At 52.1% G+C, this 57671-nt stretch carries 49 protein-coding genes (1 of these 49 only partly in view); 31 read left to right on the top strand and 18 right to left on the bottom strand.

The annotated features are described in order from the left end of the window. The 7 genes from pseG to OH144_RS08195 form a co-directional block, all read right to left on the bottom strand. Positions 1 to 1415: the 5' portion of a UDP-2,4-diacetamido-2,4,6-trideoxy-beta-L-altropyranose hydrolase gene (gene pseG, locus OH144_RS08225; protein WP_266205817.1), read on the bottom strand. 67 nt of this gene lie to the left of the window's left edge; 1415 of the gene's 1482 nt are visible here — the first part of the coding sequence; its start codon is at positions 1413 to 1415; its stop codon lies beyond the left edge, outside the window. Then, positions 1412 to 2233 carry a glycosyltransferase family protein gene (locus OH144_RS08220; RefSeq protein WP_266205816.1) on the bottom strand — a complete coding sequence of 274 codons (822 nt, stop codon included), beginning with the start codon at positions 2231 to 2233 and terminating at the stop codon, positions 1412 to 1414. Before OH144_RS08220 ends, pseG begins: the two co-directional genes overlap by 4 nt. Beyond that, positions 2227 to 3015, bottom strand: coding sequence for an SDR family NAD(P)-dependent oxidoreductase (locus OH144_RS08215; protein ID WP_266205815.1), 789 nt, complete (start codon positions 3013 to 3015; stop codon positions 2227 to 2229). The genes OH144_RS08220 and OH144_RS08215 overlap by 7 nt, the downstream gene beginning before the upstream one ends. Then, a complete protein-coding gene (locus tag OH144_RS08210; protein ID WP_266205814.1) occupies positions 3012 to 3866 on the bottom strand; it encodes an aldo/keto reductase in 855 nt (284 codons plus the stop codon). The genes OH144_RS08215 and OH144_RS08210 overlap by 4 nt, the downstream gene beginning before the upstream one ends. Before the next feature lie 26 nt (positions 3867 to 3892). Further along, positions 3893 to 5098, bottom strand: a complete 1206-nt coding sequence (gene pseC, locus OH144_RS08205; RefSeq protein ID WP_266205813.1) for a UDP-4-amino-4,6-dideoxy-N-acetyl-beta-L-altrosamine transaminase — start codon at positions 5096 to 5098, stop codon at positions 3893 to 3895. 66 nt (positions 5099 to 5164) lie between these two features. After that, positions 5165 to 6184 carry a UDP-N-acetylglucosamine 4,6-dehydratase (inverting) gene (gene pseB / locus OH144_RS08200; protein ID WP_266205812.1) on the bottom strand — a complete coding sequence of 340 codons (1020 nt, stop codon included), beginning with the start codon at positions 6182 to 6184 and terminating at the stop codon, positions 5165 to 5167. Positions 6185 to 6460: 276 nt separating this feature from the next. Then, positions 6461 to 7786: a glycosyltransferase family 4 protein gene (locus OH144_RS08195; RefSeq protein ID WP_266205811.1), complete on the bottom strand. Its 1326-nt coding sequence runs from the start codon at positions 7784 to 7786 to the stop codon at positions 6461 to 6463. 191 nt (positions 7787 to 7977) lie between these two features. Between OH144_RS08195 and ffh the strand changes: the two genes are divergently transcribed. Further along, positions 7978 to 9315, top strand: a complete 1338-nt coding sequence (gene ffh / locus OH144_RS08190; RefSeq protein WP_266205810.1) for a signal recognition particle protein — start codon at positions 7978 to 7980, stop codon at positions 9313 to 9315. Between the two features lie 226 nt (positions 9316 to 9541). Here the strand turns inward: ffh and OH144_RS08185 are convergent, their stop codons facing one another. Further along, complete coding sequence (locus OH144_RS08185; protein WP_266205809.1) at positions 9542 to 10027, bottom strand: nucleoside deaminase; 486 nt, start codon at positions 10025 to 10027, stop codon at positions 9542 to 9544. A gap of 141 nt (positions 10028 to 10168) precedes the next feature. Here OH144_RS08185 and OH144_RS08180 point away from each other — a divergent pair, with 141 nt between their 5' ends. Both OH144_RS08180 and OH144_RS08175 read left to right on the top strand, forming a co-directional pair. Beyond that, positions 10169 to 10552 (top strand): hypothetical protein, encoded by a 384-nt coding sequence (locus OH144_RS08180; RefSeq protein ID WP_266205808.1) that lies wholly within the window; start codon positions 10169 to 10171, stop codon positions 10550 to 10552. Positions 10553 to 10883: 331 nt separating this feature from the next. Beyond that, positions 10884 to 11480: a hypothetical protein gene (locus OH144_RS08175; RefSeq protein WP_266205807.1), complete on the top strand. Its 597-nt coding sequence runs from the start codon at positions 10884 to 10886 to the stop codon at positions 11478 to 11480. 8 nt (positions 11481 to 11488) lie between these two features. On the opposite strand, the gene OH144_RS08170 is transcribed toward OH144_RS08175, so the two are convergent. Together OH144_RS08170 and OH144_RS08165 are read right to left on the bottom strand one after the other, a co-directional pair. Next, positions 11489 to 12082, bottom strand: coding sequence for a DUF429 domain-containing protein (locus OH144_RS08170; protein WP_266205806.1), 594 nt, complete (start codon positions 12080 to 12082; stop codon positions 11489 to 11491). A 250-nt stretch (positions 12083 to 12332) separates the two neighbouring features. Next, positions 12333 to 12866, bottom strand: a complete 534-nt coding sequence (locus tag OH144_RS08165; protein ID WP_266205805.1) for a DinB family protein — start codon at positions 12864 to 12866, stop codon at positions 12333 to 12335. Between the two features lie 232 nt (positions 12867 to 13098). On the opposite strand from OH144_RS08165, the gene OH144_RS08160 reads away from it, so the two are divergent. Beyond that, complete coding sequence (locus tag OH144_RS08160; protein ID WP_266205804.1) at positions 13099 to 13809, top strand: class I SAM-dependent methyltransferase; 711 nt, start codon at positions 13099 to 13101, stop codon at positions 13807 to 13809. An 81-nt stretch (positions 13810 to 13890) separates the two neighbouring features. After that, positions 13891 to 14799 carry a YihY/virulence factor BrkB family protein gene (locus tag OH144_RS08155; protein WP_266205803.1) on the top strand — a complete coding sequence of 303 codons (909 nt, stop codon included), beginning with the start codon at positions 13891 to 13893 and terminating at the stop codon, positions 14797 to 14799. 193 nt (positions 14800 to 14992) lie between these two features. Here OH144_RS08155 and OH144_RS08150 read toward each other — a convergent pair whose 3' ends face one another. After that, on the bottom strand, positions 14993 to 15499 hold the full coding sequence (locus OH144_RS08150; RefSeq protein WP_266205802.1) for a hypothetical protein: 507 nt from the start codon (positions 15497 to 15499) through the stop codon (positions 14993 to 14995). 110 nt (positions 15500 to 15609) lie between these two features. Then, positions 15610 to 16626: a UDP-N-acetylmuramate dehydrogenase gene (murB, locus tag OH144_RS08145; RefSeq protein WP_266205801.1), complete on the bottom strand. Its 1017-nt coding sequence runs from the start codon at positions 16624 to 16626 to the stop codon at positions 15610 to 15612. A gap of 212 nt (positions 16627 to 16838) precedes the next feature. Here murB and OH144_RS08140 point away from each other — a divergent pair, with 212 nt between their 5' ends. From OH144_RS08140 to OH144_RS08125, 4 genes are all read left to right on the top strand, one after another. Next, positions 16839 to 17351: a hypothetical protein gene (locus OH144_RS08140; RefSeq protein WP_266205800.1), complete on the top strand. Its 513-nt coding sequence runs from the start codon at positions 16839 to 16841 to the stop codon at positions 17349 to 17351. 1 nt (position 17352) lies between these two features. Next, positions 17353 to 18102 carry an LVIVD repeat-containing protein gene (locus OH144_RS08135; protein ID WP_266205799.1) on the top strand — a complete coding sequence of 250 codons (750 nt, stop codon included), beginning with the start codon at positions 17353 to 17355 and terminating at the stop codon, positions 18100 to 18102. 54 nt (positions 18103 to 18156) lie between these two features. Beyond that, entirely contained in the window at positions 18157 to 18807 is a 651-nt protein-coding gene (locus OH144_RS08130; RefSeq protein ID WP_266205798.1) for a hypothetical protein, read from the top strand. Positions 18808 to 18911: 104 nt separating this feature from the next. Then, positions 18912 to 20093 (top strand): THUMP domain-containing class I SAM-dependent RNA methyltransferase, encoded by a 1182-nt coding sequence (locus tag OH144_RS08125; protein ID WP_266205797.1) that lies wholly within the window; start codon positions 18912 to 18914, stop codon positions 20091 to 20093. Between the two features lie 68 nt (positions 20094 to 20161). Here OH144_RS08125 and topA read toward each other — a convergent pair whose 3' ends face one another. Beyond that, a complete protein-coding gene (gene topA / locus OH144_RS08120) occupies positions 20162 to 22600 on the bottom strand; it encodes a type I DNA topoisomerase (RefSeq protein WP_266205796.1) in 2439 nt (812 codons plus the stop codon). A 165-nt stretch (positions 22601 to 22765) separates the two neighbouring features. Here topA and OH144_RS08115 point away from each other — a divergent pair, with 165 nt between their 5' ends. The 12 genes from OH144_RS08115 (at position 22766) to OH144_RS08060 (ending at position 37266) form a co-directional block, all read left to right on the top strand. Then, positions 22766 to 23254: a SixA phosphatase family protein gene (locus OH144_RS08115; RefSeq protein ID WP_266205795.1), complete on the top strand. Its 489-nt coding sequence runs from the start codon at positions 22766 to 22768 to the stop codon at positions 23252 to 23254. Between the two features lie 108 nt (positions 23255 to 23362). Continuing rightward, positions 23363 to 24109: a ParA family protein gene (locus tag OH144_RS08110; protein WP_266205794.1), complete on the top strand. Its 747-nt coding sequence runs from the start codon at positions 23363 to 23365 to the stop codon at positions 24107 to 24109. A gap of 169 nt (positions 24110 to 24278) precedes the next feature. Continuing rightward, on the top strand, positions 24279 to 28790 hold the full coding sequence (locus OH144_RS08105; protein ID WP_266205793.1) for a HAMP domain-containing protein: 4512 nt from the start codon (positions 24279 to 24281) through the stop codon (positions 28788 to 28790). Beyond that, positions 28790 to 29392, top strand: a complete 603-nt coding sequence (locus OH144_RS08100) for a chemotaxis protein CheW (RefSeq protein ID WP_266205792.1) — start codon at positions 28790 to 28792, stop codon at positions 29390 to 29392. The genes OH144_RS08105 and OH144_RS08100 overlap by 1 nt, the downstream gene beginning before the upstream one ends. Positions 29393 to 29417: 25 nt before the next feature. Beyond that, positions 29418 to 29792, top strand: a complete 375-nt coding sequence (locus tag OH144_RS08095; protein WP_266205791.1) for a response regulator — start codon at positions 29418 to 29420, stop codon at positions 29790 to 29792. 61 nt (positions 29793 to 29853) lie between these two features. After that, on the top strand, positions 29854 to 30975 hold the full coding sequence (locus OH144_RS08090; RefSeq protein WP_266206318.1) for a chemotaxis protein CheB: 1122 nt from the start codon (positions 29854 to 29856) through the stop codon (positions 30973 to 30975). After that, entirely contained in the window at positions 30950 to 32590 is a 1641-nt protein-coding gene (locus OH144_RS08085; RefSeq protein ID WP_266205790.1) for a chemotaxis protein CheA, read from the top strand. Before OH144_RS08090 ends, OH144_RS08085 begins: the two co-directional genes overlap by 26 nt. A gap of 34 nt (positions 32591 to 32624) precedes the next feature. Continuing rightward, positions 32625 to 33272, top strand: coding sequence for a chemotaxis protein CheC (locus OH144_RS08080; protein WP_266205789.1), 648 nt, complete (start codon positions 32625 to 32627; stop codon positions 33270 to 33272). Positions 33273 to 33371: 99 nt separating this feature from the next. Further along, the gene (locus OH144_RS08075) at positions 33372 to 34184 is read left to right on the top strand and encodes a putative phage abortive infection protein (protein ID WP_266205788.1); all 813 of its coding nucleotides are present in this window, start codon (positions 33372 to 33374) and stop codon (positions 34182 to 34184) included. Between the two features lie 165 nt (positions 34185 to 34349). Further along, complete coding sequence (speE, locus tag OH144_RS08070) at positions 34350 to 35681, top strand: polyamine aminopropyltransferase (protein WP_266205787.1); 1332 nt, start codon at positions 34350 to 34352, stop codon at positions 35679 to 35681. Then, positions 35674 to 36744: an agmatinase family protein gene (locus OH144_RS08065; RefSeq protein ID WP_266205786.1), complete on the top strand. Its 1071-nt coding sequence runs from the start codon at positions 35674 to 35676 to the stop codon at positions 36742 to 36744. Before speE ends, OH144_RS08065 begins: the two co-directional genes overlap by 8 nt. 189 nt (positions 36745 to 36933) lie before the next feature. Next, entirely contained in the window at positions 36934 to 37266 is a 333-nt protein-coding gene (locus tag OH144_RS08060; protein ID WP_266205785.1) for a phage holin family protein, read from the top strand. Positions 37267 to 37344: 78 nt separating this feature from the next. Here OH144_RS08060 and OH144_RS08055 read toward each other — a convergent pair whose 3' ends face one another. Beyond that, a complete protein-coding gene (locus OH144_RS08055; RefSeq protein ID WP_266205784.1) occupies positions 37345 to 37680 on the bottom strand; it encodes a four-helix bundle copper-binding protein in 336 nt (111 codons plus the stop codon). A 168-nt stretch (positions 37681 to 37848) separates the two neighbouring features. Here OH144_RS08055 and recQ point away from each other — a divergent pair, with 168 nt between their 5' ends. Next, complete coding sequence (gene recQ, locus OH144_RS08050; RefSeq protein WP_266205783.1) at positions 37849 to 39981, top strand: DNA helicase RecQ; 2133 nt, start codon at positions 37849 to 37851, stop codon at positions 39979 to 39981. Between the two features lie 109 nt (positions 39982 to 40090). Here recQ and OH144_RS08045 read toward each other — a convergent pair whose 3' ends face one another. Further along, complete coding sequence (locus tag OH144_RS08045; RefSeq protein WP_266205782.1) at positions 40091 to 41557, bottom strand: S8 family serine peptidase; 1467 nt, start codon at positions 41555 to 41557, stop codon at positions 40091 to 40093. A 555-nt stretch (positions 41558 to 42112) separates the two neighbouring features. On the opposite strand from OH144_RS08045, the gene OH144_RS08040 reads away from it, so the two are divergent. Both OH144_RS08040 and OH144_RS08035 read left to right on the top strand, forming a co-directional pair. Further along, positions 42113 to 42898, top strand: a complete 786-nt coding sequence (locus OH144_RS08040; protein WP_266205781.1) for an XRE family transcriptional regulator — start codon at positions 42113 to 42115, stop codon at positions 42896 to 42898. 182 nt (positions 42899 to 43080) lie between these two features. Next, positions 43081 to 43800 carry a pirin family protein gene (locus tag OH144_RS08035; RefSeq protein WP_266205780.1) on the top strand — a complete coding sequence of 240 codons (720 nt, stop codon included), beginning with the start codon at positions 43081 to 43083 and terminating at the stop codon, positions 43798 to 43800. Between the two features lie 80 nt (positions 43801 to 43880). Here OH144_RS08035 and OH144_RS08030 read toward each other — a convergent pair whose 3' ends face one another. Next, positions 43881 to 46286: an ABC transporter permease gene (locus tag OH144_RS08030; RefSeq protein WP_266205779.1), complete on the bottom strand. Its 2406-nt coding sequence runs from the start codon at positions 46284 to 46286 to the stop codon at positions 43881 to 43883. Positions 46287 to 46579: 293 nt separating this feature from the next. Here OH144_RS08030 and OH144_RS08025 point away from each other — a divergent pair, with 293 nt between their 5' ends. The 7 genes from OH144_RS08025 to OH144_RS07995 all read left to right on the top strand — a co-directional run bounded on the left by OH144_RS08025 (position 46580) and on the right by OH144_RS07995 (position 53613). Next, positions 46580 to 47965, top strand: coding sequence for a sigma-54-dependent transcriptional regulator (locus OH144_RS08025; protein WP_266205778.1), 1386 nt, complete (start codon positions 46580 to 46582; stop codon positions 47963 to 47965). Then, positions 47955 to 49310, top strand: a complete 1356-nt coding sequence (locus OH144_RS08020) for a sensor histidine kinase (protein ID WP_266205777.1) — start codon at positions 47955 to 47957, stop codon at positions 49308 to 49310. The genes OH144_RS08025 and OH144_RS08020 overlap by 11 nt, the downstream gene beginning before the upstream one ends. A 149-nt stretch (positions 49311 to 49459) precedes the next feature. Then, positions 49460 to 49909 (top strand): OsmC family protein, encoded by a 450-nt coding sequence (locus OH144_RS08015; RefSeq protein WP_266205776.1) that lies wholly within the window; start codon positions 49460 to 49462, stop codon positions 49907 to 49909. Between the two features lie 121 nt (positions 49910 to 50030). Next, on the top strand, positions 50031 to 51344 hold the full coding sequence (locus OH144_RS08010; RefSeq protein WP_266205775.1) for a type IX secretion system plug protein: 1314 nt from the start codon (positions 50031 to 50033) through the stop codon (positions 51342 to 51344). 115 nt (positions 51345 to 51459) lie between these two features. Beyond that, entirely contained in the window at positions 51460 to 51933 is a 474-nt protein-coding gene (locus tag OH144_RS08005; protein ID WP_266205774.1) for a hypothetical protein, read from the top strand. Positions 51934 to 52045: 112 nt separating this feature from the next. Further along, on the top strand, positions 52046 to 52918 hold the full coding sequence (locus tag OH144_RS08000) for an alpha/beta hydrolase (protein ID WP_266205773.1): 873 nt from the start codon (positions 52046 to 52048) through the stop codon (positions 52916 to 52918). 149 nt (positions 52919 to 53067) lie between these two features. Beyond that, positions 53068 to 53613, top strand: a complete 546-nt coding sequence (locus OH144_RS07995) for a dihydrofolate reductase family protein (protein WP_266205772.1) — start codon at positions 53068 to 53070, stop codon at positions 53611 to 53613. A gap of 171 nt (positions 53614 to 53784) precedes the next feature. On the opposite strand, the gene OH144_RS07990 is transcribed toward OH144_RS07995, so the two are convergent. Beyond that, complete coding sequence (locus tag OH144_RS07990) at positions 53785 to 56418, bottom strand: T9SS type A sorting domain-containing protein (protein ID WP_266205771.1); 2634 nt, start codon at positions 56416 to 56418, stop codon at positions 53785 to 53787. A 110-nt stretch (positions 56419 to 56528) separates the two neighbouring features. After that, positions 56529 to 57626 (bottom strand): redox-regulated ATPase YchF, encoded by a 1098-nt coding sequence (gene ychF, locus OH144_RS07985; protein WP_266205770.1) that lies wholly within the window; start codon positions 57624 to 57626, stop codon positions 56529 to 56531. Positions 57627 to 57671 lie beyond the last annotated feature (45 nt).

Genomic DNA, 57671 nt, shown 5'->3' with positions numbered 1-57671 from the left:
TAGCTGAAACCAGCTTTCTCGAAGGCCCTGACCGAAGCCGTATTCTCTTTTTGTACCAATCCCTCCACCAGTTCTAGCCCGGGGTTTTGTTGAAGCAACGCTACCACGCCTTTCTGCAGGATCACGTGCCCAAGCCCTTTCCCCCTAAAATTGGAGCCAATCAAATAACTGATGACCGCTTTGCCGTCTTGCAGCTCGAACCGTATGTGGGCCGCTGGCAGGCCTGCAGCTTCTGCAATATAAAGCATCGCTCGCTTATCTTCCAGCTTTGTGTGCAGCCAGCGGGTGTGGCTCTCTAAAAGTATAGGATTCGGGTTGAAGGAGTGCCGGCGCACCGCAGGGTCGTTGGCCCAGTCGAAGAGCAGCAGCAGGTCGTCGGCAGTGGCTTCGCGCATGGATATGCTTGCCGCCAATGCCAAGTTACGGAACACTTCCCGTAGCCTTTCTCCGGATTTTCCATCAAAATGCTGGCGCTGGGTTGCAACTAATTGCTCAAATGCACTAGAAAACTCATTATTTATACTTTGGGGCAATTGCTCATACTTTTGTGCCAGGACGTTTCGGGTCAGGAAAGTATAAAGCCCTTGTTGGTTATCCGCTGTCTGAAGTATAAACAGCAACCCGCCCACCGAAGCATACTCGTACGCTACGCCGCTGGCAGAAGTGACCGCTACACTACAACGCTGCATCAGCCGGCACATCTCCTCCGCACTGAGGTTTTGGTGCAGGCGATACGTTGGATTCTGCTCCAGCCATGTCTGCAGCTCTTGTAGATGTTGGTAGGCGCTGCCTACTATTATCTCCACCTTTTTTATTCCTTGGATGCGCTTCAGTTCCCTGGCAATTCGCAGCGTATGGTTATGCAGGTCGGCACCACCCAGGTTCAGGAACACGCACACTTCCCCGGTAGGGAATGTCCTTTCTTGTGTGGCTGCTTGCAGAAAATCAGGCCTTAGCAGCGCATACTTGGGCCCCAGTAAAAGTTTGGTGTAAGGTGCCGTTTTATACTTTGCCGACTCTACGCCACCGGCCTGGTTGAGGACGGCATCAGCCACAAAAGTATAACGGTGGATGTCGTCGATGCAGAAAAGCTGGCAGCCTTTGCGCTTTATACTTTGCTGATAGGCTGTATAAAAGTCGTAGCCGTCCAGCACCACCAGCACGTTATCGGCAATATAGGCATCCAACTCATGTATAAATCTTTCTTCGCTGTGGTTGCAGACAGGAAGTATGATGAGGCCATCGCAGGTTTGCCTGATCTGCTCCTGCAGTTCGGGGCTAGGCGCCTGGATGGCAAACACGCATTCAAAGTCATGGCGCAGCATTTCGGCCAGTGCCAGCGAGCGCACTACGTGGCCCAGCCCAATCTGGCTGTTGCCGTCGGCACGGAAAATGATGCGGGTTCTGGAATTCACTTTAATACCTCCTGTAGTTTCTGCAGCACACGGTTGTAGCCGCCTTCTTGTAATGTTTTAGCAGCGCTTGAAAACTCATCGGCTTCGGTGGCAAAGGCCTGTCGCTGCTGGTTTTGTGTATTAACGTTCGTCAGCCAGTCATGTTCCTGCAACAGTTCTTCTATATCAGTGAAGTTAAATAGCTTATTTTGATCGTAAAGCCTGTCGTAAAGCAAGTTGGCCAGCGCGTAATCAGATGGATAATCAACGGTTAGCCGCAGCGCACTTAGTGCAGAAGTATAGGTGACCCTTTGCGTTTTAAAACCCTGCTCTCTGCGGATGTATGGTGTTACATGTTCGCGGTCTGCCTCCTCGGTTGCCATTCTGGCTGCACGTTCTAAAGCTGAAAAAGATACAACCTCTATATTAGTACCAAGCGGAAGCCCTTCGGTTAAAGTATAATCTACATCGGCATCCACGTGTTTAGCAACAGCCTCGTCTAGGGTTTCCGGCATGATGAATGGATTATCGCCAGTTAGCCTTACTACTACATCTAGTTTATACTTTTGGGCTGCTGTATAGAATCTTGTCAGCACGTCATCTTCCGAGCCTCTGAAGCAATTTATCTGGCTTTTCTGGCAGAAAGTATAGATGGCATTATCGGTTGTATTTTCGGTAGTGGCTACAAGGACGGTAGCTATGCTTTGGGCTGCTTTTGCGCGCGCTGCCACATGCCATAACAAGGTAGGACCATTGTTGAATGGTAGTGGCAGGAATGCTTTATTCGGCAAACGTTCCGAACCTAATCGAGCCTGTATGATGGCGCCAACGGTTACCATGCCGTCCAGCCTCCATCTATTACCATATTTTGGCCAGTCATGAAAGCAGAAGCTTCTGATGCAAGATATACAAAGGCACCTTTCAGATCATCTGGCTGGCCGATTCTACCAAGCGGGTTCTTTTTCTTAAGCTGTGCTACAAATGCCTCATTCTGCTGCACCATCTCGTTTGGAAACGGGCCAGGAGTAACCGCATTGACTCGAATGCCGGATTTGCCTAAGTAGCAGGCAAAATATCGGGTAAGTTGTAAAACGCCAGCCTTCGCAGCTCCGTAATGGGGTGGGTTCAGTGAGGCAGGGCTTTCTTCGTAAATACTAAAGTCGGGGGAAACCATACCGTACATAGAAGAAACATTGATGATACTGCCACCATTTTTTTTAAGGTGGGGGATAACCTCCCGAATGCAACGGTGCACACTATTCAGATTACCGTCTATACCAAAAGCCCATTCCTCATCGGTTAGAGCCTCAGGATTTTGTCCTTTGGAGTAAAAAGCATTGTTAACAAGCACATCCAGTCTTCCTTCTTTTGCCTCTATGGCTGCAAATGCATCCTTTATACTTTGAGTATCGGCAACATCGCATTCCTGGAACCAGACAGGGGTAGAGGGGGCAGGCTGAAAAGCCTCTTTGAATTTCTCGTCGCTCCGGCCCAGAACGTATACTATTGCGCCGGCCTCTGCCAACCCCTCTGAAACGGCTGTGCCAAGGTAGCCATAACCGCCTGTTACCAAAGCTACTTTACCAGAAAGGTTAAATAAGGTGCTCACGTTTGTGCTCATGCTTTTGCCCACTTATAGGGTAAGATAATATCTTCATCTGTCTGCTCAAACTTCTGAAGCTCGCTGTACAGTTCTTCTTTTAGTTGCGAAGCATAAAATGCAATGTTCTCCTCCAGCGTTTGCAGGCTCTCCACACCCACAACGATGTTAGTAATATACTTGTGCCGGAGGACAAATCCCATTAGCATAGCACCAAGAGGCAGTTTATACTTTGCAGCTAGATGTTGCAACTCCTTTACCTTAGGAGCGACTTTCTGGAGATGCTGCGGTATACTTTCCTGTTGCATAAAATATAAGCCCTGCAGATAGATAGAGCGTACGTGCGTTTCAATTCCTTTGCGGCGCAGCTTAGGGAGTATGGTGTTAAAGCGTTGATCAAACACACTGTAGGGCAACTGTACAATGTCTATCGCTGCGTGATGCTGCAAAAGAGCTTCGGCCTCCTTTGGATGGTACACTGAGACGCCAATTTTTTCTACCCTACCCTTAGCCTTTAGATCCAGAAGCTTATCCAGCAGTGTAGGGTTGTTCTGGTAGCTACTGAAACTATGCAGCAGGTAGGCGTATAATTTTTTTGTTTCCAGCCTTTTCAGCGACTCCTCAAATGCCTGATTTATACTTTTTTCTGGTGTGTTAGGAGGATACTTCGTGATGATGTTGAAGTCACTTCTACCTTGCAATGATTTGCCTATACTTTCCTCACTATTGCCATAGGCTGCAGCAGTATCGAGAGTGCAGATACCTGCTTCGGCAGCCTTAGAAAGTATATACGCTACTTCGGTTTGAGTTATTTTGCCACGCGTGTTACTGATGCCGTAATCAAGGCCAAACTGCGCGGTGCCTAAAATCAATTTCCGGAGGTTTTCTGCCTTTGTCACTACCCCACAAACTCTTTAACCTTCTCAATCACGTATTCCTGCTCCTCCTGCGTGAGGCTTGGGTACATAGGCAGGCTCAGGCAACTGGCGTAATAACCTTCTGCCTCCGGGTAATCCCCTTTTTGGTAGCCCAGGTTGCGGTAGTAGGGCATGGTATGGGCCGGGATGTAATGTACCTGCGCGAAAATGTTGTGCTGGCGCAGGTAATCGTAGAGGCCTTTGCGGTCTGCGACCTGAATCACGTATAAATGGTAGGCGTGGCCGGTGTTTCCATCGGCATCAAGTGCCTCGGGACTGGTGCCCAGTATTTTTATTCCATCTATGCCTGAGAAAGCGTTGTCGTAAACTTTGGCAATGCCCTTGCGACGGGCAAGGCCAGCCTCGGCGCGATGCAGCTGCGAGATGCCCAAAGCGCAGAGCATATCCGGGATGCGGTAATTGTAGCCCAGTTCCTGCATCTCCATGTACCAGCCGCCATGGTTCTCCTCCATCAGGTTCGGGTCGCGGGTGATGCCGTGTGTGCGCAGTTTGAGCAGTTCCTGGTACAGCTCTTCGTTGTTGGTGGTGACCATGCCGCCCTCGCCGGTGGCAATATGTTTCACCGGGTGGAAAGAGAAGATGGCCAGATCAGCATACGTTCCGTTACCGCACAATTGCTTCCGGCCTTTGCTGTCGGTAAAATAGCCGCCGGGCGCGTGGCAGGCATCTTCTATGATCCAGAGGCCAAATTCGTCAGCCAACTGGCGGTACTCCTCCAGGTTAACGGGGTTTCCTGCAAAATCAACAGGGATGATGCCGTTATAGTAGCCTTTGGGTTTGCTCTCCAGCAATTGACGTACTTTGTTGATGTCCAGCAGGGCAGTAGCTGGGTCTACATCTGCAAACGCCACGGTGCCGCCGCAGTAGCGCACGCAGTTGGCAGAGGCCACGAACGTGATGGGCGTGGTAATCACGCTTGACTCCTCATTCACGCCCAGGGCCATGGTGCACAGGTGCAGGGCGGCCGTACCGTTGGAGCAGGCCACCGCATACTTGGCGCCCACATATGCTGCAAAAGCCTGCTCGAATGCCAGTACCTTTGGTCCCTGCGTCAGGAAGTCGGACTGCAGGGTCTCCACTACCGCCTCAATGTCGTCCTCGGTGATATGCTGACGGCCGTAGGGGATGGTGCGCGTAGGCTGTTTTGTATGGTTTGCTTCTGACAAGAGTTAGAAAGTTAGAAGGTTAGAAAGTTGAAAAGTCACACATTCACTCAGTCAATCATTCAAAACTTATACATTAAAATCAGGGTCTACGTGCTGACGGATTTGCTCGCGCAGCTCATCCACCGTCAACCACTCGGTGTTGGTGCCGGAGTTATACTTAAAGCCCAGTTCGGTCATCTTGCCGTTGTGGGCCTTCAGGAACTCCTCGGTGCTCCAGATAGGGGTAGACGGAAGTATAACGTAGTACTTGTCCAGTTCCACCGTGTTCAGGGAGTCGGTTTCGGTGATCATCTCTTCGTGCAGTTTCTCTCCCGGACGGATGCCCACGACCTCCTGCTTACAGTCCGGGCCGATGGCCTCGGCCACGTCGGTGATGCGGTAAGACGGGATCTTGGGTACGAAGATCTCGCCTCCCCAATGTTTATCCAGGGCATGGAACACCATCTCAACGCCTTCCTCCAGAGAGATGTTGAAGCGGGTCATGTCCGGGTGGGTGATGGGCAATACACCGTCGGCACGCTTCTTCAGGAAGAAAGGCACCACAGAGCCCCTGGAGCCGATCACGTTGCCGTAACGAACCACCGAAAACCGAATGTCGCGCTTGCCGCGCATGTTATTGGCAGCCACAAATAGTTTATCTGAGCACAGCTTGGTAGCTCCGTATAGGTTGATCGGGGCCGCCGCCTTGTCTGTAGAGAGCGCCACCACGTCTTTCACACCACAGTCCAGGGCGGCGTTTATCACGTTCTCGGCACCCAGTACGTTGGTTTTGATGCACTCCATCGGGTTATACTCGGCGGCCGGCACCTGCTTGAGGGCAGCGGCGTGTACGATGATGTCTATGCCCTCACAGGCACGTTTAAAGCGCTCGCCATCGCGCACATCGCCAATAAAATAACGGACAGAGTTATACTTGCTGTGAGGGAAAACCTGAGACATTTCGAACTGTTTCAGCTCATCGCGGGAGTAAATCACCACTCTTCTCACATTCGGGAAGCGGGCATATACCATCTCCACAAACTTCTTTCCGAACGAGCCCGTGCCGCCCGTAACCAATATAGCCTTGTTGTTAAGGTCTAATGCCATCCTACGTTTTTTGCTTTATACTTTAGGTGCAAAATGGTCACCCAATCTTGCTGCAAGATACTTATTTTAACCGTAGGGTGCACAGGTAGGGGTATCCGGAATTATACTAAAGCGAAAGGCGTCCGCAGGGTGAGCCGTTTTCTTTAGTCAACTTTACACTTGGCAGCGTTCTGCCTGACCCGGCGAAAAGTATAACAAGTATAAAATATTCATACTTAACTCTCCCTAACTCAAAGGGGAAGTGGGAGTGCGCCAGACACGACAGGTTATGACAGATTACTTCTTCACCAGTTTTTTAATCACCTTCGCCAGTTCCTCTGTGAGCGACTCGCGGGAAAAGCGGGAGTGGTTGATGTAGGGCAGGTCCAGGTTCGGGTTGATCTTCCAGGCCTTGCTCCACTGGTTCATGTGGTCCAGCATCAGGTCGTAGGCGGTGTAGTGGAACAGGCGGCCGGCACCGCACTCATCTATGATGCGGTCCATGTCGGAGTGCACCGGACCCAGGGCAATGATAGGCTTGTTGGAGGCCAGGTACTCGAACAGCTTGCCTGGAACGTTGGCGTAAACGTTCTCCACGTCGGCGATGGCCAGGAACAGCACGGTGCTCTCCATCATATACTTGATGGCCTCCTGGTGCGGTACGTAAGGGATAAACTCCGTGATGCCCAGCACCCCGGCTTTCTCAATGCGTTTTTTGATGCCCTCCGACACTTTGCCCACGAAGCGCAGCTTGTAGTTGATCTCGCTGTGTACCGTCAGCATATGGGCCAGTACCTTCAGGAACACATCAATATTATACTGCTCGGTGATGGTGCCCGTGTAAGTAATGACGAACTCGTTCTTGGGCGGTTTGCTCTGGTATACGAAATCGGCCCCGTCGTAACCGTTCGGGATGACGTGGATTTTGCGCCCGTCTATACTTGCGGGCTTGTTCAGGAAAAGGCGCTTGGTGTCCTCGCTCGTTACGATAATGGCGTCGGCCTGCTCCAGCACTTGCCGCTCATATTTTTCGTCGAGGCGTTTGGCAAGGGGCGTGTGGTAAAGCTGGTCGTAATAGTGGATGTTGGTCCAGGGGTCGCGCAGGTCGGCTATCCAGGGCAGGTTATACTTCTGCTTGAGCTTCAGGCCAATCAGCTGCGTGGAGTGCGGTGGACTGGTGGTAACTATGGCTTTATACTTGCCGCCCTGCAACAATTCGTCTGCCTTGCGTATAGCATGCTTGTTCCAGCCCACGCGGGCGTCGGGTATAAACAGGTTGCCGCGCACGAACTTGAACAGCTTGTCCACGAGCGTGTCTTTTGACTGCTGGTTAGCAAAACCGCTGTAGGGGATCTCCTTCTTACCGGAGAGCTTTTTATAGTACTCGAAAGGTTCTGAGGTGGCGGTGCGGTAAACCTGCAGCCCCTCGGGAACTTCCTGGGAGAAGGTTTCGTCCAGAAGAGGGTAGGAGGCCTGTTTCTCGTCCACCGTGAGCACGGTTGGGCGCACGCCAAACTGAGGCATGTATTTACAAAACTTCAGTCCACGCTGCACACCCGGCCCGCCAGAGGGCGGCCAGTAGTAGGAAATGTAGAGTATATCGGTTTGGTCAGTTTCTTTCAAGGCAATAGGCACTATGCATTCGTTGTCAAATATAGGGAATTAATCATTCTGATAATGGCTTTACGCGCCCGAAAGGCTGCTGTTGTCTTTATACTTTTGATGCAGCACAAACTGCTCGGGCCGAAGCCGTACAATAAAGTAGTAAGTTTTCCTGATAATCCGTATTTTTGTAGGTAAATCCAGAAAAGAACATGTTCGATAATTTAAGTAACAAGTTAGACCGTGCCTTTAAAACGCTGAAAGGCCAGGGAAGCATTACCGAGATCAACGTAGCCGCCACTATCAAAGAGGTGCGCCGTGCCCTGGTAGATGCCGACGTGAACTATAAAGTTGCCAAAACTGTAACCGACAACATCAAGGAGAAAGCCCTTGGCCGTGACGTACTGATCGCGGTGTCGCCGGGCCAGCTGATGGTGAAGATCATGCACGAGGAGCTGACCGAGCTGATGGGCGGCGAGAAGCAGGACATCAACCTGAAAGGCGAACCGGCCATCATCCTCATCTCTGGTTTGCAGGGTTCTGGTAAAACCACCTTCACAGGCAAATTAGCCAATTACATCAAAAAGCAGGGCCGTTCTGTTATGGTGGCTGCCTGCGACGTGTACCGTCCGGCGGCGATTAACCAGCTGCAGGTGCTGGCTGAGCAGGTGGGCGTGGAGGCCTATACCGAGCCGGAGAACAAGAACCCGGTGCAGATTGCCCTGAATGCCGTGGAGCACGCCAGGAAGACGCATAAGAAAGTCGTGATCATCGACACCGCCGGTCGTTTGGCCGTGGACGAGGCGATGATGAAGGAGATAGCCGAGATCAAGAAGGCCATTAAGCCAACCGAGACCCTGTTTGTGGTGGATTCCATGACGGGCCAGGATGCGGTGAACACGGCCAAGACCTTTAATGAGCGTATCAACTTCGACGGCGTGGTGCTCACCAAGCTGGACGGTGACTCGCGTGGTGGTGCCGCACTCTCTATTCGTGCCGTGGTGGAGAAGCCGATCAAATTTATCTCTACCGGTGAGAAGATGGAGGCGCTGGACCTGTTCTATCCGGACCGTATGGCGCAGCGAATCCTGGGCATGGGCGACGTGATCTCCCTGGTGGAGCGTGCGCAGCAGGCTTTCGACGAGGATGAGGCGAAGCGTATCAACCAGAAGATCCGCAAGAACCAGTTCAACTTCGATGACTTCCTCACACAGCTGGAGCAGATCAAGAAAATGGGTGACATCAAAGACCTGGTAGGTATGATACCGGGCGTTGGGAAGGCCCTGAAGGATGTGGAGATCGATGAGAACGCCTTCAAGCCGATCGAGGCCATCATCAAGTCCATGACGCCGCAGGAGCGTGAGAACCCGGATATCATCAGCGGCAGCCGCCGTGCCCGTATCGCCAAAGGCAGCGGCACCGACGTGACGCAGGTGAACAACCTGATGAAGCAGTTCAACGACATGCGCAAGATGATGCGCTCGATGAACAAGATGTCCGGTAAGCGCGGCGGCCTCGGTAACCTGGCTAACATGATGAAGCAGCGCTAGTCGTTAGACAAAGGACTGTTTGACAAAAGACAAATGAGCTATCCGGCTTAAAAGCTGGGATTATAAAAAAACTGCTGGCTATACCTTAAAAAGTATGGCCAGCAGTTTTTTTATACTCTTAAAGTGAGTTTAGCATCTTTTTTTAGACTCTACTCCAAACTATAAAGTATACCTTAACTCTCTAACTCTCTAACTCTCTAACTCTCTAACTCTCTAACTCTCTAACTCAGTAAGGCTGCTTGTCCGCCTTCTGCTCCCAGGCCTCAAAAGCCTTCCGGGCCTCCTCCGGTAACAGCTGCACCATGGGGATGCGCCGTTGCTCCACAGGCTTCTCCAACTCCTCGTAAATAAAAGAATCGTCGAAACCGATGCGAGCCGCCTCCTCGTGCCGGTTGCCATAGTATACTTTGCTCAGCCTGGCCCAGTAGATGGCGCCGATACACATAGGGCAGGGCTGGGAGCTGGCGTAGATCTCGCAGTCGGAGAGGTCGTGAGTGCCCAGGGTTTGGGTTGCTGCCCGGATGGCCTCTACCTCGGCGTGTGCTGTGGGGTCGTGGGTGTGCAGTACCTTGTTGTAGCCGCGGGCCACAATTGTGCCATTGCGTACGATCACCGCCCCGAAAGGCCCGCCGTAGCCTTCCTTCATTTTCTCTATCGAAAGGCTGATCGCCTCCCGCATAAACTCCTCGTGTCTTACTTGTTTGTTTTCCATTTTTTCTTGCAGCGCTTGCACGCAAAAACTTCGTTTTGCGTAAGTTATACTTGTACAGACCAAAGTCCCTGATCTATGTTTTCAACACTGATTTTGTACCTCACTCTTACTGTAAACCCAGCGTTAAAGTTCGGCCCTGTTTTGCCGCCAGTCCTGGTGCAGCAGGAAGATACAGTTGCCATGCTTTCCAAAACCTGGGTGTTGCGCGAGCAGTTTTATGCACACAAAGGCGAGCTGGAGCCAGTGCATCCGCAGGAGGAAATCGAACTGACCTTTCGCGCGAATGGCACCTATACATTAAGCCGGCATTTTGGGGTGGCGGACGCAGGAAGTATAGAGGAGGGGCGTTGGGAGTACAGGGCTCCCGACAGGTACATCAGTATGCAGACAAGACAGGTGGATGGCCGGTCCCTTCTGAGCACCATGTTACCGCGCTGGGAGGTGCAGGAACTGGCCGATGAGAAGCTGGTGCTGCGGTTCATGGCGATGAGCGGCCAATACCTGGTGCTGGAGGCCAAAAAGTAAATAGCTTATACTTCACTTGTGCGGTATTAATGCATACTCGAAGTATAAGCTATTGCAGTCAGTCACCCCTAGGGGTTATACTTATGGGTGAAGAATCAAATGTAAAAATTATCCTCTGCGTTTATTTTTTATGATTTCTCGCTTCTGTTCTTTTCTACGCACGCTAGGAAGCAGGGTTGTAATCCTTTTAAGTTCTGAAAACCAACAAGTAGTCCGGAAACAATTGGAAGGTAAAGTTTAATAAGGAAGATGTTCTATATTGACTTTTAATATCTTATATGGCAAATCTTGCGTAATAAAGCGAATGAAACCATCAAACCAGCGATATAATATGAAGAGGACTTTTCGAATCTTAACGACCATACTTTTTACGATAAGTTTAGTGGCCAGCTCCTGTTCCGCTACCAGAGAGCAGCAGGTAGAAGACGATCTGGCGGATTTTAGGGCTTGGGTGAGCAATGCCACCTCTAATGTGGCCGAACGCACGGAGGAAGACTGGAAACGTGCCCGTGAAGACTTTAAAACCCGCACCGAGGAGCTGGACCGTAAGCAGGATAACTTTTCCGCTGAGCTGAGGCAGGACTACCAAAGCCTGAAGCAAGAGTTTCGGAACGCTGATGAGGAGTACCAGCGTCATGTAACGGGAGAGGACCTGGCGGAGTGGGAACAGCGGTTGCTGGGGCAGTGGGCCGACCTGGACAGCCTAAACGAAACGAATGTGCGGGAGGTATATATTGCCCTCCTGGAAAACGTAAGGGCGCAGAAAGATAGCTGGGACAATGAGGATTGGGAAATGGCCGAGCGGGTGCTCGAAAAACTTAATGAGCGCAAAGACGATATCAATGGTAATATCCCAACCGATACAGAGGTGAAGATAAAGGCCCTGCAGATGGAGTTCCGCACCCTCGAGACAGCCGCCGATATGTAGAAACCGCTCTATACGATAATGCGTCCCTCTCTTGCATCCCCATAAAGTATAGATTCTCCTGTATTATGTCTGTAGCCTGAGGTCCAGGCAAGTATGGCGTCCAGTTGATGCCAGTTATGGGGAGGCTGCTGTAACTTATACTTCAGCAGGCCCTGCAGCATTTCCGCATAGGCCGGAAGGGCGGCGGGGTCTTTTTTATAGCCCTGCAGCTGCGGGAGCAACAGCCTTACCGCCTCCGCCGGGTAGGTCTCCAGCATGGCAATCCCGCTTGCGGCGAGTTGTGTTCTGAGCCTGATTGCCCGGGCCGTAAGACCGCCAAGAAACATCGGCGACATGGCCTGCACGTCGCGGTCGGCCTGCCGGTAAAAAAAATCGGAGTCGGGCGCATATGCCTCCATGCTGTAGACTTTCGGGAGCGTGAGCGGCGCATCTATGTACACTACCCCTGGCTTCAGCCGGACAACCAGGTCCTGCAGCCATACATCGGCATCTTTCCCCTTATCGCTCTGCCATACGTGCAGCTCGCCCTGCTGCACCATCGCCGCAGTGGTAGTGCCGGCTAGTTTGGAGCCATAGTCTACCCCCAGATGGTTGTCCTCCATACTTAAACTTCATTAATCTGCTGCAGTACCAGGCTTTATACTTTTGGGGGAGGATGGGGGTTATACTTTATTTGGAAGAGAGGACCGGAAGAAGGAGATAATGGACAGTGGGGGTGGGGTAAACGCAAAATCGGGATGTTTTCACACCTTCCCAAGCCTTAAGTTCTGTTGAAACATTTACTGCTTTGGATTGACTGTTACTTTACACGTAACGCTGTACTGTATTGATATATAATAAAATATACAGAGTCTATTTTACGAGGAGCTCCTTCTGAGCCTGCATGATGCGCTTGTGATGGATGAAGTGGTCTTGCAGAAAGGAGAGGGTTTGGCCGATGGTGAGGTAGCCCGTAATTGGGTGTTTGAATATACCTTTCTCCAGCAGCTGTTGGGGGAAGGCTGTCAATTCATCCTCCAGCTCAAAGCGGGCCTGATCCCACTGTTGGCGCAGCTCCGGCAGGTGGCAGGCTTCAGGGACCGAGGCCACGATAGCGGGTGCTTTAAACTTGCGGCCCGAGTAAAGTGCCAGTTTCAACATCAGCGCCTTCGCCTCCTGTGCCAGGCTAATATCCTGCAGTTCCTCCTGTCGCTGCAGCTTGTAGCGTATATTGTCCAGGGCGCGCTCTTCCACCAATACCAGGTGCGCCACATGCTGGTTAATGCTCCACTTCCCGGGGGCAGGGGCTGTGTTCAGCTGATTGCCGTCCAGGCCGGCCAGCTCGTCCAGCAGGCGGTTCCTCGATTCTTCCAGGCGCAGGTATTGGGATTCCAGTTTCGGATTCATAAGCAGGTTCTGGCTGAATGCATTTGCTAAAAAGGGCACTTCGTTCAAAAACAGAGGTTAAAGCTACAGAAGTTCAGCTTATATGCAATATATAGATGCCTTGATTTTGCTTAAACCCCTGATGCTGTGCCCTATGTATACGCCGGTTTATAAATTATCATACGATAAGTATAAAACCTGTTTGTCCGGCGGCTGATTGTTCCGAAATTGCATCCCAGAACCATACACACACATGAAAAACGACCCGATAGGCACTGCTGTGCTGGATTATATGGCTGGCGCCGAAGACGCTGAAGTTATCGTAGAGAGCAGCCTGACGGAAGATGATGCGATTCCGGTCTACTACCTGTTCCGGAAGGAGGAGGAGATGCCGGAGATGGAACTGCAGGCTCTGGACGGCTGCCGCGGATCCGTGCTGGACGTGGGCGCGGGTGCCGGGTGCCATGCCCTGGCACTGCAGCAGCGAGGGATAGAGGTAACGGCGCTGGATGTGTCGGCAGGGGCCGTGGAGGCTATGCAACGGCAGGGGGTAAAGCAGGTGCTGCAAAAGGATGTTTTTAAACTGAAGGGCGCGAGGTATGATACCCTGCTGATGTTGATGAACGGCATTGGCATAGCGGGCACACTGGCAGGGCTGGAGCGGTTTCTGGAACACGCCAAGACGCTGCTCCACCCGGGCGGCCAGATCCTGCTGGAGTCGGCAGACATCCTGTATATGTATGAGGAGGAGGACGGTTCGGTGATGCTGGACCTGAATGCCGGCTATTACGGCGAGGTGAAGTACAATATGAAGTATAAAGACCAGGAAAGCGGCTGGTTCAACTGGCTCTTTATCGATGCCTCCATCCTGGAAGATTACGCACAGCAGCATGGATATACTTGCGAGGTGCTGCTGCAGGGCGAAGCGGGGAATTACCTGGCCCGGCTGGTGCTGGAAGAGTAGCAGCAGGGTATCGTAGTTTCGTAAGTGCCGTACATAGGAGCTGTATACCTCTTAAGCAACAGGTAAAAAGCTTTTAGGCACATGAATGACAAGTTAAAACTGGGCTGGACCCTTACCAAGCGTACGTTTAAGAAATTCAGTGAAGACAGGCCGCTCGACTGGGCTGCCATCATTGGGTTTTATACCATATTCTCACTACCCGCCGTACTGATCATCACGCTGCGCATTGCAGGAGCCGTGTTTGGCGATGAGGCGGTGCAGGGCGAGCTTTCCAGGCAAATTGGCGGCATTATAGGCCAGGGCGGGGCAAAGCAGGTACAGAACATCATCGAGAACGCTGACCGCTCTGCCTCCACCACCATCGGCACCATCGTGGGTGTTTCCACGATGATATTTTCTGCCACCACGGTTTTCGTAGCCCTTCAGGACTCCCTGAACGCCATGTGGGAGGTGAAGGCGAAGGCAGAGTTGGGGTGGTTTAAGCTGGTGGTGGACAGGGTGCTGTCGCTGGCGATGGTGGTGAGCCTGGGCTTTCTGCTGCTGGTTTCGCTGTCTATCGATGTGGTGATGGGGCTGATCAATGAGTTTCTGCGGCAGGAGCTATCCGGAATAGCCGTTTACCTGATCACGGTGGGCAACGTGGTTGTTTCCATACTAATCAGTATCATCATCTTCGCAGCGGTCTTTAAGGTGCTCCCGGATGCCAAGATCCGCTGGCCCAATGTATGGGTGGGCGCCACGGTGACGGCTATACTTTTCGTGCTCGGTAAATTCGTCCTCAACATCTACTTCCAGCACGACCCGCTCGCTGACACCTACGGTGCCGCCGGCTCGCTTGTCCTCATTCTGGTGTGGGTATACTATACTTCCGTGATCTTTTTGTTAGGGGCCGAGTTTACCCAGGTTTATTCCGAAGCGCACGACCGCGGTATCCGACCACAGGACAATGCCGTGAAAGTGGAAGTGAAGGAAGTGGAGAGGAAGGAGTGAGGCCGGCAAACAGAGTGTCCGGATTGTTCGGCAGGACAAGTAAAAGCTGGGCTGAAGTATAACAGAAAGTATAAAGTAGACAGAAAATACAAAACAGACAGGCTGCCGTTACGCGAGCAGAGCTTCCTGTAAAAAACAGCCCCGATACATCCATTGTACCGGGGCTATTTTATAAGAAGCAATATTCCGTTCCTTACTTCACAAATCTCAGTTCAGCATTCACGGGTTTGCCGCCGGTAAAGGCTTGGATTAGCCTTGGGTCTACCCCAATGATGTCGCCCAACAGGTTCAGGTTATCGACGCCGATGGTGGTGGTTAGGTCCATGTTGTCCATCGTCAGGCGCTTGATATCCATTTCGCCGAGGTTCTCCAGCGTTACTTTTGTTTCATCGCTGTTGAACTCCCAGTTGCCCTCATAGGTGTGGTCCTGGCCGTCAGCCCGGAAAGTGGCGGTATACGTGTTATCTTCCCGAACCGTGAGGCGGAGCGTCTGAAACGTAGTGGCGTTTTCACCCACGCCCGGGATCAGGGCTACGTCGATGCTGTTGAGCAATACCTTATCGCCTTTCCACTCGCCCGATGTAATCAGTTCTGTGTTGGTGGGTTCCGGCTGGGCGTCATCGTCGTCATCGTCGCAGGAGACGAGCAGGTTCAGGGACAGTAAAAGTGCTGCGTAGAGTATAAAGTTTTTAGAGCGCATAGTGTAAACTTGTTAGGTCATATATGAAGCAAGTAATACATCATATAGCGCAGGAAGCAGCAAATGGTTAGGCTAAATCAAGTATAAATTTTCGAAGCAGGCAGCCTATGTTACATGATGTTCACCTCCGGGCTTAGTTGTATGCCGAACTTCTCCTTTACCGAGTCAATCACCTCGAAAGCCAGCTTGCGGATGTCCTCGCCTTTGGCCCCGCCATAGTTTACCAGCACCAGCGCCTGGTTTTTGTGCACGCCGTAGTTTCCGATTACTTTACCTTTCCAGCCGCACTGCTCTATCAGCCAGCCGGCCGGCACCTTTACGGTTGTTTCAGAAACGGGGTAGGAGGGGATAGCCGGGTAATGTTTTTGCAGCTCCTCATACTGACTTAGGGGAATTTCCGGATTTTTGAAGAAACTGCCCGCATTGCCGATCTGCTTTGGGTCCGGGAGCTTGCTTTGGCGGATGTGGCAAACGGCGGCGCTCACGTGGTGGATGCTCGGCTCCTGTACCTGCATCTCCTCCAGCGTGCTTATTATGGCACCGTAGGAGGTGTTGGGGCGGTGCTTTTTGTGTAGCTTGAAAACCACGTGCGTGACAATGTACTGCCCTTTCAGCTCGTTCTTGAAGATACTCTCCCGGTACCCGAAGCGGCACGCTCCGTTGTCGAAAATACGTACTTCGCCCGTCTCAACATTCACCGCCTCTAGCTCCTGGAACACATCTTTCAGCTCCACGCCGTAGGCGCCGATATTTTGCAGCGGCGCAGCGCCCACCGTGCCCGGTATCAGCGAGAGGTTCTCCACGCCACCCAGGTTCATGTTCAGGGTATGGAGCACAAACTCATGCCATACTTCGCCGCCGCCGGCTTTCAAGAATACTTGTTCCTCATCTTCCCCGATCTTACGAATGCCTTTTATCCCGTTCTGCAACACCACGCCGTCGAAATCCCTTGTAAAGAGCAGGTTGCTGCCACCACCAAGTATAAGTTTCTGCTCTTGCTTCAGTTCAGGCATCTGCAGCAGTTCCTGCAGCTCCTCAACCGTTTCGAAGCGGGCAAAGAGCCGGGCCTTTACGTCAATGCCAAAGGTATTGTAGGGTTTTAAAGGGAAATCGGTCTGCAGTCTCATAAGCGGGTTATTTGCGGTAAAGTTAGCTATTTTGTGTTAGAGAGTTTTGGGTCGGGGAGGTGATTTCTGCAGGATTTATACTGCTAGGTGTAGGACACTGTTCTGCTACGCTATTTTAAAAAATATAATAACGTAAAGTTCATATTGAACTTTGTAAATTATTCAATATATTTAATGGTCAATGTTTCAAGGCTTTAACAGATGCGCAAGATATGAGAAAACATGCTAAGAACCTGTTGTTGTTACTGCTGCTGCCGCTGCTGTGCTCCTGTCCGGGGAGCGTAGATCCCATGCCGGAGTCGGCTTACGTTCCGATCCTGATGAGCCGCCAGCAGCTTGAGGCCTCCATCCTCCAAAAGGAGCCACGAACCATCTCCAACGCCGGCAAAATCTATCGACACGGCCACTACATTCTGGTAAACGAGCTCTACAAAGGGGTGCACATAATCGACAACAAGAATCCCGAGGCGCCTGTTAATCTTGCCTTTATACAGGTGCCCGGCTGTGTGGATCTGGCGGTGAAGGATAATGTGTTATACGTTGACAACGCGGTAGACCTTCTGGCCATTAAACTGGGCGACCTAACCAGCCTGCAGGTTGCCAAGCGGGTTCGCAATGCCCTGCCAGGCTTGTTGCCTCCCGATAACTTAGGAGTAGTATATGATATGGCTGGCGCACCAGAGGAGGCCATTATTGTGGGTTGGGAACTTAAAAAGAGCGAATAACATGAGGAAGCTTTACAATATCATCCTTACTGTACTGGCTTGCGGCGTGCTGTTTTCCTGCACCACGGATAATGCAGCTGCACCTGCGGCTGATGGTGTGCAGGGCGCAGGCGGCTCGATGGCCAGATTCGCCATCAACGGCAATTACTTGTATGCCGTGGACCACTCCAACCTGCATGTATTCAACATCAGCATCCCGGAAGACCCGCAACAGGGGCAGCAGGTGCCCATAGGCTTCGGCATCGAAACCATTTTCCCCTTCGAAGACAAGCTGTTTATCGGTACCCAGACCGGCATGCACATCTACAGCATCCAGCAGCCGGAGTCCCCAAAGCATATCTCCCAGTACCAGCACGTGGTGAGCTGCGATCCGGTGGTGACGGATGGCCGCTATGCCTATGTTACGCTTAGTACGGGCACCGCCTGCCGGCAGGCCATTAATGAGCTCCAGATCGTGGACTTGCAGAACATCACCGCCCCAACGCTCCTCAAGCAGTATGGCATGACTAACCCCAAGGGCCTGGGAATAGACCAGGGTAAACTTTTTGTGTGCGACGAGGGGCTGAAAGTATACGATGCTACGGATGTGATGGAGCTGGAGCTGGTGCAGCACTTCCAGATAAAAGCCTTCGACGTGATTCCTGACAACGGGCGGCTGCTGGTCATCGGCAGCGATGGCCTGTATCAGTATCGGTTAGAGAACGACAAGCTGAAGCTACTCAGCACCATCCTGATCAAACCTTCCATTTAACCTTATCCCGACCCGCCGATGGTTTACAGGATCATTTCTGGCTGTATACTTTTCATGCTCTTTTTCTTGTCGCAGAGCTATGCGCAGGAGGTTGTTTCCCCTCCTGATAAACAGCTAAGTATAAAATTCAGTCCGCAGCACTTGTTCGTAAATGGCCTGCACCTCTATGCCGAGAAGCTGCCGGAGCCTGGAGGGCGGCATGGCTTTGTGCTGTCACCCAGGCTGTATGTTGGCAATTCGAAAACGGTTGATGTGTTGGCCGGCCGGAACTGGGAAGGAGAGGAGGAGTCAGAGGTGAGAGGCTACGGCGCAGAGGTACAGCACAAGATCTACCTTAATGATTATGCCAGCCCGTATGACCGCCGGGTGTACCTGGCCTACGGAGCGAACTACCACCACTTTAACGTGGAGTTTGAGCGGGAAGGGTGGGTAAGAGAAACTGACCCGGAGGGGCTGGAGGTGTATCGACACCGGATGCGCCCCTTCCATGAGAAAATAAACCGGGTAGGGGGAGTCGGCTTGATAGGCCTTCAGGTCCCGGCAGCTGAGGGGGTATTGTTGTTTGATTTCTATGTCGGGGCTGCTCTCAAGAAAAGCTCCATCAGCACCGACTACAGCCAGGTGCGCTACGATCGAAATGCTTTCGATTTCGGTTATTCAGGCCTCCATTTTGTCAGCGGTATCACCCTTGGGGTCGCGCTGTAGGCACAAAACAGGTGTTGGCCTGCTTGCTCTAAAGCCGCCTGGCAATGCCTTATTCGGAACTCGCGGTACTATCCGCTATCTTTGCACCGGATAAAGTATAAAGTATGGCGAAGAAGACACCGAACGAGAATTTTAATATCATAGTGACCACGCTCTCCGGATTGGAGGAAGTACTGGCAGAGGAACTACGCGCACTGGACATGGAGTTCGTGAAAGTGGGCAACCGCGCCGTGACCTGCTCGGGAAATATGCGCCAGCTTTACGAGGCCAACTTGTGGTGCCGCACCGCTATCCGTATTCTCAGGCCCATCCGCCAGTTTAAGGCCCGCGACGAAAAAAGCCTTTATGAGCAGGTGCAGAAAACTAACTGGGCGGAGATCATGGACCTGGGCATGACTTTCGCCATTGATGCCGTGGTGAGCCACTCTACCTTCGAGCACTCGCTGTATGTGTCGCAGCTGACGAAAGACGCCATCGTAGACCAGTTCCGGGCAAAGACGGGAGAGCGGCCGTCGGTGGACCGGATCCGCCCGGATGTGCGCCTGAACCTGCACATGCACGACAACGTGGTCACCCTTTCGCTCGATTCCTCCGGTGACTCGCTGCACCGCCGGGGCTACCGCCTGCAAACCAACGTGGCGCCGCTCAATGAGGTGCTGGCAGCGGGAATCATCGCTTTGTCAGGCTGGGATCAACAGTCTCCCTTCGTTGACCCGATGTGTGGCTCCGGTACGTTTCTGATAGAAGCCGCGCTGATGGCGCAGAACATGGCGCCGGGACTTTTCCGCCGCGACCCCTTTGGTTTTGAGAAGTGGAAGGATTACAACGAGCAGCTGTTCGAGCTGGTTTGGAACACCGCTGAGGCGAAAGCGAAGAGCACCCCGCAGGCGCAGATCATCGGCTATGACCTGGATGCCGACTATGTAGCAGCCGCACGAAACAACATCGAGAATGCCGGCCTGGAAAGTTTCATCAAAGTGGAGCAGGCGAACTTTTTCGAGACGCAGGCGCCAAAGGGCCATGGCGTGGTGGTGATGAACCCGCCTTATAACGAGCGCATCCAGTCTGACGACATCAACCTGCTCTACAAACAAATTGGCGATACGTTAAAGCAGAGCTACCAGGGCTATGATGCCTTCGTGTTTACCGGGAACCTGGAAGCTGCTAAAAATGTGGGCCTGCGCACCTCCCGCCGTGTGCCGCTGTACAACGGCTCCATCGAGTGCCGCCTGCTCAAGTACGAGCTGTACCGCGGCTCCAGGAGAAGCGGGGCGGAGGCAGAGTAGTCCCAACCTCCCACAAACGAAAAGAGCACCTGGTGAAGGTGCTCTTTTCGTTTGATTTATACTTCTGGCTAGGCCTTTTTCTTCGGTGCAGCCTTTTTGGCGGTCGTAGCCTTCTTGGCTGGGGCTTTCTTCGCCTTGGCCGCTGGCTTCTTCGCAGCGGCCGGTTTATCGGCATCCGCTTTTTTCTTGAAGCCGCCGCGTCCTTTCTTCTCGGGCGTGGCCTCTGCCAACTCAACGCATTCCTGCAGCGTCAGCTCGCTCGGCTCCTTGCCCTTGGGTATCTTCACGTTCTTCTTGCCTGCCACAATGTAGGGACCGTAGCGGCCGTTTAGCACCTGAATGTCCGGGTTCTCGGGGAACGTCTTGATCACTTTCTCCGCATCGGCCTTGCGCTTCGCCTCAATCAGGGCAACTGCTTCCTCGGCCGTTACCTTGAGCGGGTCCAGCGTCTTGGGCAGGGAGTAGAACTTGCTGTTATGGCTGATGTAGGGACCAAAGCGCCCGATGGCGGCCTTCATTTCCTTGTCTTCGTACACCCCCACAATGCGGGGCAGCTTAAACAACTCCAGTGCGTCTTCCAGGGCCAGGCTCTCGATAAACTGCCCTTTGCGCAGGCTGGCGTACACTGGTTTCTCGCCCGTTTCCTCGTTCTCCTCGCCCAGCTGCACATACGGACCGTAGCGGCCCAGCTTGGCGATGATCGCTTTGCCTGTAGCCGGATCGTTGCCCAACTCGCGTGCTCCGGAAACATCAGCCCTGGAAACATTCTCGCTCGACTCGATACGCTCATGGAACTTCTGGTAGAACTGATCCAGCATATTCTCCCACTCCTTCGTGCCCTGCGCGATCTCGTCAAACTCAGCCTCCACGCGTGCCGTGAACGAGTAGTCGATCACGTTCGGGAAGTGCTCCACCAAAAAGTCGTTTACGACCATAGCCGTATCCGTAGGGAAGAGTTTGGCTTTCTCGGCACCCGTAATCTCCGTTTTGGTCTGCGTGGTGATGTTATCTTTTTTCAGCGTGAGCACCTGGAAGTTGCGCTCCTTACCTTCGCGGCTGTCTTTCTCCACATAGCCGCGCTTCTGGATGGTGGAGATGGTAGGGGCGTAAGTGGACGGACGCCCGATGCCCATTTCCTCCAGTTTCTTCACCAGGCTGGCCTCTGTGTAGCGGGCCGGTGGACGGCTGTAACGCTGCGTGGCCAGCATCTGGCGCAGGTCTATATGTTGCCCGATGCTCAGCGGCGGCAACATGCCTTTCACATCCTCGTCAGTGCCTTCGTCTTCATCGTCTTTCGACTCGATATATACTTTCAGGAAGCCCTCGAACTTGATCACCTCCCCGGTAGCCTGCAGTTTCTGGTCTGGCTGCGTGGAGATGCCGATGGTAACAGTGGTTTTCTCAATTTCGGCGTCAGCCATTTGCGAGGCAATGGCGCGTTTCCAGATTAGTTCGTAAAGGCGCTGCTCGTTGCGGTCGCTGCTGGCTACCATCTTGGAGAAGTCGGTAGGGCGGATGGCTTCGTGCGCCTCCTGTGCTGAGGCAGATTTTGTTTTGAAGCGGCGCGTTTTTACAAATTTATCCCCAAAGGAGCTCGCGATCTCCTTCGAAGCCCCTTGTATCGCCTCATCCGATAAATTCACGGAGTCGGTACGCATGTAGGAAATCTTACCGGCCTCGTACAGGCGCTGCGCGATCGTCATGGTTTGGGCCACCGAGAAGTATAACTTGCGGCTGGCCTCCTGCTGCAGGGTAGAGGTTGTAAACGGCGGGGCGGGGCTGCGCTTGAGTGGCTTCTGCTCCAGGTTCTCGATAGCATATGCTGCGCCGATACATTTCTGCAAAAAAGCCTGCGCTTCTTCCTCTGTCCTGAACTTCTGCGGAAGTTCTGCCTCCAGCGTGCGTCCCTGTACATCAAAGTTAGCCGTGATGCGGAAGGAGGCCTCTGCTTTATGGCGCTCAATTTCCCGCTCGCGCTCCACCACCAAACGTACTGCCACCGATTGTACACGCCCGGCAGAAAGACCTGTCTTGATCTTCTTCCAGAGCACCGGCGACAGCTCGAAACCAACCAAACGGTCGAGTATGCGGCGTGCCTGCTGGGCGTTTACCAGGTCCATGTCGATGCCGCGCGGGGTGCTGATGGCATTAAGGATGGCGTTTTTGGTAATCTCTCGGAACACGATGCGGCGTGTCTTGGCGTCGTTTAGGTTCAGGGCCTCGGTCAGGTGCCACGAAATGGCCTCCCCCTCGCGGTCGTCGTCCGACGCGAGCCAGACGATCTCGGCCTCTTTTGCCAGCTTGCGCAACTGCGCCACCACCTCCCTTTTATCGCTGGATACGACATAGGTAGGCTTGAACCCGTGCTCTATGTCGATGGCGTTGTTGTCTTTAGGCAAATCGCGCACATGGCCGAAGCTGGACTTCACAACAAAGTCTTTTCCTAAATATCCCTCTATCGTTTTTGCCTTGGCAGGCGACTCTACTATGACTAAGTTTTTTATCATCCTTTATATTTACAGGCAAACAAGGCCAATATTTGCCCAAAGTTCAAATTTTTTTTTCAACAATTACAACCTCATCCGTATAAGAAGGGTTTAACTACGCGTGAAATACCAGATGGCCTCAGGGCCGGATCAGTGCTATACCTATACGTTCACCTGACAGATTCTATGCAAAGAATTATACTTCTCTGCCGCCATGCCGAAGCGTATGACCCATTTCCGCTTCAGCCTGACTTTGAACGAGAGCTTACTCCACTTGGCCAGCAGCAGGCCCGAAATGCCGGTAAATGGCTACGTGAAAAATTTTCGAAAGCAGATGCTATTTTGGCAAGTCCGGCTAACAGGGCCAATGCCACAGCCCGCCTTATTGCCGGCCGCTTATACTTCAGCGAGGAGCAGATTACCTACAATCCCGACCTCTACAACGCCCGTGAGAGCCTCCTGATCAGGAGCCTGGGGGAACTGCCGGACCACGTGAAGCAGGTACTGCTGGTGGCCCATAACCCTGGTATAACCCGCCTGGCCCGCGAATTAACGGATGAACTGCAGCTTGGTTACCTGGACCCTGCCAGTGTGGTGGCTGTGGTCCTGGAACTAAAGCAATGGCAGGACATCCATGTCACGACCGGCCTGCTGCTGGACCATTATAAAGGCTAAAAGCCGTTTTCTTTAACCCCGGCATACTTTCAAATCATACTTTATTTCTATAGTTTAGTGGCATGGCTGGTATTCTACCAGCTATACTGCACCCTTAACACCAACCTGATGAAGACTAATGTAGTGGCCGTTATCAACCAGAAAGGCGGCACTGGCAAAACAACTACAACCATAAACCTGGGCAGTGCGCTCAGCAAGCTCGGCAAAAAAGTGCTGCTCCTGGACCTGGACCCGCAAAGCAACCTTTCCTACTCTCTGGCTGTTACCAGCCCGGACGCCACGCTGGCCGACGTTTTCCAGGGCGACAGGAGCATAAACGAGGTAATGGTAGAAAAGAACGGTCTTTGGGTAGTGCCTGGTTCCAATGAACTGGTAGATATTGAGATCTCTCTGGTGACGCAGCCGGAGCGGGAGAAGTTCCTGAAGTCCATACTTGCTCAGGCCAAAGGCTTCGATTTTATCCTGATAGACTGTCCTCCCTCGCTATCGGTGCTGACCCTGAACGCGCTCACTGCGGCGCAGGAGGTGCTAATACCTTTGCAGATGGAGGTACTGACGCTGCAGGGGCTCGACCAGATCATGAATACGGTGCAAAAGGTGAAAAAAACTTTCAATTCGAAACTTAAAATCAAAGGAATCGTAGTGGTGATGTTTGATATGCGCCGCAAGCTGAGTCTGGAAGTGTTGGAGTACCTGCAGGAGAACGTGAAGGAGAAGATTTTCCGCAGCCAGATCCGGATGAACGTCAAGCTGGCAGAAGCCCCCTCGTTCGGCAAAAGTGTCCTGGACTATGATGCATCTTCCTACGGAGCCCGCGATTATGCTGCGCTGGCCGAGGAATACCTGGAAGCTTAGAAGATAAAGGTTCGCTGAGACCGCATTATTTCATACTTTTATAGTAAATTGCACTACTTGTACACCTGTTGCTGTGCTGCCGCACGCTTCCTGACTGGAGTTGTGGCGGCGCAAAAAGGTTAAGAGATACCCTATTCCAACCAAACGAATTATGGCCTTAGGTAAAAACTTGAAGTTGAGTAAAGAGAAGCTCATCAGTGACGTAGAAGCCAAAGAAGAGAATAAATCCGCTCCCCGGGCGAAGGCTGAGAAAGGAGGCGCCACCACATCCGTGGCAGAGGCTCCTGCCAAACCAGCTGCCCCAACTGTTGTGACGGATCCATCGGCCGAACCCGCCAAGCCAGCCGCAGAGAAAACTGCTCCAGCCAAGAAGCAGCGGCAGGGCAAGCTGCCAAGCAACCCCGACTATATAAGCGATCAACTGAACCGGGTGCTTTATGCCCTCGATGCCTTTAAGAAGGGTGACGTGTCGGTGCGACTCACCAAACAGAACGACGATATTTTTGCCGATATAGCCGAAGCCTATAATTCGATGGTGGAGATGATCGGCGGTGTAGGCGGCGAGGTGTCGCGTATTTCGAAAGTAGCCGGAGTGGAGGGGAATCTGAAAGCCCGTGCCTCTGCTGAGAATGCTTCCGGCTTCTGGAAGGACATGATCAACAACATCAACGGCCTGGTGGACTCTATCGCGGTGCCGGTACTCGAGGTAGGCAAGGTATTGAAGAATATTTCCCGCGGTAATCTGGATGAGACCTTCCAGATTCCGGTATCCGGTGACTTCAAAGTCATGGCCGAAACCATTAACCGCACCATCGATAACCTGAACCTGTTTGCCGGGGAGGTAACCCGTGTGGCCCTCGAGGTAGGTACAGAGGGTAGACTGGGCGGCCAGGCATCCGTGCCGAACGTAGCCGGTGTGTGGAAGGACCTGACCGACAACGTGAACACGATGGCCTCCAACCTGACTTTCCAGGTGCGTGACATTGCCAACGTAGCAACGGCGGTGGCGAAAGGTGACCTGACGCAGAAGGTGTCGGTGGATGTAAAGGGAGAACTGAGTGAGCTGAAGGAGAACATCAACCGCATGGTGGACTCCCTGAACATTTTTGCTGGTGAGGTAACCCGTGTGGCCCGCGAAGTAGGTACGGAGGGACGCTTGGGCGGCCAGGCGAAAGTGCCTAACGTTGGCGGGGTGTGGAAGGACCTGACCGACAACGTGAACACGATGGCCTCCAACCTGACCTCTCAGATGCGCGACATTGCCAATGTATCTACTGCCGTTGCCAAAGGCGACCTGACCCAGAAGATCACGGTGAATGTGCGTGGGGAGATGGCCGAGCTGAAGGAGAACATCAACCAGATGGTGGACTCGCTCAACATCTTTGCCGGGGAGGTGACCCGCGTGGCCCGTGAAGTAGGAACCGAGGGTAAGCTGGGTGGCCAGGCCAATGTGCCACGAGTTGAGGGTACCTGGAAAGAGCTTACCGACAATGTGAACCTGATGGCAGGTAACCTTACTTCCCAGGTTCGCGACATTGCCAACGTAGCGACCGCGGTGGCCAAGGGTGATTTGACCCAGAAAGTTTCGGTGGACGTGAAAGGCGAGCTGGGTGAACTGAAGGATATCCTGAATGAAATGGTGGACCGACTGAATGTGTTTGGCGCGGAAGTTACCCGTGTAGCACGTGAGGTGGGTACAGAAGGTATACTGGGTGGTCAGGCCAACGTGCCAAACGTGGCCGGTATCTGGAAAGAGTTGACTGACAACGTGAACTCCATGGCCTCCAACTTGACACTGCAAGTGCGCGATATTGCTAATGTAGCGACTGCGGTGGCGAAAGGCGATTTGAGCCAGAAGATCACGGTAAATGTAAAAGGAGAGCTTGCCGACCTGAAGGAGAACCTGAACCAGATGGTGGACTCGCTCAACATCTTTGCTGACGAGGTGACCCGTGTGGCCCGTGAGGTAGGAACCGAGGGTAAGCTGGGTGGACAGGCCAATGTGCCGAACGTTGGCGGAACCTGGAAAAACCTAACCGATAACGTAAACACGATGGCTTCTAACCTGACTTCTCAGGTGCGTGACATCGCTAATGTATCTACTGCCGTTGCGAAGGGAGACCTGACACAGAAAGTATCGGTGGACGTGAAAGGGGAGATGGCCGAGCTGAAGGAGAACATCAACCGCATGGTGGACTCGCTCAACATCTTCGCTGGGGAAGTAACCCGCGTGGCGCTGGAGGTAGGTACCGAAGGACGCCTCGGTGGCCAGGCCAACGTGCCGAACGTGGCCGGGGTATGGAAAGACCTGACCGACAATGTAAACATTATGGCTTCCAACCTGACAACACAGGTGCGTGGTATAGCCAAAGTAGCCACCGCGGTAGCGAAAGGCGATTTGAGCCAGAAAATCACGGTTGAAGCCCGTGGCGAGCTCCTTGACTTGAAGGAGAACCTGAACCAGATGGTGGACTCGCTCAACATCTTCGGTGACGAGGTAACCCGTGTGGCGCGTGAAGTAGGTACCGAGGGTAAGCTGGGAGGACAGGCCAATGTGCCGAACGTAGGTGGGACCTGGAAAGACTTAACCGATAACGTGAACTACATGGCCAGCAACCTGACCTCTCAGGTACGGGATATTGCCAAAGTAGCGACCGCTGTTGCGAAAGGGGACCTAAGCCAAAAGATCACGGTAGAAGCTCGTGGCGAGCTCCTCGATTTGAAGGAGAACCTGAACCAGATGGTGGACTCACTCAACATCTTTGCTGACGAGGTAACTCGTGTGGCGCGTGAAGTGGGTACAGAAGGACGCCTCGGTGGCCAGGCCAATGTGCCGAAAGTACGTGGTACCTGGAAGGAGCTGACCGACAACGTGAACACGATGGCCTCCAACCTGACACTGCAGGTTCGTGACATCGCCAAAGTGGCCACGGCGGTAGCGAAAGGTGACTTGACCCAGAAAGTATCGGTGGATGTGAAGGGTGAGTTGAATGAGCTGAAGGAGAATATGAACCGCATGGTGGACTCGCTCAACATCTTCGCTGGGGAAGTAACCCGCGTGGCGCTGGAGGTAGGTACCGAAGGACGCCTCGGTGGCCAGGCCAACGTGCCGAACGTGGCCGGGGTATGGAAAGACCTGACCGATAATGTAAACACGATGGCTTCTAACCTGACAACACAGGTGCGTGGCATCGTAAAAGTAGTAACCGCAGTATCAAAAGGAGACCTGACGCAGAAGCTGATGCTGCAGGCGAAAGGAGAAATGGCTGACCTGGCCGATACGATCAATACCATGGTGGTCGACCTGAACCGCCTGGCCGGAGAGGTTTCCCGTGTGGCCAGAGTGGCGGGTGTGGAAGGTAAACTGACCGAGCGCGCCACGCTGCAGGGTGTGGGCGGAAGCTGGAAGGAACTGGTAGACACGCTTAACGACCTGCTGGAATCTATTGTAACACCGGTACTGGATGTATCACGCGTGGTACGTGCCATCTCTGAGGGTGATCTGACCCAGAAAGTAGAGGCCCAAACTGCCGGTGACATCCTGGACATGGCCAACGCGCTGAACCTTGCCGTTGACAACCTGAACGCTCTCCTTGGTGAAATCAACGACTCCTCTTTGGTGGTAGGTTCTTCTTCTGAAGAAATGGCTGGCAAAGGGCTGGAGATGAACAAGGTGACGCTGGATGTGGCACTTGCCATGCAGCAGATGGCAGAGGGTGCGCAAAATCAAGCACTCAAAACAGACCAGGCCTTTAAGCTGATCGAAGAGATCATGAAAGCGACCAAGGAAACGGCTAACCGTGCCGAGGTGGTGAACAAGTCGGCCCTTCTCGGTGAGGAAAGTTCGCAGATTGGTCTGAAGACAGTGGCGGAAGTGGTGAAGAACATGGAGGAAATTTCCAGCTCAGCAGCTCTTACGTCAAAAACGATTGAAGTACTGAGCACACGCTCGCAGGAGATATCAAAATCACTTGGTGTAATCACCGACATCGCCTCGCAGACAAACCTGCTGGCCCTGAATGCTGCCATTGAGGCGGCCCGTGCCGGTGAGGCTGGCCGTGGTTTTGCCGTGGTAGCCGAGGAGATCAGGAAACTGGCCGAAGGCTCACGTAAATCAGCCAGTGAGATTGCCACACTGGTGGAGGACGTGAAAAAAGATACCGCCTCAGCTGCAACAGCTATCTCCACCATGGAGGGCCGAGTACTGAAAGGGAAAAATGCCACGTTTGAGGCATCCGGAGCCTTTAAGAACATTGCTGCTTCCAGTGGTGAAACACTCCGCACGGCGCAGGACATCCTTACCGCAACGGAAGTTCAGAAAACAACGATCGGTGATGTGGTGAAGTATGTGGAGGAAGTGGTAGCCATTGCCGAGCAGACTGCCTCTGGTACGCAGCAGGTAGCCAGTACAGCCAAGCAGCTTTCCGGTTCGATGCAGGAACTAACCTCCTCTTCTCAGAACCTGAACGATATTGCGGCAGACCTGCAGGTGAGTATCTCTGCCTTTAAGCTGATTGACGGCAACCTTGTCTTTAACGAGCGAAAAGCCTTGATGGCCTCTATTCCGACAAACCATCAGCGCAAGCAAAGAAACCAGACCGGTAACAAAAGAGTGGCAACAGACTCGCCACGCAAAATCAATGATTCAATAAAACTGGGAGGAGACGGCAAGAAGAATTAATGGCAAAGGAATCAAAATCCCAAAAGAAGACTACTGCGCCTGAACCTGCCGAAGCGCAGCCAGTGGCTGCCAAGGCAGAGCCTGCCGCAGAGAAAAAGGAGCCCGCCACGGTGGATGCTGCCCGCGAACAGGTAAACCCTGAAATGGTGCACCTCATCGTGTTCAGGCTGGGTACCGAGGAGTACGCCATCAGAATAGACCAGGTGAAGGAGGTGACCGTTACTCCCGGTATAACGCGCATGCCGCGCACGCCAGACTTTGTGAAAGGTGTGGCCAACATAAGGGGTGACATCATCGCCATCATTGACCTGGAGAAGCGCTTTATTATCAGACCCAATCCTGAGAAGGCCGGCCTGACGACAAGTTATACCCTGGTGGTGGAGGCTGACGACTACAGCATCGGGGTGGATGTGAAAGAGGTGCCGCAGTCGCTGAACCTGCCGCTGACCAAGATTGACAAGGCCCCCTCTTTTCTGCAGGATGTGAGCGTGAGCGAGAACTTTATCGAGGGCATCGCCAAAACGGACAACAGGCTCATCATCGTGCTGGACATGCACAAGATCCTGACCCAGGATGAGGTAAACCAGTTGCCGAACTTATAAAATCTGAAACTATACTTTAGTAAGTATGAAAAGAATACTGATTGTAGATGATTCCTTCTACATGCGCACGATGCTGAAGAACATGCTCACCGATGCCGGATACGAGATCGTGGGTGAGGCGCCCAACGGACAAACGGCACTGGAGCTGGCACGCGAGACGAAGCCCGACCTTATCACGCTGGATGTAATCCTGCCCGACAACACGGGGCTGGAGGTGCTGAAGGGCATTCGCGCAGAGCAGCCGGAGCAGAAGGTGATAATTGTGAGCGCAGTAGGCCAGGAGGTTATCGTGAACGAAGCCATGGAATATGGCGCCAAATCATACATCGTGAAGCCTTTCTCCGAGGAAAATGTGCTGGAGGTAGTAAGCAAAGTACTCGCAGGCGAGCCAATTAAGTAGCAGGTTTAGGCACGGTGGAAGGGAGTGCTTCATAGTAGAAGAAGTGGAGGAGAAAGGTAAAATGTTACGCGTGCTGATTGCGGATAGCTCGAGCTACTGCAGGATGGTTTTGCAGGATATCATTGGTTCAGCACCAGGCGTGCAGGTCACCGACCTGGCAGCTGACGGGGATGCGCTTCTGAAATCGCTGAAGGCTAAGAAACCCGAGCTGGTGGTGTTGGACCACGACCTGCCCAAGAACGAGAATCTGCTTGCCTTGAAGCGCATCTTCAGCGAAGTGCCGGTACCGGTGCTCCTGTTGCTCCAACAGGAGCAGCTCACCCTGGAATTACTGAAGCAGGCCGTGGAGTTGGGCGTTTACGGCGTAGTGCTGAAACCTGCTAAAAGCCGTTACTATACCAATTACAGAGGTATAGCCCGGGAGGTGTTGCAGAAAGTAATGGCGGTGCATGATACCGATTTGAACGATGCGCAGCTCCGCTACAAGGTGCTGCAACAAGGGGTAGTGCAGTTAAAAGACATGCCTATTGGCTCTGCTGTAAAGGCTGTATCAGAAACGGTGATCGTTATTGGTGCCTCTACAGGGGGGACGCAGGCAGTAGAGCGTATCATTAAGCAGCTTTCGCCGGAGCTGGAGGCAACGGTACTCGTAGCGCTGCACCTGCCGCAAAACTTTACCCGCACCTATGCCGAAAGGCTGCAGGCGCTGACGCCCCTTCGGGTGGTGGAAGGCCGGAAAGGGCTGAAACTGAAGCCCGGAAATGTAATTGTGGCGCCGGGAGGAAGAAATATGGTGGTGCAGACGGTGATGGGAAATAAGACGAACCTGATGATCGCTTTCTCCGAGGACAAAACACCGCTGTTTGACCAGCCCTCTATCGATCTGCTCATGCAGTCTGTGGCGCAAAGTTCTGTCAGGCAGGTGGTTGGGGTAATTCTGACAGGCATGGGAAAGGACGGCACCGCTGGTGCCGCTCATATCAGAGCCCGCGGTGGCCTTGTGGTGGCGCAGGATGAGGAAACCTCTGCCATTTTCGGGATGGCTAAATCTGCCATCGAGAGCGGTTATATAAACGAAGTGCTGCCATTGCAGGAAATACCCGTTTTCCTGAACAAGTTTGTGGCAGGGCAGCAGGTCAGTACAACTGACGGTACATATGAAATCGAGAGAACAGGAGTATAAAGAAATATTTATAGCCGAGGCCCTGGAGTATTTTGATGCACTCAACAGGCATATCAGCACACTGGAAAGGGAGCCGGAGAGCGAAGAGACGCTGGCCGAGATCTTCCGTCTGCTGCATAACCTGAAGGCTAACTCCAAAGCGATTGGGTACCTGCAGATCTCGGACGTGTCGCACAAGCTGGAGACAGCCTTTAGCCTTATCCGGAACAAAGAGCTCTCGTTTAGCGATGAGGTGGTGAAAGTGCTGTTCGATGGCATCGACTTGCTTGGGGAGCTTATCCACAACGTGGACAACCCGGGCTATGGCGAGCCGGACCCCTTGCTGCTGCGCAACCTCGACATTATTGTGGAGAATCTCTCCGACAGTACCATCGAGCTGGCCAAGGTACAGAAGTATAACACTTCTAAAAACCTGGCGCTTTCTGAGCTGATTTACATTCAGATCAAGAAGCTGGACCACATGATGAACCTGGTGGGAGAACTGATGATAGACCGTGACCGTGTTCTTTCCATCAGCCGTGAGTTGAACAATGATGAGCTAAAGAACGTGAGTTCACATCTGTACCGCATCACAGAGGACCTGCAGTACAGCGTTATGGACGCACGTCTCGTAAATATAGGTTCGCTTTTTAACAAGTTTCCGCGCATCGTGCGGGATGTTGCCTCTGCCGAGGGCAAGCAGGTGAATCTGGAACTACAGGGTCATGATATACAGATAGACAGGAACATTCTGCAGATCATGGCGGACTCGCTGCTACACCTGGTGCGCAATGCCATCACGCATGGCCTGGAGAAGCCGGAGGAGCGCGAGTCGAAAGGCAAGAACAAGGTTGGCGTACTAAGGCTGACGGCACAGAGTGACCGCGAGAACGTTTTGCTGCGGCTGCAGGACGACGGCAGGGGGATTGACCTGAAACTGGTGAAGCGGGCGGCGGTGGAGAAGCAGCTTATCTCTGCGGAGTCTGCCCGGGGGATGGCAGACAATGAAGTGTTGTCGCTGTTATTTGAGCCGGGCTTCTCTACGGCAAAGGAGGTCACGGAATTCTCCGGTCGCGGCGTGGGGCTGGATGTGGTGAAGAATGCCATCGACTCCATAGGAGGCCGTATCAACGTAAATTCTGAGAAGGGGAAAGGCACCACCTTTAGCCTGCAGTTACCCTCTTCCATTGCAGTAAAAGGCGCACTGCTGTTCGAGGTGGACAGTATATACTTTGCCATCCCGCTGATACATACAGACCAGGTGGTGTCGCTGGACAAGGATGAGCTGCACGAAGTAGGCAGCGTGCTCATCGCCAACCTGAAAGGGGAGACCGTTACGGTAGTCTACCTGAACGAGCTCCTGAATGCCCCGGAGGCAGAAATGAACCTCGGTGACAAGAGCCGGCTGAATGGACAGGTGCAGAACATCATCATCGTGTCCTACAACAACAGGAAGCTCGGCCTGATTGTAGATAAACTTTACCGGCAGCAGGACATAGTGGTGAAACCGCTAAGCAAGCCGCTGGACCAGATAGATATATATGGGGGCGTCACGCTGTTGGGTACTGGCAAAGTATGCCTGGTATTGGATGTGCCGGCGATCACGCGCTACTTTGTACATAGAAAGCAGGTTTGAGGCGATGGGTAAATCAATTACAAACGAGACAACTATGATGATGGAAGCTCAGATTTCAGAGTTAGAGAGAGATATTATCAAGGAGATACTTAATATAGGTCTGGCACGTGCTGCGGACTCTTTTGCAGCCATTGCAAAAGACAGGGTCTTGCTTAAAGTGCCCGATATTAAGCTGATAGAGGTAAAGGAGCTTCTGGAGTTGGTATCCAAGTATGAGGATTCGCACGTTATCATCCAGTCTGATATCAAAGGAGACTTTAATGGTGCCACACTGATGCTCTTCTCCGATGAGCACGTCGTTCGCCTCTCGCAGGTATGCCTGGGCCTGGAGGAGGTACAGCAGGGAGAACTGTCGGTTATGCAGGAGTCGCTGTTGCTGGAGATCAGCAATATTATTACCGGAGCCCTTGTCACCCAGATGGCCAATATCCTGAAGGCCAGTATCTATGGTTCGCCGCCTAAAGCGCCGAAAGGATACATTGCTGACTCTCTAAAAGATATTCTGGTGCAGCACCCTCTGTTCCAGCCGCTTGTATTCACCGTCATCACCCGTTTTACCCATAATTCCAGAAGCGTAGAGCTGCCGCTGTTGCTGTTCTTCGACTCAAAGACATTTTTGCACATCATCGAGATCATCCGCAATTTTGACCTGGGCAAAACAAATCTGATGGAAACCGACTGAGGCAAATTGCAGTAGTGTAGCTTATCTGACAGGGGAGGCCATACTTTAAAAGTACAAGTATAAGCCGCCGCACAACCGAGATGAAGTGATACTTCTTGCATGCCACAGCCAAAACAACGACTCAGCAAGTATGAGATTACCGGTTACATCCTGATTATTGCAGGAGCGGTGGTGCTTGTCTGGGGTACGATAAAGTTTAACCTCGCCGAAGAACTATACCTCGACCCGGCCGACCGGGAAGGGGTTTTCGGGCAGTATGGCGAGTTTATCGGTGGCATTGTCGGGTCGCTGTGGGCGCTGGCCGGCGTGTTCCTTTTCTTTGCCACCCTAACCTACCAGAAACGCGAGTTTGAATTACAGCGCTTCGAGCTGCATAAAACGCAGAAGATCTTTCAGCAGCAGAATTTCTCCACGCTCTACATCAGCTTCATCCAGAAGCACAACGACATCATCAACTCCCTGGTCGCCTACGACATCAACAAGAGCGACTGGAGCGGATCGAACTTTTTCGTCTTCTTCCAGGAGAAGGTGCTCACCTCCTTTGTGCAGAAAACGCGCACCCTGGAGCCGCCGGAGAAGACAGCGGCTGCCCTGCACCAGCTTTTCCGGGATTACTTCACCTACCACTTCACCTTTTACCACAACTCCCTTAACCCGTACCTGAAGAATCTGAGCGTGCTCTTTAAGCTCATCCAGCGCTACAGAGCAGAGACGCAGGACCAGGGCGAGTACTACAGCTTCATCACCAAGGCCAACTTCACACAGGCAGAGCTGTTCCTGATCTACCACGTGGTGCAGTTCAATCTGCTGAAAGAGTTTACAGCTATAGACAATGCCTTTGACATGTTTGAGGACATGGCTGAGAAGTATAAGGTCGAGTACATTGTGGAGCAGGAGCTGCCGGAGAAATAGCCAAAGCAACGCCTGACATCACTTTAGGGTAACAACCGTATGAAATTATTAACCCATTGACAGGCAATAAAGTATAACTTTGTTCCCATGTTTTACCTTTGATAATAGAGCCGGATTTCGTTTTTTTGCTCTCTTATTAATTCTTTTAACCTTCTATACCCATTGATGAACGCTTTAGGCAGACACATTTTAGTTGAATTTTACGATTGCTCTCCTGAGCTGATGAACGATGTCGTTCATATCGAGAACAGCATGGTAGCCGCTGCCGAAACAGCCGGTGCCACTGTCATCAACAGCACGTTCCACCACTTCTCGCCCTACGGCGTTTCGGGTGTGGTGGTGATTCAGGAAAGCCACCTGGCCATCCATACCTGGCCGGAGTACGGTTACGCTGCCGTGGATCTTTTTACCTGTGGCGACTCCGTAGATCCCTGGGTGTCTTATACATACCTAAAGGAAGCCTTCGAATCCGGGCATGGTTCTTCCATGGAGTTACGTCGTGGCCAACTGGGCTTGCTCAAGCGCAACGATTTCAGTCTGGAGCAGCTGCGCGATGTGTCGCCGAAGCCAGAGGAGGAAGTGGGTACCATTACGCGCGACGTATGGTTTACGGAGCGTGACGAGAACATCGCCCTGTCGCTTAAGCACTCCGGTAAGCAGCTTTACAAGAAGGATTCGCCGTACCAGCGCGTGGAGGTGATCGAGACACTGGCTTACGGCAATATGCTGACGCTCGATGGCATGGTGATGTGCACGCAGAAGGATGAGTACGTATACCATGAGATGATTACGCACGTGCCGATGATGAGCCATACCAAAGCGAAGCGTGCGCTCGTGATAGGTGGCGGCGACGGCGGTACTGTACGAGAGTTATTGCGCTACGAGCAACTTGAGGAAGTAACGCTGGTGGAGATCGACGAGCTGGTGATCGAGGCCTGCAAACTGCACCTGCCCGAAACCGCCGTTGCTTTTGAGGACCCGCGCCTGAACCTGCTGGTGGAAGACGGTATCAAGTACATCAACGAGTGCGAGGACGGCCGCTACGACCTGATCATCGTGGACTCGGCTGACCCGGTTGGTCCGGGGGAGGGCCTGTTCACGGCAGAGTTCTACAGCCAAGTACACCGCTGCCTGACACCGGATGGCGTGATGATCACGCAGTCGGAGTCGCCGCGCTTTAACAGTGCCGTTTTCGTGGAGATCTACGATACGTATAAGAAGATTTTCGGGCAGGATAAGGTGCACTGCTACCTGGCCGCTATCCCGACTTATCCAACCGGTACCTGGAGTTTTTCCTACTCCTCCAAAGGGAACTCGCATCCGCTGCAGTTCGACCGTGCGTCGGCTGCCAGGTTCTCCAGCGAACAGGGCCTGAAATATTATAACGAAGAGGTGCATGCGGCTGCCTTTGCACTGCCTAACTTTGTGAAGGAGCTGCTGAACAGTGGCTCCCAGCAAGCAATAGAAGCATACTCAGCAGAACCAACAAATGAATAGCAAAGAGCAGAAAATACAGAATTTCGATCCGAACGGCGTGGGCGATAGCAGCGGCGGCCTTTTTGGCCTTCCGTTTACGGTGGAGGAGTCGGAGGTGGTGATTATCCCGATGCCTTGGGAGGTAACGGTGTCCTATAGCGCCGGCACGGCTCAGGGCCCGCAGGCTATTAAAGACGCCTCTCCGCAGCTCGATCTCTTTGAGCCAAGTATAAAGGATGCCTGGAAACTGGGCGTGGCCATGGAGGAAATCTCTGTGGAGTGGGCAGCGACGAGCGAGGCGCTACGCGACAAAGCCGAGGCCTACATCAACTGGCTGGAGGCCGGAAGTCCGGAGGTGGGCAGAGGCGAATTTGAGCACCTGCCCACTGAGGTTACGGCCAAAGGGGAGGAGCTGCTGGCTTGGCTGAAGCAAAAAGCCCTGGCGTACCTGGAGCAGGGCAAACTGGTTGGCGTACTGGGCGGCGACCACAGCACCCCGCTGGGCCTAATGCATGCACTGGCCGAGAAACATGAGGAGTACGGTATACTGCAGGTAGATGCACACGCCGATCTGCGCGATGCCTACGAGGGGTTTGAGTTCTCGCATGCCTCCATCATGTTCAACGCCCTCAAGCTGCCGCAGGTGAAGAAGCTGGTGCAGGTAGGCATCCGCGACATTTGCCAGGCTGAGGCAGAACTGGCAGAGCAATCCAACGGCCGCGTGACCATTTTTTACGACGCCACGCTGAAGGAGAACATGTATGCCGGCGACAGCTGGAAGAAGGAGTGCAAGAAGATCATTGCGCAGCTGCCGCAGAAAGTATACATCAGCTTCGACATCGACGGCCTGGATCCGAAACTTTGCCCGGCCACCGGTACGCCGGTTCCGGGTGGGCTGGAGTTTGAGCAGGCGGTGTACCTGATCAAGCAGCTGGTGAAATCCGGCCGTGAGATCATCGGCTTCGACCTGTGCGAGGTTGCCCCCGGCGAGAGCGAGTGGAACGGCAACGTGGGTGCCCGCATGCTGATGAAGCTCGTGAACTGGATGGCCGTGTCGCAGCAGCGTCTGGAGGCGCAATTTTAACACGCACCAAGTAGAAGTTTATACTTATCGGAAAGCCCGCAACAACTGTTGCGGGCTTTCTTTTTATACTTTGGGCTACCGCCATACTTTATACTTTGGGCTACCGCCATACTTTATACTTTGGTGTCCGTATGTATAGCGCAACAGCTATAACCTATTTAATCTATATTTAACGAAAGAAATAATACTATGGGATTTGTGCTTAAACTACTCTTAACAGGCGCCGCCGCCATGCTGGCTGCTTACATTTTGCCAGGCGTATCGATAGATGGCTTCCTGACGGCGCTTATACTGGCGCTAGTGCTGGCGGTGCTGAACGCCATCGTGCGGCCTATTCTTGTCTTTCTCACCATTCCGGTAACCATACTTACGCTGGGCCTTTTCCTGCTCGTCATCAATGCGGTCATTATACTTCTTGCCGATTATTTGATCGCAGGCTTTGCCGTGGATGGTTTCATCTGGGCGTTGCTGTTTAGTTTAGTACTTTCTGTGATCACGGCCATTTTGGATATGATCTTCTAAAGTATGAGATAAAGTATAAACGCGAAGAGGCGGACCATTACAGTTGGTCCGCCTCTTCGCGTTTCGGCAAAATACAACTTATGCCTGCTGCATCCAGTTCTGGCAAGCCTCGGCGCACTCGCGACAGGCATCGGCGCATTTCTGGCAGTGGTCGTGTTGGTGCTTGCGGCACTCCTCCTCGCACAGGCGGCAGATCTCGATGCACTCCTTCATCACGTGCTTGGCGTGCGGGGAATTGCGAGCCACGAATTGTGCTGTGAGCAGGCAGATATCGGCGCAGTCGCGGTCCAGCATAATACACTTCGCCATCATTTTTACATCGTCTTCCTGCAGGCACATGGTGGCGCAGGTTTCACAGGCGGTCATGCACTTTACCAGCACATGCTCCAGGTTGTTTGTTATCTCTGATTTCATAGCTTAAATTTTTTTATGTATGGTTAAAGGTACGACAGCAGGCCTCTATGGTTCAGCAAGTCTTAAATGCACCCTGCTTTCTCGTAATTACGTGCCATTATGGTTATCTTTGAATGATAAACAAACACAAGCGAAGCAGGTAGATCCCTGTGTCGGAGATTGTAAAGTATGGCGACGATACGTGAGGCAAGAGAGGCCCTGAAATTATACTTTGGATACGAGCAGTTCCGCCCCATGCAGGAGCAGATCATCGAGGGGGTGCTGCAGGGCAGGGACGTGGTGGTGCTGATGCCGACAGGCGGCGGTAAATCCGTTTGCTACCAGGTGCCGGCAGTGGTGCAGCCGGGCATGTGCGTGGTGGTATCGCCGCTGATCGCGCTGATGAAAGACCAGGTGGAGGCACTGCTGGCGAACGGCATCCCGGCGGCGTACATCAACAGCTCCCAGAGCGCGGAGCAGCAGTACGGGATAGAGAACCAGTGCCTAGAGGGAAAGCTGAAGCTGCTTTACGTATCGCCCGAAAAACTGCTCTCCTCCGGTTTCCTGGCTTTTCTGCGCCGCGTCAGGATCTCGCTTTTCGCCGTGGATGAGGCACACTGCATCTCCTCCTGGGGCCATGATTTTCGCCCGGAGTATACCCAGCTGAAGGCGCTGAAGCAGCAGTTCCCAACTATACCGGTTATTGCCCTTACCGCCACCGCCGACAGGCTCACGCAGAAAGACATTCAGGAGCAACTGTACCTGCAAAACCCAGAGGTCTACCTTTCCTCCTTCGATAGGCCCAACATCAACCTGATGGTGAAGCCGGGGCGCGACCGTTTTAACAAGATCACGGAGTTTCTCTCGAAAAGGCCAAACCAGCCGGGCATTATTTACTGCCTCAGCCGCAAGGCCACGGAGTCGCTGGCCGATAAGCTGAAGCGCAGCGGCTTTAACGCCACGCATTACCATGCCGGCATGTCGGCCAACGCGCGGGCCAAGGCGCAGGAGGAGTTTCTGAACGATGATGTGCAGATTGTTTGCGCGACTATTGCTTTCGGTATGGGCATCGATAAGTCGAATGTGCGCTGGGTGATCCATTACAACCTACCGAAAAACATTGAAGGGTACTATCAGGAGATCGGGCGCGCCGGCCGCGACGGGGCCAAGTCGGACGCGTTGCTCTTTTATAGTTATGCCGATGTGATGAGTATGCGCAGTATGCTACAGGACAACCAGAACGAGACGCAGACAGAGTTGCAGCTGGTAAAGCTGGAGCGAATGCAGCAGTTCGCGGAGGCTGCCGCCTGCCGCCGGCGCATACTTCTGCAGTACTTCGGCGAGACCATGCCCCAAGACTGCGGCAACTGCGACATCTGCCGCAACCCGCCCACCCGCTTCGACGGAACCGTGATCGCCCAGAAGGCCCTTTCTGCCATCGCCCGCACACAGGAGCGCGCTAACATGAGCCTGCTGGTAGATGTGCTGCGCGGAGCCCGCAACGCACAGGTGCTGCAGGGTGGGTTCGACAAGGTGAAGACCTACGGCGCCGGCCGCGACATCAGCACGCTGGACTGGAACCGTTACCTGCACCAGTTGCTGAACGAGGGACTCATTGAGATGGCTTACGACCAGGGCTATACGTTGAAACTGACGGAGCAGAGCAAGCAGGTGCTTTTTGAGGGCCGCAGGGTGCAACTCGTGAAGTTTGAGGAAGTGAAGCAGGAGGAACCAGCCGTAAAGGCGCGTCCGAAGCGCGAGCTGATAATGGACGCGCTGTTCGAGAAGCTGCGCGCGCTCCGCAAAAGCCTGGCCGACGAGTACGGAGTGCCGCCCTATGTGGTCTTTACCGACGCTACCCTGCAGGAGATGGCTGCCGAGCGACCGACGAACAAGATCGCGATGCTGGCTATATCCGGTGTGGGTGCCCAGAAGTATGAGCGCTACGGCGATGCTTTCATTTCCGAGATCATCGACTTTATTAACGAGGAGCAGAACAAAGGCAACAAGATAAAAGGCGCTACGCACCTGGCAACGCTGGAGCTCCTGCAGCAAGGCTACAGCGTAGAACTGATCGCCAAGGAGCGTAACCTGAACCCGGTAACGGTGTTCTCTCACCTGGCTACGCTCTATGAGCAGGGCTACGAGGTAAACCTGGAGCGTTACGTGAGCAGGGCAGAGTATAAGGTCATCGCGAAGGCTATTGCCAAGCTAGGAGTAGATGCCAAGCTGAAGGACATATTTGAACTGCTGAACGAAGCTTACGCCTACTACAAGATCCGGCTGTCCATTTCTATCTTTAAGAAGGAGAACGCCTGGTAAGGCAGTAAGCGAAGTATAGCAGTATAGGTAAAGTATAAAAGTATAGAATGAGAAAGGCCGCCCATACGTGAGCGGCCTTTCTCATTTTATACTTATCTCTACTGGCTGATTACTTCAGCGATGCAACCGGATCCGGTGTGCTGTCTTTGTCTCCGGTAATGTACCCCTGGCTCAATACTTCGCCACGCAGGGCAAGTATACCTGCTACGTGCGGGGCAGCCATGGATGTACCGTAGTGGCCGCTGGAGAAGCTGCCAGATTTGTTTGTAGCCGTCACGTTTACGCCCGGAGCAGCGAAATCCACGCCGGCACCGAAGTTAGAGGAAGACCACAGTTTGTTGTAGCTGTCGATGGCAGAAATGGTATACACGCCTGGTGCGTTCACCCGGGCTGGCGATGTGCCGGAGCAGTCTACCGCGCTGTTGCCGGCTGCGATGGCGAATAGTATACCGTTGGCGGCTGCCGTCATCACGGCGTTATCCAGGGTGGAGGAGATACCGCTGCCCAGGCTCATGTTCACCACATCACCCGGTTTGCCGTTTCTGTTCACGTGGTTAACCGCAGAGATAGCTCTGGAAACGGTGCCGGCACCAGCATCGTCGAACACGCGCAGGGCAATAATGGTCGCATTGGAAGCTACTCCCAGCATACCCGATCCGTTGTTCCTGGCGGCGATCACCCCGGCAACCGAAGTACCGTGGCCAAAGCCGTCTTCAATCGATGGGTTGCCATAGATAAAGGAGAAACTTCTCTCGAGGTCTACGTTCAGGTCAGCATGGTCAGTATCTACGCCTGAGTCTATTACCCACACCGTTTTTCCAGTACCGTCGCCGTATCCTACGCGCTCAATGTTCCAGGCCACCGTCTCGCCTGCAAGCGGGGTGATAGGAGCGTAAGCCGGTGCTGGCTCCGATGGTTCCGTCGGCTCAGTCGGCGCTGGCTCTGCAGGAGTTGGTTCAGACGGCGCAGGTTCGGTTGGTGCCGGCTCCGTAGGAGTTGGTTCGGTCGGGGCTGGGTCTGTTGGCGTAGGCTCAGTAGGGGCCGGCTCAGTTTTGTTCTTGCCGTTGCCCTTGCCGCCACTGGTTGGGGTGGTTTCGTCGTCCGTCTTGTTGTTTCCTTTGCCTTTCGTGGTGGTATCCGTGGTCGTCTTCCACTTAGGGGCAAGTGCAATGATGCGGTCCTGCTCCACATAAGCTACTTCAGGGCTTTTGCGAATCGCATCCAGCTGCTCCGCGCTAAGGCGTGCCGCGAAACCGTTCACGACGCCTTCGTATACCTGCGAAACCTCATTTACGTCAACTTTGGAAGCTGTCAACACACGCTCACGCATTCTGGCAGCATCTACTTTGGTGGCTTTCAGGCCTTGGCTATTGTCGGAGCTAAGGTTGGAGCCGCCATTTTTAAACACGACAATGTATTGTCCCTCGATGGCCTGCCCGTTCTGGGAAGAGAAAGCGGCCTGTGGCTCACTGAATTGATTTTCAATAAGCTCTTCTTTCTGGCAGCCTGTGAGGGAGATGGCAGTGACAAATGCTGCCAACGCAAGGGAGCGCTGCAGGGTTAAACTTCTGATCATAGCTAAAAGTTGAAAAAGTAATAGGGTAAATATTTAGTTAATAGTGAAACCTTTATTTTTAGTTGTCGTAACCTTCGCTCTATTCGAAAAGTTCACTATTACCCACTACTTTTAAAGAAATTCTTGCCAACACCCTTTAGAATGTGCAATTAAAGGCAAAAAGAGGCCTGTCGGCGATCATTGGCCGCTTTGCTCGCTGAAAAGATCCTAAGGTATAGGACTTTTTCAAATTACTTTAAATGATCAGGAGAAGTAGTAGTGTTACAAATTCAATATCTCGTTTTAAGTATGATTCAACTATTTGTCTTAAAAGTCAGTTATAAATACCTTAAATCAAAATAAAGCTGATGTGACGAAGTGATATAGAATTGTACTTTATTGGTAATCATGAATTTTGTTTGAATTGTTACACTTTATCATTATTTCAGATTAATTAAATAACTTCTATGCTTTAGTAATTGTGCTAAATAAATTAGTATAATTGCTAAGGTTTACGTACTTTTACACGCGTGCAGCTAAAGTATGGCCGCCGTTAGGTAATTAAAAGGAGCTATTATGCAGTTGGTTACATCGAATTTAAGACACTTGCGCAAGCATGCCAGCCTGACACAGGCGCAGCTGGCCGAGAAGCTGGAGATAAAGCGCTCATTGGTGGGCGCTTACGAGGAGGGAAGGGCTGAGCCGAAACTAAGCACGCTGGTAAATGTAGCTAGGCTGTTTGATGTATCCCTCGATGACCTGATTACCCGCGATCTGGTGCATGAGGCGCCGGCTGGAGCAGCAAACGGGGAGGGGCGCGCCAATGGCGGAAACCTGCGTGTGCTGGCTATTACGGTAGATCAGGAGGAGAGGGAGAATATTGAGTTGGTACCGTATAAAGCCAGCGCCGGTTATCTGAACGGCTATGCCGACGCTGAGTTTATAGAGGAGCTGCCGCGCTTCCGCTTGCCGATGCTCGGGGCCGGCGGTACGTACCGTGCCTTCGAAATCAGCGGCGACTCCATGCTGCCGATCGCCTCCGGCACCGTCATCGTAGGCCGCTTTATAGAGGATTGGGGCCAGATAAAAGATGGCACGCCCTGCATTATCGTGAGCCAGAAAGAAGGGGTGGTGTTTAAGCGTATCTTCAACAAGATTAAGGATGCTTCCACCTTGCGCCTGCACTCTGATAACCCGGTTTACTCGCCCTACGAGGTGCACGTAGAGGATGTGGTGGAGATTTGGGAAGCAAGATCCTATATCAGTTCCACATTCCCCATTGCAGACCTTTCGCTCGACAAGCTCTCCAGCATTGTGCTCGACCTGCAGAAAGAGGTACAGAAGCTAAAGAAGGCTGAGTAAGCCATTTAAGGAACTATACAGTAAGCCTGAGGTCGTGCATGCACGACCTCAGGCTTTTTTGTGCCCTCAGCCACTGTTTTGGGACAATTGCTAACAAGAAATTAGCTATATACGTAAAGCCTTAGCAGATAGGGCGCTGCCGGGGCGCTCCTCATACTTATGCACTATAGCAAACCCAAACTATGATAAAACTGATACCTGCCTCAGAGCATCACAATGCGAGAGTAGGAGACTGGCTGGACTCTCGCTACCTCTTTTCCTTTGCTGATTATTACGACCCCGCCAACGTGCAATTCGGGCCTTTACGTGCGTTTAACCACGAATGGATAAAGGGCCATAATGGCTTCCCGCAGCACCCGCATGCTGAAATGGAGGTAGTAACCGTGGTTATGGACGGAGAACTGACGCACAAGGACAGCCTGCACAATGAGGTGGTGCTAAAGGCTGGCGATGTGCAGCGGATGACCTCCGGCACTGGCTTTACCCATTCCGAGACCAACGATACGGACAACGACACCGAGCTGCTGCAGCTTTGGTTCCTGCCCAACAAGCGTGGCCTGGCCCCCTCCTACGAGCACATGAACGTAGACTTCCTGGATGCCAAGGACAAGCTGGTACCGGTGGTGACGGGTCAGAAAGTGCTGGAGAATGTGCCGTTCATCAACTCAAACTCCACTGTATATTATGGTCACGTGAGCCAGGGCGGCGGGATTGATTTTAAGACGTTTAAGATCCGGAAAACGCTCGTGTACGTGCTGAGCGGCTCCATGTTGATCAACAACGTGGAAACTGACCGAAACGACCAGGTGCGCCTGGAGAACCAAGATATTGTGAGTTTGCATGGAAATGCCGAGGCCACGTTTATACTTGTGGATGTGCCTGCTACCGAAGTGAACTACTGATTTATACTTCAAAATTAAAGTATATAACAAGAGCCGCCCAATTTGAGCGGCTCTTGCTGTTGTAGTAAAATGCTAAACTTTTACTCGCTTTTTAAGGAGACCACCGGGTTAGCCAGCGCCGCCTGTATGGCTTTGGTGCTCATGGTCAGCAGCGCGATCAGGAGTGTAGCTACCCCGGCCAGTAGAAACGGCCAGTAGCCAATACTAATGCGGTAGGTAAAGTCCTCGAGCCACAGGCTGAAGATGTAGTAGGCGATCGGCGCAGCAAGTATAAACGCTATGAGCACCAGTTTGATGAACTCTTTGGAAAACAGGGAGGCGATGCTGAACACGGAGGCGCCCATCACCTTGCGGATGCCCACCTCTTTGGTGCGCTGCGTCGCCATAAAGGCCACCAGGCCGTACAGGCCAATGCAGCCTATAAGTATGGCGATGAAGGAGAAGACCTTGAACAGCTTGCTTTGGCGCGCCTCTTCCTGGTAAAAGTTGGCGACTGTTTCATCCAGAAACTCATAGCTGAACACATCATCCGGGTAAGCCATATTCCATACTTTCTCCAGGTGAGCAATCGCCTCTTGCTTCTGGCTTATGTCAACTCTGGCATTGAGGAACAGGTATTCCGTTTTGGAGGTAAACAGAATAATAGGATCGATAGGCCGGTGCAGCGAGGTCTGGTGAAAGTCTTCCACTACGCCCACAATAGTTGCCTTGAAGTCACTGCCGATGCGCATCGTTTTGCCGATCGCGTCCGCGGGACTCTCAATACCAAGCTTGCGGCGCATAGTTTCGTTTATCATCACAGAGGCCGAGTCTGCGTTGGTGTAGGCTCTTCCGGCCGCCAGTTTAATGTCATACAGGTTCAGGTAATGCTCATCGGCGAACTTCAGGTTGGCTTCAAATGTGGCGTCTTCGCTGGAGTTGTTATAGGCAAAGTTGGAGCCCCAGGTAAAGTTAGAGGATGGCGGAGCGCCTGAGAAACTCACCTGGCGCACGACAGGGTTGCTCAGCAGCTCGTCGCGCAGGGGCTGTATTTTCTCACCGGCCTGGTTTGGCAGTAGAATGGTTACCACGGCATCTTTGTTAAAGCCCAGCGACTTGGTCCTAAAGAAGTCCATCTGCTCGTTTACCAGGATGGTGCAGATGATGAGTACCTGGCAGATCGTGAACTGTAGTACCACCAGGGCCTGCCGGATGGGCAAGCCTGCCACCTGTTGCGTGTTGATGCGGCTCTTCAGGGCTGCAATCGGCTGGAAGTTTGCCAGGATCATGGCCGGGTAAATACCGGCAAACAGCGTGACCAGCAGTACTTCCGCTACCAGGAAAAACAACAGCACCGGGTCCTGGAGTACAGTAAATGTGATTTTCAGCTCCAGTAGGCTGTTGAGGTAGGGCAGGGCAAGCTCCGTAAGTATAACCGACAGCAGGGTGGCCAGCAAGGTGATCAGGAAGGTCTCGCCGATGAACTGCAGCACCAGCTGGCTTTTGCTGCTGCCCAGCACCTTACGCACACCCACTTCCTTGGCACGCTTCACGGCCTGTGCGGTGGCCAGGTTCACAAAGTTGATGCAGGCCACCAGTACCATGAAAATGCCTACCAGCGCCATCGACCAGATAATTTCTTTGGCAATGGTGCGTTGGCCGAAGTTGCCCAACTCAGGGTTAAAGTGTATATCGCTGAGGGGCTGCAGCACAAAGCTTTCCGCCACCCTTTTGTTCTGCTCCCGGTGGCGCTGCACGAAACTTGATATCTCTGCCTGTTTGGCCGCTGGGGATGCCCCCTCTGGCAGCAACGCAAATAGCTGAAAATTGCTGGTGAGCATATTGTAGTTGTCGACCTCAAACTTCGTATAGTTTCGGAACGAAGGGTAGGAGATCAGCATGGAAAAAGGGAAGTCCGAATTGGAAGGCGGGTCGGGCATAACAGCGCTTACTTTCAGCGTAATAATATTATTAAACTTGATTAACCTCCCGATCGCATTCCCCTCCGGAAAATACTTGTCGGCCACGCTTTGCGTCAGCACTACGTTGTTCGGTTCTGCCAGTGCCGGGCGCGGGTCTATGGCGCCTGTCTCAAAATCGAAAATATCGAAGTACTGTGGCTCCACAAAGGCAATGGGCTTCTCCTCCAAGAAGCGTCGTTGCACCCCGTTGTCCTGGCCCAGGACGTTGATCTGGGCTGTCTCCTCGCTGTAAATAATAGTCGTATTCTCCATGCCCAGGTTATCATTGCTACGGAGCAGCTTCGGAATCGGGAAACGGATGCCGGTATGCTCTTGCTCGCCTTCCTCGGTCTTGAAGTAAGTGGTAACACGGTAAATGCGATCGGCTTTGCTGTGGAAGGTATCGTAACTCAGCTCATACTTTATCACCAGGAAAAGCAGGATGCTGCAGGTAATGCCCAGCGTGAGGCCCGCAATGTTGAGAAGGCTGTAGCTCTTGTTGCGGAGCAGCGCGCGGAAGGCAGTGAGGAAGTACAGTTTTAACATAGTTTTAGAAGTATGGATTTGCCAGTTTCATTTCCAGGCCGTCCTGAAGCGAGGCAGGCCTACCTGGTTATTGCCAAGCGCTGTGCCAAAAATAAAAAAGGCACTGGCTGCAAGTATAGGCAAGTATAGCATATCGACTATGTCCGGTGCCGGACACTTTCTGTCCATCACCGGACAACACAAGTATAGAATAAGCCGCAGAATCACTATATTAGATGTATCTAAAGCTGGCACAGTATTGTTATACCACCCTTTAGCTGATCAAGAAGCGAGGCATAAACGCACCTAAAACTATGGAAGAACAAAATCTGGGACGCATTCTGGTAATAGACGATAACGAGGACGTGCTGTTCTCGGCCAAGATGCTCCTGAAGCACCATGCCAGGGAAGTGGTGATGGAGAAAAACCCGAAGAAGATTCCGTTCCTGCTCTCCAACGAGGAGTTCGACCTGATCCTGCTCGACATGAACTTCAGCCAGGATATTACGAGCGGCCAGGAGGGGTTCTACTGGCTCAGGGAAATCCTGAAGTATGACCCCTCGGCAGTGGTGGTGATGATAACCGCATACGGTGATGTGGAGATGGCCGTGCGGGCGCTCAAGGAGGGAGCCACCGACTTTGTGCTGAAGCCCTGGCAGAACGAGAAGCTGATCGCCACGTTGTCATCTGCTGCCAGACTGCGCCACTCCTACAAAGAAGTAAGCCAACTGAAAGCGGTTAACCGTGCCCTCAGTTCACAGCTCAGCACCGGCAAAGACATTATCCAGGGCGAGAGTAATGCCATGCGCCAGCTTTTCTCCATCATCGATAAAGTGGCCAAAACGGATGCCGATGTACTTTTGCTGGGCGAGAACGGCACCGGCAAAGAAGTCATCGCCCGCACCATTCACGAAAGCTCCTCCCGTTCCGACAAAGTATTCGTAACTGTGGACATGGGTGCTATCACCGAATCGTTGTTCGAGAGTGAGTTGTTCGGCCATAAAAAGGGCGCTTTTACCGATGCCAAGGAAGACCGGATCGGCAGGATAGAGGCGGCCAGCGGCGGCACCCTTTTTCTGGATGAGATCGGTAACCTTTCGCCGGCCATGCAGGCCAAACTGCTCACGGTATTGCAACGGCGCGAGATCATCCGGGTGGGTACCAACAAGCCCATTCCTGTAGACGTGCGGCTGATCTGCGCCACCAACATGCCGCTGAAGGAGATGGTGCAGCGCGGGGAGTTCCGGCAGGATTTACTTTACCGCATCAATACCGTGGAACTGCACCTGCCGCCCCTGCGCGAGCGCCTGGAGGACGTGGCGCTTTTTGCCTCCCATTTTCTGCAGGAGTACGCTCAGAAGTATAAACAACCTGTCAAGCGCCTGGGCGAATCGGCGCTGGCCCGCTTGCGCCGCTACAGCTGGCCCGGCAACGTGCGCGAGCTGCAGCATGCGCTGGAGCGGGCCTCGATTATGAGCGACAACCGCGAGCTGCAGGCCGAGGATTTCTTCTTTCTGGCCGAGGAGCAAACTCCTGCTGCGCCAGCCGTTACCGCCCAAACCCTGGACCTGGATGACCTGGAGCGGGAGGCGGTGCAGCGGGCTCTGCAGAAGCATGAGGGCAACATCTCCAAAGCAGCCAAGGAGCTGGGCCTTAGCCGGGGGGCGCTGTACCGAAGACTCGAGAAGTATGAGCTATAGGCACTACAAGTTACAGCTACTGTTGCGCGTGCTGCTGCTGGCAGCATCAGTCTTTGCCTTTGCCCGGATAGATTTCAGTGAGGAGTACCGCGGCACGCTGTTGGGGCTGGGGCTCTTTATCTTTTTGCAGATAGGGCTGTTGATGCACTACATGGAGCGGACCAACAGGCTTTTTCTCCGTTTTCTCAATTCCATCAAGTATGATGACTTCACCGAGCAATTTCATGTGGGGCCCGCGGGGAAAACGCAAAGGGAGCTGGCGCAAAAGCTAAACGAGGTGATGGCGAAGTTCCGGGAAGTGCGGGCCGAGAAGGAGGCGCACCTGCAATACTTCGAGGTGATTGTGCAGCACATAGGCATCGGCATCATCACCTACAAACCCGACGGAAGTATCCTTTTGCTCAACAATGCCGCCAAAAAGCTATTACAGGTGGGGCAGTTGCGGCGGGTGCAGGAGCTACAGCAGGTCAGTCCGGAGCTGGCGCTGGGACTGCAGCAACTCGAGAGCGGCGACAAGGTACTGGTGCCTGTGCGGCAGGAGGGCGAGCAGGCCCACCTGTCGGTGCACGTCATAGAGCTGTCGTTGCTGGGGGATAGGGTGCGCCTGGCCTCGCTGCAAAACATACAGATGGAGCTGGAGGAAAAGGAGATGGAGGCCTGGAGCAAGCTGATCCGCGTGCTGACGCATGAGATCATGAACTCCGTGACGCCTATCTCGTCGCTTTCGGCCAGCGCCTGCGAGGAGATCCATACGTTTACCGATACGGAGGCCGAGGAGATAACCCTGCTGCGCGAGGAGCTCCTGGATATCGGCCAATGCCTGCAAACCATCAGCCGCCGCTCCGAGGGACTTATCCGTTTTGTGAATGAGTTTCGTAACCTGACTACCATCTCGGTGCCGCAGATGTCGCGGTTTGATGTGGGGGAACTGTTGCAGGAGATAAAGCTGTTGCTGCGCGAGCAGTTGGCACGGCAGCAGGTTCAGCTGGTGGTGCAGGCCCCGCGCGAAAACATGCTCCTCTCCGCCGACAGAAGTATGGTGGAGCAGGTGCTCATCAATCTGGTGAAAAACGCCACCGAAGCCGTGCATGAGCAGCCGGATGGGCAAATAGCGTTGCGCGCCTCCCTGGACGGGCGCAGCCGCATCACCATCTCTGTGTCAGACAACGGGCCGGGCATGACGGAAGAGGCCATGGCTAAGATCTTCATCCCGTTCTACAGCACCAAAAAAACCGGATCGGGCATCGGCCTCAGCCTCTCACGCCAGATGATGCGCCTGCACAAGGGCACTATTTCGGTCCAGTCCGAACTGGGGCAGGGGACCACCTTTGTGCTGCGGTTTTAAATCTAATCTGCCTTAGAGCATTCTTATGAAGGGAAAGCGCCAGCCACACTGGCTGGGCGGCCTGAAGCCGGAGCATTTATACTTCACGCGCTCAAAACTTTTCTGCAGCCATACCTTATACTATACTTAGCATCCCTAAAGTATAAACTATGAGCTTAGAGGAAAAAGAGGGTTTCATCACGGTGTATACCGACAGCAGCTCCCCCCTGGTGGCCCACATCAGCGCCGGCGTAGACAAGATGGTAATCGACGAGTCCGGCGTGGCCGAGGGTATAAAAGAGGGCGCAGACCCATATGATTACATATTAGCCGCCCTCGGGTCGTGCACCGTTATTACCCTGCACATGTATGCGCAGCGAAAGGGCTGGCCGCTGGAACGGGCAGAAGTGAGCCTGCGGCACGAGCGCGTCCACGCTGTGGACTGTGCCCAGTGCGGGGAGAAGGAGGCAAAACTTAACCGCGTTACCAAGCACCTACGGCTCACAGGCAACCTTACCGAGGAGCAACGCCAACGGCTGAGAGTGATCTCCACCAAGTGCCCTGTACAGAAAACGTTGGAAGCTGGGATATTTGTGGAAACACATTTAAAAGAAGAGTAAGCTTTCGGAAGTATAAATCTATTGTATCGGCCCCTGTTGTAACCCAGGTTTATACTTTTTAGCTATATTCGTTCTGATAACCATGTGGCTGTACTGCAGAGTATGGCCTGAACAGACGAGCATGCTGAAAAGATTAACTTATACTTACCTGATTGCCGGTGCGCTGGCAGTTGGCACCGTGGCCTGTGTTCCGATAGAGCAGCAGGTGCAGAGCAGTAGCGCTACACAATCGCAGTTGCGCTATGAGGATTTCGTGTACGACGAAAGTATACAGTCGGTGCAGGCCTATGTGGCCACCGGTTTTGAGGAGGAGGTGCTGGAGCCGCCTGTTGTTCCCATCAATCAGACCAAACCTATCATACTTGAGTTTGACCGCCTGAACGCCGCACCCAACCGCCTGCAGGCCAGGCTCGTTCACTGCGACGCCAACTGGAAACCCTCCTCCCTCAGCGATACGCAGTTCCTCAACGAGTTTAACGAATTCTTTATTACCGATGCGCAGAACTCGGTGAACACCCGCGTAAATTATGTGCACTACAAGTTCCGGGTACCGCGCGTAAAACTGAGCGGCAATTACCTGCTGGTGGTGCAGGAGGAGGGAGGAAAGCTCTTGCTCACACAGCGTTTTATGGTGTACCAGGAACTGGTAACAGTGGCGTCCAAACTGGGAGCCTCGCTCGGTCCGCAGGGCCGCGAGACCAGGCAGCCGGTAGAGTTTAACGTGTTTTATGCCGACTACGACCTCGTGAACCCAGCAGCAGAGGTAAAGGCCGTGATGCGCCAGAACTACCGTTGGGACACCGCTAAGCGCCTTGCCCGCCCTACCTACATACATGATGCCCAGCGTAGGCTGGAATACGTATTCTTTGATCCGAAAGAGCTTTTTAAAGGCCACAGCGAATTCCGCGCGTTTGATACCCGCAGCCTGAACTATAAAGGTATAGGGGTAGATAACATTGACCTGCAGCAGAACCCGGCCGTGGTATTCTTACAGACAGACCAGAGCCGCAGCGGCCTTGCCTACAGTCAGGACCCGGACATTAATGGCAAGCGCATTTTCGGCAACCGCCAGTATGGCAACGGCGATGTGAACGGTGATTATACCTGGGTGGACTTTGAACTGCAGGTCTCGGACAAAGTGCCCGGCGAAGTATACCTGCAAGGCGATTTGACCAACTGGCGCCAGTCGGAGGAAGCGAAGTTGACTTATGATGCCGAGCGCCAGGTTTACACTGGCCGCATGCTGTTGAAGCAGGGCTACTATAACTACTATTATACTTTAAAGTCCGGTACAGCGGCACCAGATGACAGCTACTTTGAGGGAAGCCATTTCGAGACCGGCAATGATTACGATATCCTGATCTACTACCGCCCACCCGGCTCCCGCGCCGACCTGCTGATCGGGTATGACCGGTTATACTTTAACAGGAAGTAGTGGAAGCTATAATGCAGATAAGCGTATGTTTTCGCATGTACAGTAGTTGGCGGTTATATCAGAGACAATTTGAATGTACAATCAAGAAAAAGTAGACGACTTTATACTTCGTGCTATGGACATCGCAAAGACTTTGAATAAAGATGAAGCTTTAGACACATTAATTGCAGAAATAGAAACTTTTGACGAGAAGTATCTCAACGAATGTATAAATGCCTTGAATTACATCAGGTATGAGAAAGTGCTTGATTGGATTGAACATAATGCACATAAAGCAATCAATATAAGTAGTAATTGGGGACATGTTGCTGCAAGTTCTTGCTTCAATTGGAACAGAGCCGATAAATGGTTAACTAAAGGAAGACCTCTAAGCTTGATAGCTCTTGATGCTTTAATATTTTGTACAACTATTGATGAAAGATTAAATCAATCATTATGGATGAGAGAAATCCAGCCGACACTAACTGATAACCCAAAGCCAGAGATAGTCGCAAATAGACTTCAAAAGTATTTACAAGTTGATAATGTGCCGAGGACAAGAGATGCAGTTAAGAAAATCATCAATAACTTATTTGAAGTTGAACTATAAAAATACCAGCCGCTAACCCCGCACATAAGCCAAACTGTGGCTACGCCTCGCTCACCTTATGTACTAACCGTTAAGGGTTGATTGTTATGAACGAAACGCGAGTATTTAACAGATGAACAGAATCCTTTTACTTCTAATTCTAACCTTCTCTGCGCCGCTAACCTTTGGTCAGGTAAGCAGGCCGGAAAAGAAAGACAGCAGCAAGCCTTTTATACTTGGACTGATTGATGAAGTTCACTCAAAGGAACTTGGCGAAAAAAGAATTTTAAATATTTACCTTCCCGAAGGATATAGCAAGAAAGATACGGTACGATATCCTGTTATTTATCTTCTTGACGGTTCGGCAGACGAGGATTTTATTCATGTAGTTGGCCTCGTGCAATTCAACAGTTTTGAATGGATAAACCAGGTTCCGAAATCTATAGTTGTTGGCATCGCCACTGTCGATAGGAGAAGAGACTTCACATTCCCGACTAGCATAGAGGAAGATCAAAAGCGATATCCCACAACAGGCCATTCCGATAAATTTATCACGTTTTTAGAAACAGAACTGCAGCCATTTATAGAGAAGAAATATAAAACGAACAGTTCTAAGACGATAATCGGGCAATCATTAGGCGGGCTTTTAACGGCAGAGATTTTATTTAAGAAGCCGACTTTATTCAACAAGTACGTTATCATCAGTCCGAGTCTGTGGTGGGACAATGGCTCTTTGCTTGATCATAAACTCAAGTTTCTGGAAGGCGGCATTACCCAACAAACCGATGTTTATATTGGCGTAGGAAAGGAAGGGCTTACACCAACTGCTATTCCCAGAGTAATGGAAGTAGATGCAAATTTACTGGCAGAAAAACTAAAAGAAACAAAAAGCAAAAGCATAAACGTGTACTTTGACTACTTGCCTCAGGTAGACCATGCCACCATCATGCATCAAGCTGTTTCCAATTCGTTTAGATTACTATACCCGAAGGTGCGCAAAGAATAAAGGTTAAGGGCATGCAATAGAATCGTACACCAAACCGATAACATGGCACAGGCTTTTTACCTGGCTACGCCTCGCGCATAGCGTGTACGAGCCGCATAACTATTCCGTACAGAAAATTCATTTCTACTTTAACTTATCACGTAAGCCAAATGAAGCAGATAATTTTAGATCTGGCGGTTAGCCTCGACGGATTTATTGAAGGGCCAAATGGAGAGATTGACTGGTGTATCCTGGACGATGACATGGACTTCGAAGGCTTTCTTTCAAGTATAGATACCATTTTCTACGGCAGGGTCAGCTATGATATGTGGGGAAGCTACAAACCCGAAGCAGACGCAAGCGAAACGGAAAAATCGCTATGGGCAAGTGTTCATGCCAAAAAGAAAGTCGTATTCTCCAGCCAGGAGCGGCAGGATCATGACGTTACTTTTATCACTTCTAGGATCCCTGAAAAAGTTGCTGAGTTCAAACAGCAGAGTGGCAAGGATATCTGGTTATATGGCGGAGCAAAGCTTATCACAACGTTCAACCAGCTTGGACTGATCGATATCTACCGCATTTCCGTTCATCCAATTGTGTTAGGAACCGGCAAACCCCTTTTCCAAAACCTCACTGAACGAATAAACCTCAAACTAAAAGAAGTGAATAAATTCAGGTCCGGAGTGGTGCAACTTATCTATGAGCATAAAAGATAAATATCGGACCCGATAAGATGATTTATAAACGAGTCTAGCTGAAGCCTACTACCAGGTCTAACTGGCCCCAGAGTTCCAATACTGACTGAAAACTGCTAAACCAGCGGAAGGTGTAACCAAGATTTATTCACCAGAAAAGGCAGGTAAATCACCTGCCTTTTCTGGTTGTAGCTATTGGATCAATATCTTTCTAACAAACGTCCCTTCCTGCCTTGTTGTCCGAAGAAAGTATAAACCAGCAGGAAGCATGCGCACATCTAATTGATGAACCGAACCGGATTTAAATTTTGCCTGAAGAACCAGTTGCCCCCGGCTGTTGGAGAGGCTGTACAACGTATAGGGTGAACTGCCGGCTGGCCAGCTAATGTTCAGTTTATCTGCTGCAGGGTTTGGAAAAACAATTGGTGTGGCCTCTCCCAACGCATCTTCTACAGCCAGAACAGCCTTGGCAGGTAACCTGTCCACCAGCGTGTTATAGACAATGTTGGTCTCAATGGCAGGATTATAGTCAAAATAGATAAATGCCTGGTTATTGATGACGGAGCTATCTGGCAAGCCCGCTTTAGGTTTTATAGTGTACAAGATATAGCCATGGCTGCCGGGCTCGTCCGTTTTATCATCGGGCAAATGAATGTTATCGAAGTGGAAGCTCACCAGGTTTTCCTTTACCACGGTATACATGTCGTGGCTGCTGCCGATAACCTCAAAGGTACTTAGGTCCAGCTCCTGCTGCAGTTCATTGGTAACGACGATGTTAAAGGCTTTGTCGGTGCCCATGTTCTGGAAGCGGATGAGGTACTCCAGCTTCTTTTTCTTTAGCGTCAGGTGCTTTTTGCCTTCGCCTGCCGGGGTTACCTGTATATCGTTGGGGTCGTAAGAGCAGGTCAGGATTTGCTGCAAGGTGGTGGTATCTGCGCCAAGGGTTTTATTCTCAGCGTTACGAAACTCGGTGAAGAGCTTGGAAACCAGCGTGTCGCCCATTTGCTCCACGCCGGGCATGGTAAAGTTAAGGAAGATCTTTCCTTTCTTGCCGATTTCCAGATCGTTCAGCTGCCAAGTCAACGTGTCTCCGCTTATGGTATGAGGGGCCGGAGTAGCTGAATCGAATGTAAACTTAGCCTCCGGTACAAGTTTGATGGTGCCGCTGGCTTTAGTAGAGCCACTGTTGCTGTAGTGCAAAGTATAAGGTGTCGGAAAACCGCATCGCGTGGCGTCGGACATGAGCGTAGCATCCACTTTTGTGTTTATTTCTGCTGGTATTAAGCCAAAGCTGAAGCTCTTTCCGTTGTCTTCTGGCAGGTTAACTGTAATTGGTTGCTTCCCTGATGCGTAAATCCAACCCGCTTGTGCAAGAGGTGTTATGGTGTGGCTGCCATATTGTAGGTTTATGGCCGTAGTCTCCTGGGAGCTATACACATTAAGGCTGCCTCCATTCAGTAAGAACTGCGAGTTAGAAATATAAGGCTCTTCCACATCCTTTTCTCCATTGGCATTTATGTCAGCGTAGGTACTTAGATGTATACTGCCTGCATTTTCTGATATCTTGAAAACATGTAGTTTCTCCGGAGAATCGGACTGCTGCGCCGCAAAGTATAACTCATCCTCATAAACATGGAACTGAACCCGTTGCAGCCCTGCGGTGCCCGGAATGGCATCTTCTTCCATTGATACGTTCTGTCCGTCATACCTATAAAGTTCTGCTCCGTACTCATCATCTCTTTTAATAAAGTATAATAAGCCTTTATGTACAGTGATGGCTTTCTCTTTCGTGAAGAAGGCATCTACTTTATCCGCTATCATGCGGGTGCCAGCAGAAGTGCCGTCAGTTTGGAACAATGCAACCAATGAGTCTCCTAACGTACTTGCTGGGCTCGGTACAGTAAACAACATATTACCCTTATACTCCCCTTCAAAGGTCACAAAATCGACAGAATGTAGAATACTTGTAGAACTTTTTGCCTCCACTACATCTCTTGTTTTCTTGTTATAGCCATACAGAATGCCGTTTTTGATGTAGATTTGGCGCGGGTATGGCTTGAGGTCTTTATAGGTGCCAAGCGCTGTTACCGTGTTAGCTGTTAACTTATAAACGTGGCTGAAGCTTTCTGCCGGCTCAGATCTTAGATAAGTGTTACAGACAAAGTATGACTCATCCCCATCGTTCAAAAAGAAGGAGTTAAGAATTGTTTCATCAGCATCCACCAGTACTTCTTTCAGCAAAGTTGTACTTTCATAAGTACCATCAGAGACGTATAGCTTAACCGTTGTAGGAGAGACTTGATTATTAAAGAAAACAAGGTCCTCATTTTCATGATACGCCATGCTCAAATTAGCCTTATTGTCTGTGATCCAAAACTTTTCTACGTTATGGGTTTGATTGTCTATTTCTATCATCTTATAACCTTCTGTAGATAACAGATAGGTTAAGAAGGTGGAATTTTTCCCGGGAATGATTTGCCGGCTATTTGAAACTGCAATAAAGCGTGCCGACTCTCTATCATTTGCTATATACAACATTTGATTTTCGTTATCAGCAAATATGATGGAAGATCCTAAAGCACCCCATGTACTTCCTGATTCCAATATTGGTCGTGCAGGCTTGGGTACCTGAGAAGGTGCCCTATTTTTTAAATTGAACACCTCAAAGTAGGTGTTTTGGTTCAGGTACAGTTTATCGCCTGCAAACAGATAGCCGCTTTGTTCATTTACTTGGGAAAAGCTATGCAGCAATACCGCCTTTTGAGCAAAAGCAGCTGTGTTGGAAAGAAGCACCAGGAAAAGGAGCAGGGTAGAGGTTTGTTTCATAAGCTTAAGAGGTAGAGTTATATAGCGGATCGAATATACTATAAAAACAAAAGAGGCCAGTTAACAGCTGGCCTCTTTTTATATAATACATAGATTACTTTATCGAGCAACTACACGTTAAAGCGGAAGTGCATGATGTCGCCGTCCTGTACCACGTATTCTTTACCTTCCACAGCCATTTTACCGGCTTCCTTGATCTTAGCTTCTGTCTTGTACTCCTGGTAATCCTTTAGCTTAATCACCTCGGCGCGGATAAAGCCTTTCTCGAAATCAGAGTGGATCACGCCGGCCGCCTGCGGTGCTTTCCAGCCTTTCTCAATCGTCCAGGCGCGTACTTCTTTTACGCCGGCGGTAAAGTAGGTAATCAGGTTCAGCAGGTCGTAAGAGGCGCGGATCAGCTTGTTCAGTCCGGATTCCTTCAGACCATACTCAGAAAGGAACATCTCCTTCTCCTCTTCATCGGTCAGTTCGGCGATCTGGGCTTCGATAGAGGCGGAGATCAACACTACCTGTGCGTTTTCGTCTTTTACGTGCTCGGCCAGAGCCTTAGAATACTGGTTGCCTTCAATCATAGAGTTCTCATCCACGTTGGCGGCATAAATCACAGGCTTGGCGGTCAGCAGCTTCAGGTCTTCCACCGCCTCCAGGTCATCCTCGTTCACATCCAGGCTGCGGGCGTTCAGGCCGGCCTCCAGCTGTGTTTTATACTTCTCCAGGCTGGCCAGCTCTTTCTTTGCCTTGGCATCACCAGACTTAGCAGAGCGCACCACCTTCAGGATCTTCTTGTCAACCGACTCCAGATCTTTCAGCTGTAGTTCTGTGTCGATGATCTCCTTGTCGGCGATCGGGTTTACCTTGCCGTCCACGTGCACGATGTTCTCATCCTCAAAGCAACGCACCACGTGTATGATGGCGTCTACCTCGCGGATGTTGGCCAGGAATTTATTGCCCAGGCCTTCGCCTTTGCTGGCTCCTTTCACCAGGCCGGCAATGTCTACAAACTCAATTACCGTTGGCAGCACGCGCTCCGGGTGTACCAGCTCCTCCAATATCTGCAGGCGCTCGTCCGGCACCGTGATCACGCCCACGTTTGGCTCGATGGTACAGAAAGGATAGTTGGCAGACTCTGCCTTGGCGTTAGAAATAGCGTTGAACAGGGTAGACTTGCCAACATTTGGCAGGCCCACAATACCGCATCGTAGTCCCATTTATACTTTAGTCTTTATTTTCGAGCCGCAAATATACAACAAATT

The sequence above is a fragment of the Pontibacter kalidii genome (assembly GCF_026278245.1).
Classification (GTDB): domain Bacteria; phylum Bacteroidota; class Bacteroidia; order Cytophagales; family Hymenobacteraceae; genus Pontibacter; species Pontibacter kalidii.
This window is presented reverse-complemented; position numbering and strand designations above follow the sequence as displayed.

Coding starts and splice junctions, on each gene's coding strand:
- ffh (WP_266205810.1), top strand. CDS start 7,978: ATGTTCGATAATTTAAGTAACAAGTTAGACCGTGCCTTTAAAACGCTG.
- OH144_RS07990 (WP_266205771.1), bottom strand. CDS start 56,418: ATGAAACAAACCTCTACCCTGCTCCTTTTCCTGGTGCTTCTTTCCAAC.
- OH144_RS08000 (WP_266205773.1), top strand. CDS start 52,046: ATGAACAGAATCCTTTTACTTCTAATTCTAACCTTCTCTGCGCCGCTA.
- OH144_RS08155 (WP_266205803.1), top strand. CDS start 13,891: ATGAATGACAAGTTAAAACTGGGCTGGACCCTTACCAAGCGTACGTTT.
- OH144_RS08220 (WP_266205816.1), bottom strand. CDS start 2,233: ATGGTAACCGTTGGCGCCATCATACAGGCTCGATTAGGTTCGGAACGT.
- OH144_RS08060 (WP_266205785.1), top strand. CDS start 36,934: ATGGGATTTGTGCTTAAACTACTCTTAACAGGCGCCGCCGCCATGCTG.
- OH144_RS08095 (WP_266205791.1), top strand. CDS start 29,418: ATGAAAAGAATACTGATTGTAGATGATTCCTTCTACATGCGCACGATG.
- recQ (WP_266205783.1), top strand. CDS start 37,849: ATGGCGACGATACGTGAGGCAAGAGAGGCCCTGAAATTATACTTTGGA.
- OH144_RS08125 (WP_266205797.1), top strand. CDS start 18,912: ATGGCGAAGAAGACACCGAACGAGAATTTTAATATCATAGTGACCACG.
- OH144_RS08130 (WP_266205798.1), top strand. CDS start 18,157: ATGCTCTTTTTCTTGTCGCAGAGCTATGCGCAGGAGGTTGTTTCCCCT.
- OH144_RS08100 (WP_266205792.1), top strand. CDS start 28,790: ATGGCAAAGGAATCAAAATCCCAAAAGAAGACTACTGCGCCTGAACCT.
- OH144_RS08065 (WP_266205786.1), top strand. CDS start 35,674: ATGAATAGCAAAGAGCAGAAAATACAGAATTTCGATCCGAACGGCGTG.
- speE (WP_266205787.1), top strand. CDS start 34,350: ATGAACGCTTTAGGCAGACACATTTTAGTTGAATTTTACGATTGCTCT.
- OH144_RS08140 (WP_266205800.1), top strand. CDS start 16,839: ATGAGAAAACATGCTAAGAACCTGTTGTTGTTACTGCTGCTGCCGCTG.
- OH144_RS08020 (WP_266205777.1), top strand. CDS start 47,955: ATGAGCTATAGGCACTACAAGTTACAGCTACTGTTGCGCGTGCTGCTG.
- OH144_RS08115 (WP_266205795.1), top strand. CDS start 22,766: ATGCAAAGAATTATACTTCTCTGCCGCCATGCCGAAGCGTATGACCCA.
- ychF (WP_266205770.1), bottom strand. CDS start 57,626: ATGGGACTACGATGCGGTATTGTGGGCCTGCCAAATGTTGGCAAGTCT.
- OH144_RS08080 (WP_266205789.1), top strand. CDS start 32,625: ATGATGATGGAAGCTCAGATTTCAGAGTTAGAGAGAGATATTATCAAG.
- OH144_RS08010 (WP_266205775.1), top strand. CDS start 50,031: ATGCTGAAAAGATTAACTTATACTTACCTGATTGCCGGTGCGCTGGCA.
- pseB (WP_266205812.1), bottom strand. CDS start 6,184: ATGGCATTAGACCTTAACAACAAGGCTATATTGGTTACGGGCGGCACG.
- OH144_RS08090 (WP_266206318.1), top strand. CDS start 29,854: ATGTTACGCGTGCTGATTGCGGATAGCTCGAGCTACTGCAGGATGGTT.
- OH144_RS08135 (WP_266205799.1), top strand. CDS start 17,353: ATGAGGAAGCTTTACAATATCATCCTTACTGTACTGGCTTGCGGCGTG.
- OH144_RS08150 (WP_266205802.1), bottom strand. CDS start 15,499: ATGCGCTCTAAAAACTTTATACTCTACGCAGCACTTTTACTGTCCCTG.
- OH144_RS08075 (WP_266205788.1), top strand. CDS start 33,372: ATGCCACAGCCAAAACAACGACTCAGCAAGTATGAGATTACCGGTTAC.
- OH144_RS07995 (WP_266205772.1), top strand. CDS start 53,068: ATGAAGCAGATAATTTTAGATCTGGCGGTTAGCCTCGACGGATTTATT.
- OH144_RS08015 (WP_266205776.1), top strand. CDS start 49,460: ATGAGCTTAGAGGAAAAAGAGGGTTTCATCACGGTGTATACCGACAGC.
- OH144_RS08110 (WP_266205794.1), top strand. CDS start 23,363: ATGAAGACTAATGTAGTGGCCGTTATCAACCAGAAAGGCGGCACTGGC.
- OH144_RS08170 (WP_266205806.1), bottom strand. CDS start 12,082: ATGGAGGACAACCATCTGGGGGTAGACTATGGCTCCAAACTAGCCGGC.
- OH144_RS08165 (WP_266205805.1), bottom strand. CDS start 12,866: ATGAATCCGAAACTGGAATCCCAATACCTGCGCCTGGAAGAATCGAGG.
- OH144_RS08040 (WP_266205781.1), top strand. CDS start 42,113: ATGCAGTTGGTTACATCGAATTTAAGACACTTGCGCAAGCATGCCAGC.
- OH144_RS08160 (WP_266205804.1), top strand. CDS start 13,099: ATGAAAAACGACCCGATAGGCACTGCTGTGCTGGATTATATGGCTGGC.
- OH144_RS08055 (WP_266205784.1), bottom strand. CDS start 37,680: ATGAAATCAGAGATAACAAACAACCTGGAGCATGTGCTGGTAAAGTGC.
- topA (WP_266205796.1), bottom strand. CDS start 22,600: ATGATAAAAAACTTAGTCATAGTAGAGTCGCCTGCCAAGGCAAAAACG.
- OH144_RS08030 (WP_266205779.1), bottom strand. CDS start 46,286: ATGTTAAAACTGTACTTCCTCACTGCCTTCCGCGCGCTGCTCCGCAAC.
- OH144_RS08185 (WP_266205809.1), bottom strand. CDS start 10,027: ATGGAAAACAAACAAGTAAGACACGAGGAGTTTATGCGGGAGGCGATC.
- OH144_RS08215 (WP_266205815.1), bottom strand. CDS start 3,015: ATGAGCACAAACGTGAGCACCTTATTTAACCTTTCTGGTAAAGTAGCT.
- OH144_RS08175 (WP_266205807.1), top strand. CDS start 10,884: ATGAAGAGGACTTTTCGAATCTTAACGACCATACTTTTTACGATAAGT.
- OH144_RS08045 (WP_266205782.1), bottom strand. CDS start 41,557: ATGATCAGAAGTTTAACCCTGCAGCGCTCCCTTGCGTTGGCAGCATTT.
- murB (WP_266205801.1), bottom strand. CDS start 16,626: ATGAGACTGCAGACCGATTTCCCTTTAAAACCCTACAATACCTTTGGC.
- OH144_RS08085 (WP_266205790.1), top strand. CDS start 30,950: ATGAAATCGAGAGAACAGGAGTATAAAGAAATATTTATAGCCGAGGCC.
- OH144_RS08035 (WP_266205780.1), top strand. CDS start 43,081: ATGATAAAACTGATACCTGCCTCAGAGCATCACAATGCGAGAGTAGGA.
- OH144_RS08025 (WP_266205778.1), top strand. CDS start 46,580: ATGGAAGAACAAAATCTGGGACGCATTCTGGTAATAGACGATAACGAG.
- OH144_RS08005 (WP_266205774.1), top strand. CDS start 51,460: ATGGACATCGCAAAGACTTTGAATAAAGATGAAGCTTTAGACACATTA.